A 57,671-nucleotide genomic window follows, 5' to 3' on the forward strand; every position below is an offset into this window, starting at 1 on the left:
CTACCTTCGCCTTAAAGCCTGCACTGAATTTTCTACGTTCCTTTTTCATTTTCAACTGCTAATTTAAACATTTATGCAGTTGTCCAGTTTTTGGGGAGTACTATAAATACCCCTTTCTCAAGTGCGTTTAAAATGACGGCGCACTTGGCTAATCTATTATCAAACTTAGTTTTATATGTAAACGCGCGTTGCGTATAAAAGCGATTATTCATCACGTGTTTGCCCTTAATTGTATTGTGAGCACCACCGGGATTTATTGGCCTCTCCTCCGCCATCAAAGCCTGTTTTATAGAAGAAATATATTCGTAAAAATTGTAATCGAATAGAAAGAGACTTCTGTGTTGCTGTGTTGCTTAATTGTTTAAGCTGTTGTTTGGAATGATACAGATTAAAGAAAAGTTGAGACGAATTGAAAACTATCCTTCCAAAAAATATCCTTCTATTTGGTGTTATTAACTGATTTATTAAACTGTTTCATCAGGTCTGTTTTGCGAAAGCCAGTTCATACTGGAAGATAGGTTTTTACACATATCCAAAGAAACCTTGGTGAAGTTTAACCTTTATAATCGCTATGAAAAAAAAGTATTCAGAAAGTAAATGCCTTTTATTGACTTTCCAAGTGTTACTGACCTTAGGCGTGCCAAGCATGGGTGCGGCAGAAGCAATAGGGAAAGGAACATTTAGGCCAGTGTTAACAGTAACTCCCACTGTTCAGCAGCAAAAAGTAGAAGGTCGTGTTGTAGACGAACAAGGGAATCCACTACCGGGTATTAGCATCCTAATAAAGGGGACGCAACAGGGTACAAGCACAAATGAGGATGGTTATTACACCTTGGATGTACCACCAAATGCGGTATTGGTCTACACCTATGTTGGTTATGGAAGTAAAGAAGAGCCTGTGGGTACTCGCACTACGATTAATGTAACCTTAACCAGTTCACAACAGGATTTGGAAGAGGTCGTAGTTATTGGTTATGGCGAGGTGAAAAAGAAAGATCTTACCGGTGCTGTTTCGGTAATTGATACCAAAGAAATGGTTAAAACAGGTTCGCCTACTATTGGCCAGTCAATTCAAGGGTTGGCTTCAGGGGTTAACGTACGGAATACCAGTAATGCCGGTGGCGATGCAAGTATCGAAATACGTGGAGTAGGCACATTGCGGGATAATAACCCGCTATGGGTGATTGATGGTATGATAACCCCTGGTGGTGCCGATTTTAATCCTAATGATGTGGAGTCCATCCAAATCTTAAAAGATGCATCAGCGGCGGCCATTTATGGTTCCAGAGCGGCAAACGGCGTCATCATCGTGACAACAAAGAAAGGTGCAAATGGTCCGATGAAAGTAGGCGTTGACGTGAAGCAATCTTTTGACTGGTCGCCTAAATACGATCTCATGGACGCGGCTGATTTTAAGAAATATAACGATATGGCCTATCAAGAGGGTATAAAGGATGGGGTTTGGAATGGTGGTTTGCAGCAGCATGCAGATTATGATACGGATTGGCAGAAAGAAACCTTAAAGACTGCCTTAGTACAAGATTATAATGTATCCCTATCCGGAGGGGGTGAATCGGGAAACTACTTTGTTTCGGGAGGATATTACAACAATGAAGGGATGATGTATGGTAACTCATTTGACCGTTATTCGTTCCGGGTAAATACGAATGGAAGAAAGGGGATTTTTTCTTTTGGAGAAACCTTGAATTTAGCTCAAACGGAGCGCGATCCGCTTCAAACTACGCCTTATACCGATGTGATCCGGATGCTGCCCACCATTCCGGTTAAAGATCCTAATAATCCGGGCGGCTATGGTTATGGTAACGAAACCAGCGCCAGAACCTTTGGTACTAACCCTATTGCTCGTGAAGATCTGGAAGATACGCATAATACAATTTATCGCATTCGTGGATCATTTTGGGGGCAGGCGCAATTAACCAAATGGTTGAGTTATAAATTGAATACGGGAATCGATTATTTGTTTGATGATTATCGTTATTTCCGTGGACAAGGTAACTGGACGATGAATCAAGAATTCAGGGATCCAACGGGAAATAAGAGTAACGTAAGGGAGCTCACGAGATTGGTAGAAAATACGTTTAATTTTAATAAGGATTTTGATAAACACCATATTGATGGTGTTGCCGGACTTACCTATCAGGATTTTTATCGGGAAGAATTGGGCGCGCAACGGCTGAAGTTCCCGTTGTTAAGCAGTGGCTATATTACCGTGTTGGATGCTGGTCAAGCCAACCAGACGAACTGGAATAATATTGGAGAATATGCCTTAATTTCCTACTTAGCGCGAGCAAATTATATTTACGATGAGAAGTATTTCCTTACCGCTACTTTTAGACGGGATGGTACATCCAAATTAGGACCAGCGAATCGTTGGGATAATTTTTATTCTATTTCTGGCGCATGGCGCATCAGTAATGAAGCTTTCTTTAATAGCAACTGGATTGATGATTTGAAACTTAGGGCAAATTATGGTGAGCTTGGTAATGCCGCTATTGGTAACTGGGATTATCTAGGAACAATTAATCCAAATATTGTAAGCGTATTCGGTGTCGATCAACAGTTAGTGAATGGCGCTACTCAAGTTAAAATCGTCAATAGTGATTTGCGTTGGGAGAAATCAGCACAGGTTAATATTGGTTTAGATGCATTATTCTTGCATAACCGATTGGGAATGACTATAGAATATTATAATACAAAAAGTACCGATGTATTGACTGCTATGCCTATATCGATGACGACCGGTAATCAGGGCGGTGCACCATTAGCCAACGCGGCTAGCTTGAAAAACAGCGGTGTGGAACTGAGCGCTAACTGGAAAGATCAAATAGGCGAGGTAAATTATTCCCTTGGTGCCAATATTACAACACTTTCTAACAAAATACTGGCTCTGGGTTATGGCAATCAGGTTTTTTATACCGGACAAACCAGAAGCGAGATCGGTCGATCATTGGGTGAATATTACCTGTTAAAGACCGATGGTCTGTTCCGTACGCAGGAAGATATTGATCGTTATGTAAATTCAGAAGGAGTGCCTATTACCATTGAAGGAAAGCGACCACAATTAGGTGATTTACGTTATATCGATACCGATGATAATGGACAGATCACGACCAATGATCGCCAGATTGTAGGCTCGCCATGGGCAGATTTTCAAATAGGATTCAACGCGGGAGCGTCTTGGAAGAATTTTGATTTCTCCATGATGTGGTATGGACAATTTGGCAATGATGTGCTGAATGGGGCGATGCGCCAAGGTCGTTTGTTTGCCGATAACTCCAATTATATCCGTTTTGAGAAAGGGCAGGAGCCATATCAGGAAAATCCGAATAGTGACTTCCCAAGAATTATTTACGCAGATACCCGCAATACTAGAGGTGACACCGACTTATGGCTGGAGGATGGCTCTTATTTTAGGATGCGGAATGTGCAATTGGGCTATACCTTTTCGTCGAATTCCTTAACGAAGATAGGGTTGAGCAATTTACGCTTTTACGTGAGCGGAAATAATTTGATAACCATCACGAAATATAAAGGTCTGGATCCAGATTTTATTAATACCGATGTATGGGACCGTGGAACAGATAATATGGGCTTCCCTAATGCCCGCACGGTGATGTTTGGTTTACAAGTTAATTTTTAAAGAAACTCTTTAATAATACAAAGATGAGAAAGATACAATATATCAGTTTGTGGATATTCAGTTTTACGTTGTTTACCGCTTGCAAAAAAGATTTGCTGGATATAGAGAACCCTAATGAACCTACAACCGAAACTTTTTGGAAAACAGAAGACGATGCGCAGAAAGGTATTAATGCAGCTTATAGTCGGTTTTACAAGGAGGGTACCTGGATGCGATGGCTTTCGTTTCGATATGACTTAAGCTCCGATGAAGGATGGAGTACCAGTCCATGGAATGAACTGGGTGATTGGACACGGTTTAATTATGTGAACTATAACTTTTTTGAGGGAAACAATGTGCATTGGCAGGATTTTTATGTCGGCATATTCCGCGCGAATCAGGTGTTAAAATACGTACCGGATATTCCTTTCGCCGATGAGGAAAATAAAAAATTAATCTTGGCACAGGCACAATTTTTACGGGCACTTTGGTATTTTCAGATTGCTATTCTCTGGGAAAAAGGAGCATTGGTATTAGAGCCGACTGAAGCAGGCTATGTGCCAGAAGAATCATCTGAAGAGGCTATATGGGCACAAGTGGAAAAAGATTTGCAAGAATCGGCAACGGTGTTACCGGAAAAGTGGGGTGACGACGATCTAGGTAGAGCTACTGCAGGAGCTGCAAAGGCATTACTGGCGAAGGCGTATATGCAGCAGCATAAATATGCGGAAGCGATGGCAGAATTGAAGTGGTTGATTGATAAAGAAGGGACATTATATGGCTTGATGGATGAATATTTGGATAACTTCACCCATTACAAAGAAAATAACAAAGAAAGCATTTTCGAAATTCAGTTTGACGACAAAAATAAAGGTGGAACAGGAGAGGATGCGTCCATGGCTACGGGCTTTCAACGGACACAATTTTATGCACCGAGTCCAGTTGGATGGCAAGATGGAAAAGCCAGACCTTGGTTTATTAACGAATATAAGAAGGAAAAGAATCTCGATGGCGCCAATGACATACGCCTGTATTATAACCTATACTATAGTGGAAGCGCAGCCGATTTTCCAGAGAAAAGTCCGCTGGTCTACGGTATGACTTGGCAAAAAGGTAATTGGGGAGATCAAACCTATGTCCGTAAATACTCTACTGGATATTATCGGGAAGTGGAAGATTATTTTGCCCCCAATAATTATCGCCTAATTCGTTATGCAGATATTTTGTTGATGTATGCTGAATGTATTGCTGAAACGGGTGGATCATTGACCGATGCGGCATCGTATGTGAATAAGGTACGGCAACGTCCGTCTGTAAATTTACCTAGCTTGCAGAACAGTATCTATAAGGATGTACTGAATTCCAAAGCGAAATTTTTGAAACATTTACAAATGGAACGTACTTTAGAGCTTTGCTTTGAAGGTTGGCGTTGGATTGATTTGAAACGATGGGGCATGCTGGATACGCAGGAGGGAATAAATGAGCTGAAATCCCGCGATGCAGACTTTAATAATTTTATTATTGGAAAGCATAATCGGTTGCCTATCCCGCAAATTGAAGTCGATAACAGTGGCGGTAAATTTACCCAGAATCCAAAATATTAGCCAGATATAGATTTGTCATGTGTTTGTCTGAGATGTTAATTTTTGTTAAAGGGTTTGTGTGCTTCATTAAGGAGCCGTATCTTTGAATCATCATAATTTAGGTTTATAATTGGTTAATAAAGGTCTCCAATCTCCCCGGTTGGAGGCCTTTTGTTTATAATAGGTTTTTCTCAAATGTTGTACAAACCTTAACTATAGCAGAATATTTTAAATAACTATCGGGAAATTTGCCTAAAAGCGATAACCCTTCTCGTTGTATCCGAAATCACATACATCAAGGTGTTCTGAAATGCACCGTAAACATGGCCATTGATGCGCAAGTTTATAACCGTTTATTGCGCCTGATGATCTCCAATCTCCCTTCAATCCCTATCCCATCCATAGCTACTCTAAAAAAAGGATTGACCCATTGTTTACTTAGAATAAACGATGGATTAATAGAGGTACTAGCTAAGTAAATACTCTGTTATACCTCTGTCAACCCCCTGTTAACCCTTTTTAAATAGAGGATACCATAAGGATCGGAGGAAGGTTAAAGGCAAGTGGAATTGGATAAAGCCTATTTCATTCCGATCGAGTTGAACGTGTTTACGACCCTTTGGGTAATTTACCCGATAGTCATAATATTTTATTATAATGGTTGAAAAAATGAAGGCTTATTGTTTATTTTATGCAGTAAAGCATTCACAAGGATTCTACTAGTACTTTTAGTTTTTATGGTAAAGGATACCCAGCATGATTGTCTTACTAAACAAAATTACTGATTCTCTGTTCTTTCGGTAAATAAGTTGTTTGTCTGAAATAACACAATATGCATACAAGTAGCTATTACATAGTCAATGGGATTACGCTGTACCGGTTAATAGCTGCTCCTTTACTTTTGATGCTGATCTTTATTGGACAGGAAGATGTATTTAAATGGTTATTGGCACTTAGTTTTCTTACCGATGCGGTTGATGGATACTTTGCGCGAAAATTTGGTGTTGTTAGTGTAATGGGATCTAGAATAGACTCTATTGCTGATGATCTTACGGTTTTGGTAGCTTTAGTGGGATTATGGATGTGGAAAAGAGAATTTTTTGTAGGACAATATCTGTGGATTTTTATAGTAGGAGGGCTTTTTTTGATTCAATTACTACTTGCCTGGATTCGTTATGGAAAGCCGACAAGTTTCCATACTTACTTAGCTAAAACAGCAGCAGTGTTTCAAGGCGTTTTTTTAATACTGTGTTTTTTTCAACCTTATCCTTTACCGATCTTATTTTATAGTACACTCTTGATAACGGCTTTGGATATCCTAGAAGAAATTATCATGGTTATATTACTACCTAAGTGGCAGTCAGATATTAAGAGTCTATATCACTTGCTTACCCAAAAGTACCATTCAATATAGCATATCTAGCGTTAATAGATAGCCATTATAATTTGTTCATACAGGCCTTCATCTTAAATTATAACGGTTTGGTTTCACCAGTTTTTACATTCAGTGTCCATGGCTGTGGCTTAGGTAGCCAAAGTTTACCCTGACCAATTTTCAGAGGCATCCAAAGGTAACGAGAATCCCATTGTTGTTTCGGTCTCCACTGATCCGCCATGAAGATTACGCAAGTGTCTTTTGTACCCTCAACTTTGAGCATCATGGTAGACTGCGATTGATAGGTATTGGTTTCAGGAGGGGCAATATCTTTAAATTCAGACCACGGCCCCTCCAATGTTTTCGCCGTTGCATATTGGTTAGGGTTAGGACTCCAGCCCGTTAATGCAGAACCAATGACATAATATAATCCTCGGTAATGAACCAAAGCACCGCCTTCTAGTGGAGCGTTGATTAAGCATACTTCCTTTTCGACCGTTAAATAGTCTGTAGATAACTGTGCAATAAAGAAGCCTTTGGTTGGACGACTTTCAAAGATTAAGTAGGCGGTACCATCATCATCAATAAATTGACCAATATCGCGACTTTCTCTGTCTAACGGACGAAAACTTTTTACATAGCGAAATGGGCCTTGCGGTTTTTTACTGATGGCAACACCTACCCGCGCGAATGCATATCGGGCATCGTCTAGGTGAAAATACATTACGTAATTTTTTGTCCGCTGATTATAAAACACCTTTGGACGTTCAAGTACCCAGCGATGTCCTAAGTTTTCCGGATCGCTTAGTTGCAAAGCATTTCCTTCAAAATCCCAATGAATTAAATCTTTCGAGGCATAACAACTTACATAGCGGTATGCCGTATCTAAACCTCTACTTCGTTGTTCCCCGTACCAATAATAGGTGTCTTTTATTTTAACGATTCCGCCGCCATGGGCTTGTATATGGTTACCCTGTTTGTCTGGCCATAGTTCGCCTGGTCGGATTATCTTTTGATCTTGACCACTTGCCTGTTGAACTATATAGATGGTTAATAAAATGAAAATGAGTGTTTTATGATATATCTCGTCTTTGAAAATGATCATCATTTTGGTTATCATACTGATTGATAATAGTATTTTGCTTGATGCAGGTAAGATACGAAAATAGTAGCTTATTCCTGACAACCTGACTGTTCTTTATTTGTTATTACGTCTATTAGTACTTTGCCTAGCTGACCAACCCAATAAATGGGAATATGTTTTTACGAATCCTTTGCAGGAAAAATTATATTTTTACCTTTGTTTAAACGTGTCTTGTTGACATTTAAAAACGAACTAATTATGATAAACGTAAATCGGAAAAAAGGGGCTTTAAAATTGATGTTCCTATTTTGGAGTATCGTATATCCTTTTACTGCTTTTACTCGTACCCAGCCAGATTCAGCTTATGTGTTTGCCTATGCACAGACAAAAGATGGTGGTCGAAATGGATTGCACTTCGCTTGGAGCATCGATAAACAAACATGGCATCAAATTGGTCAGGAATACAGTTTCTTACGTTGTGACTATGGACGATGGCGGGCACAGAAGCGTATGGTGGCTCCATTCCTATATCATGCATTGGATGGACTTTGGCATGCTGTATGGGCGGTAAATGAGTCGGATGGGGTGTTTGCTCATGCGGCATCACCCGATCTAGTGCATTGGCAACGGCAGTCATATCCACCTATATTGGAGAAAGGAAACTGTTTGACGCCAACCTTATCTTTTGATAAAAATCAACAGCATTATACCATTTCATGGATAAGTCAAAATGGAACGAAAGAACAAGTTTATGCGGTAACTACAGCAGATTTTAAAGAATATAGTCGAGCTCAACCAATAGAGAAATTTATTGATGATCGACAAGAACTTTTCATAAACAACCGTAAGGAGACGGGAAAAGTACATCGCGTAGCATGGTCAATTGTTGATGGATTAATTAAAACGCAGCAACTGACAACGTATAAAGAAAGCTTATGGGCAGAACGGGCAACCAATGATGACACGCGGTTTTCAGAATTGAAAAGTATTGAAGCTAAAATTACATTAGATGCGGCTAATCAAAAGAAAATAAGCGATTTATTGTTAGGTGCATTTTTTGAAGATATTAACTATGCTGCTGATGGAGGGTTATATGCTGAACTAATACAGAACAGGGATTTTGAATATGCGCTAAGCGATAAAGAAGGTAAGGATAAAAATTGGGATGCTACGATGGCATGGACAACAACAGATAAATCTGCACAATTACAGATTGATAGTCTTTCTCCTATACATATTAATAATAAACATTATGCCCTTTTGCAGGTGAATCAAGTGGGATCAGGTTTAATCAATGAAGGCTTTGATGGTATCGCTATTCAAGCGCAAGAGGCGTATAATTTTACCGTATTTGCGCGTACATCGAAAGGTAAAGCAGGTAAATTACGTATACGGTTAAAAGGTAAAGATGGAACAATATATGCCGAAGGACAAACGGATCCGATAGATCATGCATGGAAAAAATATGAAGTCACGTTGAGAGCGAAGCAGACTGCCGCTGATTTGCAATTGGAAATATTGCCGCAGACCGCAGGTACTACTGCTTTAGATATGGTTTCGCTTTTTCCGGTAAATACATTCAAAGGGCGGAAAAATGGTTTGAGGCGGGACTTAGCGCAGGCGATAGCCGATATCCACCCACGCTTTATACGCTTTCCAGGCGGCTGTGTAGCTCATGGCGATGGTTTAGAAAACATGTACCGTTGGAAACAAACGATTGGCCCATTAGAAGTCCGTAAACCACAACGTAATTTATGGGGGTATCATCAAACGGCTGGTTTGGGTTATTTTGAATATTTTCAATTTTGTGAGGATATTGGCGCAGAACCAATACCAGTTGTGGCGGCCGGTGTTCCCTGTCAAAATTCAGACACGGGTGGTGCGGGGCAACAGGGGGGATTCCGTTGGATGAAATGGATGCTTATATTCAAGAAGTGCTGGATCTGATTGAATATGCAAACGGTGATGCCTATTCTACATGGGGGAGAAAGCGTGCAGAAGCAGGGCATCCGGAACCCTTTCATCTAAAATACATCGGTGTGGGTAATGAAGATTTGATTACTGATATTTTCGAAGAACGGTTTACCATGATTTTTGAAGCGGTAAAGAAAAAGTATCCAGAGATTACGGTTATTGGAACCGTAGGTCCCTGGTTTGAAGGTACAGATTATACAGAAGGTTGGCAAATCGCTAATAAATTAAAGGTACCCATGGTAGATGAACATTACTATCAATCGCCAGGATGGTTTATACATAATCAAGATTTTTACGATCAATACGATCGCTCTAAATCGAAGGTATATTTAGGTGAATATGCTGCGCACCTGCCAGGCAGACCTAGCAATATCGAAACGGCCTTGGCCGAAGCCCTTTATTTAACGGCTTTGGAGCGTAATGGAGATGTAGTGCATATGGCGTCTTATGCACCGTTATTGGCTAAGGAAGGTCATACACAATGGAGCCCCGATTTGATTTACTTTAACAATACAACCGTAAAACCGACTGTTAACTATTATGTTCAGCAATTGTTTGGGCAGCATGCCGGTGAGACTTATTTTCCTAGTACGGTAATACTTTCGGATAGCAGCGATAAGGTAAAGAAACGTATCGGCGTTTCCATAGTCTGTGATAAACAGACGAAAAACCTTATTGTAAAATTAGTAAATCTCTTGCCGATTGTGGCTCATTCGGCAGTTGATTTAACAACTTTCATAAAGATGGAGCATCAAGCAATAAAAACAGTGCTGAAAGGTGATCCTAAGGATAGTCAAGCCAAACCAATAATGACAACCGTTAAAGTCAATCCCATGTTTGATATTGATTTACCTCCTTATTCTTTTACGGTATTACGCATAGAAAACACGAAGTAATAACTTACGTAACTCGTCTGCATATAGATCTGCCAACAGTGTAATTAAGGAGTTAAGTTACCGATCAGCTTAATTTTACGAATGACGGTAGTTTGCCCTCTCGAGATACGCAATTCATTAACTTGATCACCCTTCTGCGCTTGCACCAAATAAACACTTTGTTCGGTTTTTGGTGTTGCAATTTCCCAAGCGCGGATAATATGGAAATCGGCAAATCTTTTACCGATCTTATGTTTTAGGTCGGCAGGAATAATAGCTTCCGAGTAATATTTAATAGTACGTTTCCAATAACCATCAGTGTCATAAGCTACGTTGTAGGCAATCTTGTCTTTATTGAATTTGGCAAGTACGCCATTATCGACGATATACCACTGTAGTCGGCTTACGTCTGTATAATTTTTTGTAAAATGAGCCAGAATTAATGGATCTCTTACACTATGGTTACGTGTATCTCGTGCAGCAGCAAGTAAGTTTTTAGTATGGATAAGGTTAGAATCGGTTTTTTCTGCACGATTAAACGCTAGTAATTGCGCGCTTGCCAGATGGGTATATAAAGCGGTACCGAGTAGGAGAACTGCTTTTAAGAACGGCGAATTTTTCATGACCAAATAGTTAATGGGTAAATTTTCTTTACTTAATAGTCGCGTAACAGTCGTATTAGTTGCACGTAAAGAAAAATTTTAACGATTCGGTAATCTGTCGTTAACCCAATAACAGTTATTTACCACGTGGGGCACGATTCCATCATGTAATGGTTAGATTTAAACCTGTTGAGGCAAAAAAGAATGTGTAGGTTAAAAATAGCTAATCATTAAGATGTTTCCTTAAAATCTTGTAATTTCCAAACATCTTCATCCTTTTTTTCATAAAAGACTTGATACTTCTTTTTTCCAAGACTGATGGAAAAACTAAAAGGTTTACCCGCTTTGGTTTCCGTCTTGTGATCCTTTAATAAGCCATCGGCGTATTCTTCAATTTGCTCTTTAGAATATTCTTCATTCGTAACCATGGTGCAGTAGGTTTGATGCTGTTGTATTAGTTAACAATTTTTAAGAGCCAATGTTTGTTTCCAGACAAAAATGAATAATTATACCAAACCAATGGCTTATATAGCTTACCTTTGTGTAACTAAAGTATGTATCGACATTGGAAAACCAAAAAGATAAAGAATTAACTCAACCAGAACTAAAAAGAGGATTACGGAATCGACACATTCAACTCATTGCATTAGGTGGTGCGATTGGCACGGGCTTGTTTCTAGGCATTGGCCCAGCTGCCGTCTTGGCGGGACCGGCGGTTATTTTTGGTTATGCCTTAGCTGGATTTATCGCTTTCCTTATCATGCGCCAGTTAGGGGAAATGGTCGTTGAAGAACCCGTATCCGGTAGTTTTAGTCATTTTGCGTATAAATATTGGGGAAGCTTTCCCGGCTTTGCTTCAGGTTGGAATTACTGGATCCTGTATATTCTAGTCAGTATGTCAGAATTGACAGCCATTGGAATATATGTACAGTTTTGGTGGCCGGAAATTCCGTTGTGGGTATCAAGTTTATTCTTCTTTATCGTTATTAATGCGCTAAATTTTGCTTCAGTAAAAATATATGGCGAAGCTGAATTTTGGTTTGCGATTATTAAAGTTATAGCAATCATCGCCATGATTGTTTTCGGTACTTATTTGTTGTTTAGTGGTGGGGGAGGAAACAAAGCTACGTTGAGCAACTTGTGGAATGATGATGGGTTTTTTCCTAAAGGATGGTTTATGGATAATGGATCGGGAGCTTATCAAGGACTGCTGCCGGCAATGGCTATGATCATGTTTTCTTTTGGAGGTCTGGAACTTATTGGTATAACTGCAGCTGAAGCGGAAAACCCCGAAAAAAATATTCCTATGGCGACTAACCAAGTGATTTATCGCATCCTGATTTTTTATGTAGGAGCTTTGGTTATTTTATTTGCATTATCGCCGTGGAGGGAAATTACTACGGGAAGTAGTCCCTTCGTAGCGGTATTTGATACGTTAAAAGGCTTTGAATTCACCCTATTTGGAAAAACGTTCTATTTTACTAGCTTAATAGCCAATGTACTGAATATTATCGTATTGACTGCGGCTTTATCTGTATATAATAGTAGTGTATACAGTAATAGTAGGATGCTTTTCGGACTTTCAAAGCAGGGAAATGCACCTAGATTTCTTTCTAAATTGAATGGAAACCATGTACCGATTATGGCGATTATGGTTTCTGCTATTATTGCCGCTGTATGTATTGTCATTAATAAGCTTATGCCTGAAAAAGCTCTTGAAATCTTAATGTCATTAACGGTCTCTTCCTTGATTATTAATTGGCTGATGATTAGTACGACCCATTTATTTTTTAGGAGACAGTTGAGGAAGGAAGGAATAGTGGCCAAATTCCCTGCATTTTGGTATCCCGCAACCAATTACATTTGTTTATTTTTTTTGCTTGGTGTTTTGGTCATCATGTGGCTTACCGGAATGAAAACATCCGTAGAACTTATCCCGATTTGGTTAATGTTGCTCTATCTAAGCTATTTCTTAGTTAAACGCAAGCAATCATTACACTAAAGTGTAGCTTCTACATCGTCATGCTTAAAAAGGTCCACCTTGTACGGCTTGGCTTATTGGCCTTTTATTTTATTTAAGGGCTAATAGCAATTGTGCTTATTTATTCTTCTATAAGTGAATACTCGTAGCGTCTGCCAATTTTTTTCCCTGCTATGAGCCCACTTTTTAATAAATAGGAAAGTCGAACCGCTAATACTTTTTCCAATTTATGGATATCCAAATCTGGTTGTTCACGATGAAGTACATCCAGAATATCTTCCTTGAAACCTTGTCCAACATTGGTTAATGCATAGCTGATTTTTTGATCCAATTTTGACTGAGGATGAAATTTTTCAACAGATGCTAATTTCTTCTTGGCAAATCTTTTCTCGTCTTCTGCCGTTAGTCCGTAGGACAAATTTGATAACGTAGCATCGCTTGAACCCCTATTGGCTTTAATACCTTCAATAGTTTTGTCAATGCTTTTTATTTCTTCTAACAAGGAATTACGCATTCCTTTTAGGTACTCAATGACCTGCTGTTCTTTAATTTGGTTTGTCATATAAAGCTAGTTGATTGACACAAAGTTAAATAAAATTGATTTTATATGCAATGTTATCGAAAGTTATATAATTAGTGTTCTATAAATGTCTTTATGAACTAAAGTGCTTTTAGGGTAGATTGGCACTTCCGGCCAGTTATAATGTCATTTTCGTGCATTTTCAAAATTTAGTTGACTATTTATTTTGCTTAATAACTAACATTAGTAATTCATTATTATGAAAAGTAGAATAAATACACAGAAAATTACACCTCATTTATGGTTTGCTCAAGGTGCCGGAGAGGCGGCCCGGTTTTATACTGCAATCTTTAAAGACTCAAGCATTGGTAACACGACTCATTATACTGAGGAAGGATATGAATTTCATCAACAAAAGCCAGGTATGTGATGACTGTTGAGTTCACCATTGAAGGACAGGAATTTATAGCTCTGAATGGAGGACCGTTATTTAAGTTCAATGAGGCAATCTCATTTGTGATTTGTAATACACAAGAAGAAATAGATGATTATTGGAGCCAACTTATTGATGGCGGAGACGAACGGGCTCAAGGGTGTGGTTGGTTAAAAGAATAAGTTTGGCGTATCATGGCAGGTGGTACCTAGCATATTAAACGCATCCATACAAGACCCCGACATCAAGAAAGTAAACCGAGTCCTTCATGCCATGTTTCAAATGAAAAAGTTAGCTATAGCCAATTTAGAAAAAGCGTATCGAGAAGCGTTGTGAAATATGGGCTAAATATTGTACATTCGCTAAATCGAATAATAGATGCACATTAGCCAAAAAATATGAAGAAAATCCTTTTATTTACCAGTATCATCTTTTTTTCCGGTACCGTTTTTGCCCAAGTTACGCAATACAGCCAAAAGCTTAATATTCCTTATTATGAAGCAGGTGCACAGACGAATGATTATATAAAGGAGCGATGTAAATTGGATCTCTATTATCCAACTAATATGAAAAATTTCGCGACCATTATTTGGTTGCATGGGGGAGGATTAACCGGTGGCGAAAAAGAACTTCCGAAAGCGTTGCAAGAACAAGGTTTTGCTATTGTTGGGGTAGCTTATCGATTGTCTCCCAAAGCAAAAGGAAGTGAGATTATTGAAGATGCTGCTGCCGCTGCTGCTTGGGTATTTAAGCATATAAAAGAATATGGAGGAAATGATCGGTTAATTTTTGTTTCGGGCCATTCAGCTGGTGGATATTTAGGAATGATGTTTACATTGAATAAGCTATATCTGGAAAAATATGGCATTGATGCGAATAAGATTGCCGAATTAATTCCTTTTAGTGGTCAAGCGATTACCCACTTTACCATCAGAAAGGAAAGGGGGATTGCAGATACACAGCCTATAGTTGATGAATATGCTCCTCTGTACCACGTTCGTGCAGATGCACCACCTATGCTGTTAATTACTGGCGATCGGGAAAATGAAATGCTGGGTAGATATGAAGAGAATGCTTATCTGGCACGCATGATGAAGCTGGTAGGGCATAAGCAAACCCGTTTAGTAGAGTTGGGTTGGTATGGTCATAATATGACGTATCCTGCTTTTCCAATCTTAATTGATGAAGTGCAAAAAAGAACTAAAGAAATATTACAAGAATAGCATCATTCTTTATGACCTGAATATATGATCAAGATATTTTTTATACCTCGTCTCCTTGTTGTCTTTTTACTCTGTTTAGCAGGGGCTCGTGCAACGATGGCGCAGCAAGCCGATTCGTTAATAACGCATGGTATTACAGATACTAGTGCACAATTGAAGTTAGTTAAAGACGGTTTCCGTTTTACTGAAGGGCCAGCAGTGGATCGGGAAGGAAATATATATTTCACCGATCAACCGAATAACCGTATCTGGAAGTACGATATAAAGGGAGAGTTAACCATATTCATGGAAAATGCAGGGCGGGCAAATGGGTTGTTTTTTGATAAGAAAGGAAACCTTATTGCTTGTGCAGACGAACATGATGAACTTTGGCGTATCCAAAAAAACGGCAAGGTTGAAAAATTAGTGAACAATTATCAGGACACGCTTCTGAATGGTCCTAATGATGTTTGGGTAGCACCTACTGGTGTTATTTACTTTACTGATCCATATTATCAACGCGATTATTGGAAAAGAACGTCTCCGGATTTAAAGGTGGAAGCCCTTTACAGTTATCAAGAAAATGGAAAGGTAACCAGATTGGACGCAAATTTTAAACGTCCTAATGGTATTATTGGAACACCAGATGGAAAATATTTATATGTCGCGGATATAGATGACAATAAAACATATCAATATACTATTCAGAAAGATGGCTCTCTTACGAATAAAACACTCTTTGTAGCACAGGGATCAGACGGAATGACCATAGACCGTGCTGGCAATCTCTACTTAACAGGCAACGGAATTACAGTGTATAATACACGTGGAGAGAAAATTGCCCATATTCCTGTACCCAATCGAACATCAAATGTTTGTTTTGGTGGAAAGCAGCGCGACCTGTTGTTTATTACCGCCAGAGATAAGGTATTTACATTGAAAATGAATGTAAAAGGCGTGAAATAAGGTTTTCCAAACAACCTTTTCGTAATAGTTCAAAAAAAACATTTTTTTTTGAAATGTTTTGATCCTTCGTCCGTCTATAGCAATAGTAGCAAATAGCATAAGTAATTGCCATACGTAATGACGACAGAAGGACAGCGCAAAATTTCCTCAACCATAAAATCTTATGGTCAAGGTTTGCTTGGCTTTATTAGAAAACGAGTGAGCAATGATGCGGATGCTGAAGATATTTTGCAGGATGTTTGGTATCAACTGAGTGCCATGATCAACACACAGCCTATCGAGCAGCTTGGGGCCTGGTTATATCGTGTAGCACGGAACAAAATTATTGATCGATATCGAAAAAAAACAGCGTTACCGTGGAAGGATAAGCGAGACGAAGAGGACGAGGAAAATAGTTCATTTAGTCCAAGCTTTTTAATAGCGGAAGATAATCCAGAAACGGCTTACCAAGAACGAATGCTTTGGAAGCAATTGACCAGTGCTTTGGAAGAGTTGCCTGCCGAACAACGTGACGTATTTATTTGGCATGAGCTGGATAGAATACCTTTTGCCGAAATAGCTGAAATTACAGGAGAACCTATTGGGAAATTGATTTCGAGAAAACGTTATGCGGTATTGCATTTAAGAAAACGCCTGAAGATTTTTTATGATGAACTGGTGGATAGTTGAAGAGGGCACTATGGTTAAAAAATTAAATGAAAAGAAAATGAAAAGAATGTTTAGAAGTAAATTACGATTTGTCTTTATTCCAATTTTCGTTGCTGCCTTTGTTTTTTTTGTAGGCTTTGCAGTAATGTATCTTTGGAATTTTACGTTACCAGTAATTTTTGACGTACAGACAATAAATCTCTGGCAAGCTATTGCGTTGTTCATCTTATGTAAGATATTATTTGGTTTTGGCAAAGGGGGCGCTAAGCGGGGAGGTCCTTGGATGAGACAATCTATGCGTAAACGGTTTGAGGGGCTTAGTGATGAAGAAAAAGATCGGATGAAGGCCTATATGCGTTCCAGATGGTGTAGCTGGGATGACCCCACAGTAACTACAGACACCAACGATTTTGTAGCAAACAATAAAACAGATAAATAAATTGTACCCTAACATGATGCAGGTATTTATATTTAAAACAAGTGTACATGCACAAGAGCACGTACAAAAAGTGGCAACTTTGTTCAAATCAATTAAATTGATTAAACAATGGAGTTTTGATTTGGAAGACTGCGATAAAATATTGAGAGTGGTCTCCTTAAATTTACGACCAGAAATGATCGAGAATTTATTAAGAACCGAAGGTATTTATTGTGAAAATTTGGAATACGAATTATGAACTCGACATGATTAAAATAATCATTAAACACACAGGTAATGATTATTTTAACTATCAAAGGCTCCATCTGACAAATGAAAAACAAAAAATAAACAGATGAAATCTGGTAAAGATCAATGCTGATATTCGCGAATACCAGTCTTTTTTACTAAGTTTGATCGCTAATAATGAGGAAGATTTTAACGTTAATTAGACGAAAGACTTCCTCAAATTAGCTACCAAATTTTATGGATAACATTCTTTTAGCACCATTTGATACTCCCTTCGAAAGCGTGCCCTTTCAACATATTGAACAAGAAGCTTTTGAACCGGCAATTTTACAGGGTATCCAAGACGCCAAACAGGAAATTGAGCACATTATTACTCGTTCGTCACCTCCAACTTTTGATAATACTATTGTGGCATTAGAGCGAGCTGGGCGCAGATTACATATTATTGCTGGAGTTTTTTTTAACCTTAATGCGGCCGAAACGAATGATTATCTACAACATTTAGCGCAAAAAATATCACCGCTATTAGCTGAATATGCTAATGACATCACCTTAAATGAGTCGCTATTTGAACGGATTAAGTTTGTATATCATCATACAGATCAAGCATTATTAACAACGGAAGAAAAGCGTCTACTCGACAAGACGTATACAAATTTCACAAGAAATGGTGCCTGTTTAATAGCAGATCAGAAAGAAAAATTACGTGCCATAGATAAGGAGTTAGCCGGTCTTAAAGTTAAATTTTCACAAAATGTGCTTCATGAAACCAATGCTTATCGCTTGCATCTTACAGCGGATGAGCAGTTAACGGGCTTGCCGACATCTATAAAAAATGCGGCTCGAGAAGAAGCTAAAAAGCATGGATTAGCGGGATGGGTTTTTACGCTTCAACAGCCTAGTTTTATGCCTTTCATGAAGTATTCCAATAACAGAGATTTGCGGGAAACCCTATATTTAGCCTCTGCAAAGCGTGCATTTCAAGCCAATGATTATAACAATACAACGACGATAAAACGGATTGTTCGTTTGCGGCAAGAACGTGCTGAATTATTAGGTTATGAACATCATGCGGCTTTTGTTTTGCAGGAACGAATGGCAGAAAATGCAGCAGCAGTAAACGGGTTTTTGCTGGATTTATTACAAAAGGCAAAGCCATTTGCTGAGCAAGAAATTGCAGAACTTCGCGCATTAGCCAAGAAAGACGGTATAGAAACCATGATGCCTTACGATCATGCTTATTACACTGAAAAATTGCGTGAGGCAAAATACAATCTTTCTGAAGAAGCATTAAAACCCTATTTTTCATTGACACGGGTATTGGATGCAGCATTTCTTGTTGCCCAAAAGTTGTATGGGGTGATTTTTCAAGAAAGAGCAGATATTCAAGTATACCATGAAGAGGTGAAGGTTTATGAAGTACTGGAGAATGGTAAACATAAAGCCTTGCTGTATGTCGATTGGTTTCCTAGATCTGGGAAACGAGCCGGAGCTTGGATGACTGCTTATAAGGGCCAATATCGCGAAGATGGTAAGAATGTGCGGCCACACGTTTCTATTGTTTGTAATTTTTCTAGACCAACAGCCGATACACCTTCTCTTCTTACGTTTAACGAGGTGACAACGCTTTTCCATGAGTTTGGCCATGCAATACATGGAATAATGGCCGATACTGTATATGAAAGTCTTTCGGGTACCCATGTCTATTGGGATTTTGTAGAATTGCCTTCGCAGTTTATGGAGAATTATTGTTACGAAAAAGAATTTTTACAGGGGTTTGCCCGGCACTATGCTACAGATGAACCGTTACCCGAATCAGCGTTGGCTAAAATCATCGCTTCTTCCAACTTTATGGAAGGGTATCAGACATTGCGCCAATTGGGTTTTGGTTTATTGGATATGGCTTACCACACCGGCCAATTAAAAGCGGATAGTGCAATAGAAACCTTTGAAAAGGAGATTACCAAAGAAACCCAATTGTACCCGGTGTTATCAGGCACAGCGCAGAGCCCTTCGTTTTCGCATATATTTCCAGGAGGTTACTCTTCGGGTTATTATGCTTACAAATGGGCAGAAGTACTAGACGCGGATGCTTTTGCCTATTTTAAAGAGTCTGGGATATTTAATCAGGAAGTTGCGCAGAAATTTAAAACCTTGCTTAGTAAAGGAGGAACGGAAGATCCTATGCACCTTTATGTTGCTTTTAGAGGCCGAAAACCGACTATTCATGCATTATTAAAGAGAGCCGGACTTATTGGAACATCGGAAGTATGATCAATTTGCGCACGTTTTCTTGGATAGTTTTAGTTACAATTTGTTTTATCCATAACGGATATGCTCAGGATAATCTACCCATAGATGCCGCCTTTCAACGTGCTTTGCTAAATGGAACCCGAACATTGACAGGGATGCCTGGCACAAACTATTGGCAAAATACGGCAAATTATAAGCTTGATATAACGTTTCAACCGTACAACCGATTGTTAACAGGCAAAATGGAAGTGACTTATCACAATAATAGTCCAGATACCCTTCGTCAGATATGGTTTAAGCTTTATCCAAACATTTATAAAAATGGAGTATGGCGAAAATCAAAAATAGCACGAAAAGATTTAAACGAAGGAGTGGCGTTAGATCGGGTAAAGCAAAATGGTACAACGGTCAAGCCAGAACAGATCCACATAGATGGAACAAATATGCAACTTGATGTACCAGACGTGCTACCGGGAGCAACAATAAGGTTCCAAATCAATTATCACTATACGTTAAATGCAGGATCTCATCTACGGACAGGGAAAGTAGATGATGGTGCTTATTTTATTGCTTATTTTTTTCCGAGAATAGCTGTTTATGACGATATTGATGGTTGGAATACCTATCCTTATAGTGGAGAGGAAGAGTTCTATAATGATTTTTGCAACTTTAACGTAACAATCAAGGTACCCAAAGATTACATTGTATGGGCAACAGGTGACTTAATAAATCGGAATAAGATTTTTGATAAAAAGCTTTTGAGGCGATTGGATACAGCAGAAAAAAGCGATACCACACTAACCGTTCATCAAGTGGATACATTAGGCAGCAAATCCAAATTTAAACCAAATGCACAACATACCTTTGCTTTTGTTGCCGATAGTGTAGTAGACTTCGCTTTCGCTATGAGTAACCATTATCTATGGAAGTCAACTAGCCTTATCGTGGATAGTAGTAGCCAACGTCGAACAAGAGTAGACGCCGTATACAACCCCTTACATCATGATTATGCAGCAGTAATAGATTTTGCCAGAAAAACAGTTCATGGTATAAGCACCGTTTTTCCTGCATGGCCCTTTCCTTATCCCCATATAACTGTGTTTGATGGTTTAGACCAAATGGAATATCCAATGATGGCTAACGATAATCCTACAAAGACCCGGGAAGATGCTATTACGTTAACGAATCATGAAATATTCCATACAATCTTTCCTTTTTATATGGGAATTAATGAAACCAAATATGGGTGGATGGATGAAGGTTGGGCGACAATAGGCGAGTGGAAATTATCGAAATTAATTGATAGTACCTATACCGACGATTATGGTGTTGCAGCTACGGCAATAGCTTCTGGAGGTAAAGATGATACACCAATTATGACCCTAACACCGAATTTAAAAGGAGCAGCAACGTTTACTAATTCTTATCCTAAACCTGCTTTGGGATATTTATTTGTAGAAGAATATCTTGGAGACACGTTGTTTCGGAAAGCGTTACACCACTATATACATACATGGCACGGTAAACATCCGCAACCAATGGACTTTTTTAATGCCATGAATGCCGGAAGTGGCAAGGATTTAAATTGGTTTTGGAAACGCTGGTTTTTTGACGATGGTGTGTTGGATTTAGCCATATCCCATGTGACGCGAATAGCTGGTGCTTATAAGGTATATATTCGGAATAAAAGTAAGAAACCTTTACCTGTACATTTAACCATTTATTATCGTGATGGATCGGCGCAAAAAATAAACCATTCTATCGGCTTATGGAAAACGGATCAAGAAACTATTGAAATACCAATTATAACCGACAAACGCATTAAGAAAATTATATTGGGTGACACGTATATTCCCGATCATTATTTAAAAGATAATAGGTTTATTGTTAATGAACCCTAACTACTTTTTAAAGTGAAATGTGTGTAAAATTCAGGTCATTCCTCAACCTGTTGGAAAAAAACTGAACCCTCTATAGTGTATCGATAAACCTGCTGATAATTAATAAAAGATTAACAAAGAACCTGTAACAACCCACAGATTTTCTAATCTTAATGTTAATTAATGTTAAAAAATTGACCCTTTGTTTGAAACTAAATATTTAGTTGTATTTTAGCAACTCATTACCTAAATAATATGAAGATACTAACATTAGCCCTTGTATGCCTAACATTCTTTCTAACAGCGCGTGCCCAAGATGATTTTTCAATTAAAGGAGTAGTCATTGATACTGCAGTTAACGCAAAGCTTAACCACACAACAATCGCAATTTTGAATGCTCAGGATTCTATGTTGCGTACATTTTCAAGGACCGACGCAGATGGAACATTTAAGTTATCTCATTTGTCAAAGGGTGATTATATTTTGATGGTTACCTATCCAAAATATGCCGATTATGTAGAGAAATTTAGTTTAGACTCTGTAAAGGAGCTTAATTTTGGTTCCATACAAATGATCCTTAAATCCCAGTTATTAGAAGAAGTAGTTATTACTGGCCGACAGCCGATCACCATAAAAGGGGATACTACGGAATACGATGCAGCAAGTTTTAAATTGCAACCCAACGCTAAGGTAGAAGATTTGCTGAAACAGTTACCCGGTATACAGGTTGATCAAGACGGAAAAATAACCGCGCAGGGGAAAACCGTAGAGAAAGTACTGGTTGATGGCGAAGAATTTTTTGGCGATGATCCGACATTAGTTACCAAAAATATAAGAGGAGATATGGTAGATAAGGTTCAACTATATGATAAACAAAGCGATCAGGCAGCTTTTACGGGGGTAGATGATGGGGAGAAAACCAAGACAATTAATATACAGCTAAAGGAGGATAGTAAGAAGGGATATTTTGGTAAAGTTGATGGAGGTGTCGGCACGAGGGAAATGTATCAAGGACAGGCCATGTTTAACAAATTTAAGGGTAAGGAAAAGATTTCTGCCTATGGAACCATAGGAAATACAGGGAAAGTTGGTTTAGGTTGGCAAGATGCCGATAAGTATGGTAGTTCATCCATTACCTCAGGTTTTACCGATGATGGCGGTATGTATTTTGTAGGCAGTGGCGGAGATGATTTTGAATCTTTTAACGGAAATTATAGTGGTCAGGGCATTCCGGTAGCACGAACAGGCGGGCTCCATTACGATAATAAATGGGATAGTGATAAACAGGCGATCAATACCAATTATAAAATCGGCACATTGGATGTAGACGGTAACCGAAATAATATCGTGCAACGAAATTTACCTACCGGTATCATTAACGAACAGAATAATGAGAATTTTGATAACCATTTGTTTCGGCATAAGCTAGATGCGCGTTATGATCTTAAACTGGATTCCACTACTAATTTACGTATAGGTGTAGACGGAACCCTTAAAAATAGTAAGACCGCCAGTGACTATACCGCTGAAAGTAGAAATGGAGATAATGCTTTATTGAACGAAAGTGAACGTAACCTTACGAATGAAGGAGATAATCGAAACTTTAATGCAAGCGCCTTATTGACGAAGAAGTTTAAGAAATTAGGACGGTCATTTTCGGTAGCCCTGAACCAATCTTCCAATACCGATAAAACAGAAGGATTTCTACACTCTGAAAACAAATTTTATAATGCCGATAATGGTGATTTAGATAGTGTACAAAATGTAGATCAGTATAAAGTAAACGACATTGTAAATAACACATTCAATTCCAATATCACGTATTCAGAACCGTTGTTGAAAAATCTTTCGGCGGTTCTGAATTATGGCTTGAATATCAATAGCGGGCATTCCAATAGGAAATCCTTTAACCAGTCGGCAGAAGGAGTTTATGACGTCTTAGACAGCTTATATAGTAATGACTATAAGCTAGATCAGACCAGTAATCAAGTGGGGGCAATATTGAATTATAAAACGGCAAAAACCAGTTTGAATGTGGGGGCTAAGGTGAGTGCTGTACGGTTTAAACAATTGGATAATTATACGGATGACTTGTTTAAAAGAAATTTTACCAACTTTAATCCGCAATTAAATTACCAATACAAATTTTCACAGCAAAAATCCGTTCGGTTGAGTTATAATGGTAATAACACACAACCTACCTTGGATCAAATCCAACCTGTTAGAGTGAACACCGACCCCTTGAATATTGTCTTGGGTAATCCCGATCTAAAGCCATCTTTTACCAACCGATTTAATTTGGGCTATTCTTCCTATAAGGTACTGAGCGATCAATATGTAAGTCTTTATGGTGGATATTCCTTTACAACAGATCCTATCGTAAGCAATACGGTAACAGATGCCGTGGGTAAAAGTACTTATCAATCAGCTAATCTGGAAGGAAAAAATACATCCAATTTTTATGGCGGTATGTATGCAGGTAAAAAACTTAAAAAATTAGATTTACGTGTAGGCATTGATTTGAGTGCCAATGGTAATACGTATTATAATTTAACCAACAACGATTTAAATCAAACCAAGTCCTACAGTTATTCGGGAGGGCTTTCTTTATCCAAGTATAAAGAGAAAAAATATGATTTCAATATAGATTTTGGACCCAGTTACAATACCAGTGAATCATCTTTACAACCAGAGTTCAATAATAACGGTTGGGGATTAAACGGTCGGGCTAACGTTAATATCTATCTACCTGGTAAGATCCAGATTGGCTCGAATGGTAACTATACATATACACAAGCTACGCAATCTTTTGCTGAAGATTTTCAACGGTTTATTGTAGATGCTTACATAAAAAAGAAATTCTTTAAGGAAGAAAATTTAAGTTTGACCTTATCGGGTAGTGATTTACTGAACCAAAACGTAGGTTTTACCCGTAGTGCGTATAACAACACCATTAGCCAGAGCAGTTATACAACCATTAGGAGATATTTTATGTTCTCCATAACTTGGGAATTTAACAAAATGGGTGCTGGTGCTAAACCTTAACAGATATTTGATACTAAACGATTTATACTCATACTCATGAAAAGAAATTTTGGCCTGATTAAGATTACGATATTATTCTTGTTTTTTGTGCAGGTAACCTACGGGCAGAACGTTAGATTTGTTAATCAAGGGACGATTGAATATGAAAAACGTGTAAATATGTACGCTAAAATAACCAAGCGCATCAATAAAAGCAATTCCAGTTGGATGAAGCAAATTTATGATGAATATAAGCGTACACAACCGCAGTTTCAATCGACTAAAGCTACCTTGTCTTTTTCTTCAGATGCTTCTTTATACGAACCTGCAGAAGCCAATCCGATGCAAGGCAATAATTTTTTGAGCAATGATCCGACCATTAATTTGAAAAAAGTTATTTATACCGATTTTAAATCGGGTATTTCGACTAGTGAAAAAAATCTATATGAAGAAACCTTTTTGGTAGAAGATACGACTAGGAAAATACAATGGAAAATAACCGATGAAACACGGGAAATAGCCGGTTATGATTGCAGGAGAGCTAATGCCTTAGTGATGGACTCTATTTATGTAGTTGCTTTTTATACCGATCAAATTCCCGTGTCTGGCGGACCTGAATCTTTTACAGGTTTACCTGGAATGATTTTAGGACTAGCGTTACCACACGAAAATACAACGTGGTTTGCGACGAAGGTTAGTGACGTGACGGTATCCTCGACGAAGATTGTACCACCCAAGAAAGGGAAAAAGCTAACTAATGCCGGTCTTTTAGAAACGTTAAAAGCGAGTATGAAAGACTGGGGGGATTATGCACAAGACATCTTTAAGGCGATGATGCTTTAGCTATTGTATTGAAAATAGCTTCATTTTTTATTTTTACGCTAACATTAGTTTAACAATTGTTGTGTAACTTGTGCACAAGTGATTAGTAATTCACGCATAGTATGAGAGTTCGGCACAATTTTACGTTAACACATTACTTAGCGTGGGCATTAATTTTTATCTTGAAGAAGATAGGATCTCTTTTTAGATTTTAATGCCCCTCGGTAGTAGCTAAAAAGTCCGCCATCGTCATCGGATGTAGCGTTTAGCCTTCTCCTATGTCGAATGGAAAGGCTTTATGTTTGGGATAACTTTTGTTTAATAGAAATGTATCCCCACTTAGGTTGAGACAGCGGTATACAGCGTTACACTGTTTTTTCGTTAGTGATATACGTCCCATTGTAAGGCAACCCGATACGATTAGCATCTAATGCCTCCTTTATTTTTTGATAGTTAGCATGATAGGCAGGCCAGAAATCTTTATTATTTATCCAGGCCCTTGCTACCAAAATAATCCCATAATCTCCAAAACCATTAACGACCACAGCTGGTTCAGGCTTTTTTAGCACAGACTTGTCGCTCCTTAATACATCTAGTATAACTTTTCGAGCAGTGTCAATATCGCTTTGATAAGAAATATCAATTTTATATTCTGCTTGTCTGGTTGCATTATCAGAAGAGTTATTGATAACGGCATTAGCTAAAGGCCCATTAGGAGCATAGATTGTTGTACCGTTATCTGCTTTAAGCGTGGTGTAAAGGATATCGATCTTGGTTACCGTACCCGAAACGTTGTTACTTGATGAGATATAATGGCCTACCCGGAATGGTTTAAAAAATAAAATCAATACACCTCCAGCAAAATTAGAAAGACTTCCCTGTAGGGCTAAACCAACAGCCAAACCGGCTGCTCCCAACATGGTAACAAAAGAAGTTGTTTGTATACCTAATGTTGACGCAACGCTTAAAAACAACAATATATAGAGGATAACCCGAATAATGCTACTTAAAAACTCGGCAATAGAGATGTCTATCTTTCCTCTTGTTAAACGTTTATGTATAAATCGAATAAGAAATTTAATTAACCATATACCTAAAACTAACGTGATGATAGCTAATAAGATGGACGGAACGCGGTCTAAAAATGTATCAATAAGATGTTCAATAGTTTTTTCAAAAGTACGATTCATGTGGTTGATGCTCTCTGTTTTCTAATATAGATATAACGTTCTATTGTATAGTAATGGTATAATTTGCTTCAAAGACATGTCCTGAAGAAAGCGAAATAATGCCTTCTTTTTCTTTAATAGAACCTTTAGGTTGCTCGTTATCTGCATAACCCAGCCAGGGTTCAATACAAACAAAGGGCGCACCCGGTTTTGCCCAAATACCGAGCGACTTAAATTCAGGATAACTGATTTTTAAGCTGTGTGGATGATTTTTGCTGCGGATATAAAGCGCTTTACTATCAATCGTTTTAAAAACCAAGGCATCCTCGTTGAAAAGCGTCTCCGCTAAACGAAGTTTCTTTCCTTGAAGGAATACTGGAGATGGTTCTCCCGTGAAAAACCCTGCAGGTGATAAGTGGTGCCTAATAAGGCTTTCTTCTTTACTGAATTCTATATAATAGTCGTCATAACGCTCATGGGCAAAGAAAGGAATATTAAAAGCCGGATGAGCACCTAAAGAAAACCAGATCGTTCTATTATCGAGATTAATCACCTTGTAGGTACACGTTAAAGATTCATCGTGCAAATGATATAACACTTGATATTCAAAATGATAAGGATAAGCCGCTAACGTTTCTTTGGTGTATCGGAGAGAAAGAATAGCATGCTTTCCAGACGACTCAATAACCGTAAAGTTGGATTGTCTTGCAAAACCATGGCGCTGCAGCTGATATAAAGAGCCTTCTATAGAAATTTCGTTATTAACCAGTCCGCCTACTATTGGAAATAAATTTGGTGCATGCCATGGCCAATAGCTAGGGTCGGCTTGCCACATATATTCAAGAGCCAAGGTTTTATTATAGAGCGAGCAAAGTTCAGCGCCCTTTTTCTTAATATGAATCGTAATATATTCGTTGTTTAGTGCAATCATTTTGTTAATTCAGTCATAATGCAAAGGAATGTGTTAGTTAGTCCTGTTTGATGCGTAAAGTTACTAAAGGCAAGCTTGCTATACAAGCTTCGGGTAACTATACCAAGCAAGTTTTCCGGTGTCAATGCTAATCTCATTCCAATGTTCTACCCTGAAGGTTAACTGAAGGATTGCTGCAGTTGGTATGTCTGCTGTGAATTCATGGCAAAGATAATGGGCAAATAAACTAATGCCTGGATTATGACCAAATAGCGCAATACAATCGTATTCATCATCCGTAAGGTTTGTTACACGGAGTAGATCGAGTACTGATGCTTCGTAAATGGCATCTTCGTTTTGGATTTGTGTTACGGGATAAGCTAACACTTGAGCAAAGGCTACAGCAGTTGAGTGTGCACGGTTAGCCGGACTGCTAATCAGCAATTGAGGTAATGTCTGGTGTGCGATCAAGCGTTGAGCCATTAGTGGTGCATCCCTTTGTCCGCGTTTATTTAAGGGCCTATCGGTATCAGGAAGGTCATTCGACCAATCTGATTTTGCATGCCTGATTAAAAATAGTGATTTCATATGTAAATAATTATTCATTCGTGTTTGCGTCCAATTGTATTCATGAATGCTTCGCATTTTGTCTTTTAATGGCCATATGGAATGTCCAGATTATCTTCGATGAGCTAGCAAGCTCGGTTATTTTCATTGGTGTTTGTGTTTTGGCAATCGTGGACATTTCATAATAGCTTATTTTGGCGAATGATGAATGGCGTTTGTTATAAACGTGACGATTGGTTTTTCGGGTATTTCCCACATGCATTTAAAATGTCCCTTAGGGCATTTGGGTAAACCAAATTTAGAGCATGGTCTACAGGGAAGATCGACACCCATTTCCAAAACCTGATCTACCTGATAGGGTTGAACACCTAACAATTCAGGGATAGTACTACCCCAAATGGAAACGATAGGTTTGTTAAAAGCTTCTGCAATATGGGTTAGCCCCGTATCGAATCCGATGACACTTATTGCTTGGGAAACCAAAAAAACGGAAGCATCAAGATTGGTGCTCCCACAGGCGTTAAAAATTTGACCAGTACTTTTTTCTTGAATCTCTTGCGCATTGTGCGCAACATCTTTTCCACCTAACAGTACTATTGGATATTGGAGTTGATTGCAAATAGAAATCACCTTTGCATTAGGCATACGTTTAGTAAAATGGGTAGCCCCAATAACAAAAGCAATATAGCCACGTGAAAAAGAAGGAGGAAGCATGGTGTTTAACTGGTGCTCCTCTCTAAAGAAATAATCTATGGGTTGTTGATCGTTAATGACACCTAACGAGCGTACCGCCTTAAAATAACGATCAACCAAATGAACGGGCGGAACGAGATTTTTTTTTAATTTTAAACTTAACCATTTCAATAAGGTCTGTTTAGAATAGGTGCTGGACGGAATGCCTGTTTTGAATTTAATAATACGTGTACGGATGTTTTTATGCAAATCTACCAGATAATCGTATTGTTCTTGTTTAATTTCCTTTATGGTCTCATTTAGTGAAGGTTTCAATAATAATAGCTTATCGAGATAGGGATTGTTATCGTACAAATGTTGAAACGTGGGCTTGGTAAGAAAATGGATTTCTGCATCCGGTAGCTGTTTCTTTAAACAACGTACAATAGGCGTTGTGTAAATAATATCGCCCATGGAACTAAGCCGGATCACCAATATTTTCATTCGAATAAATTGCTTTTAATGGCAATGAAGCTTGCATGAGCTGGAAAGAGGTAGCTCATGCAGGTTTCATCTAGACAATTGCGCTATGTGCTTTTTTACGTGTTTCGAAATAGTGTGTAATTTTTTCTAAATCAAAGCAATTGAGGCATTGATCTGGCGTAACACCCCCCTTTCTGGCTACCAAGGTACCATAATACATATCGCGAAAACCTTCAACGCGATGTGCATCTGGATTAACGGATAGTAATACGCCCTTATCCATTGCATAGCGATGCCAACGCCAGTCAAGATCCAAGCGAAGGGGGTTGGCGTTTATTTCGATTGCCACCTGATTGGCGGCGCAGGCATCAATAATTTTCTCAAAATGGATAGGATATCCACTTCTACTTAATAAAAGTCTTCCAGTGGGGTGTCCAAGAATAGTCGTATACGGATTCTCTATGGCTTTAATGAGTCTTGCAGTAGCCTTTTCTTCATCCATTTTTAAATTGGAATGTATAGAAGCGACAACAAAATCAAATCCTTGAAGGATGTCTTCCGAATAATCTAATGAACCGTCGCCCAAAATATCCGATTCAATACCTTTGAAAATTTTAAAGGGTGCCAATTTTTGGTTAAGCAGATCTATTTCCTGCCATTGTTGCAAAACACGATCACTTTTTAGCCCTTTAGCATACACCGCAGTGCCGGAGTGATCACAAATACCTAAATAGGATAAATGTAGTGTGTCTTTACAGAAGACGGCCATTTCCTCCAAACGATGTACACCATCACTCCAAGTACTATGGTTATGTAAACTTCCCTTAATGTCGTCATAGGTGAGGAGCTGGGGTAATGTATTTGTCTGTGCTCTTTCCAACTCATCTATTCCTTCCCGTAGCTCTGGCTCAATATAGGGCAGTCCGGCCGATTGGTAAATTGCTTCCTCGCTTTCGGCATACGGAATGGTACCATTAAACAGTCGTTCGAGTCCTTGGACATGTGCTTCGTTTCCGGTCGTATATACTAAATCATGAAAAAAGGTATCGGCAGTACTGCTGATAAGGTAAATAGCTAGCCCTGAAATATGCACGGCTTGAATACTGTTTTCGTACTGGTTAAACGCAATGAGTTCTTCATGCGCTTCAACAAGGGATAATAGGATTTCCTTGGTTGCCGTGCTTAGCAATGTTACTGTGTTTACGATCTCAGTTTTTCTTCTGAAATCACCGGTAAATGCCAATTGCTCATCTTGAGGTAAAGCCGACCGCAAGTATTGATATATTGGAAGGCAAATTTTTTCGGCTTGCGCATAGTGCACAAATCCCTGATTCGCCATATTAAATTCGATCGCTTTTTTTATTTCTTCCTGTGTTTTTAGGCCAAAACCTTTAGCTTCGACTAATCGGTTTTCATTACAAGCATAATACAGTTCGCCGAGGGTTTCAATGTTTAAGGTATGCCATATACTATGGATTTTTTTGGGTCCTAGACCTTTGATCGTTAACATTTCTAATACTCCTTCAGGAGTTTTACTGATTAATTTTTCAAGATCTTCCATACAACCCGTTTGGATAAGTTCCCATACTTTTGCGGCTGTACTTTTACCTATACCTTGTTCATTACTGAGTTCCTTTTCACTTTTATCGACGATATGGAACGGCAATTTATCGAGCTTAAAAGAGGCATTAGCCATTGCTTTGGTTTTGAACGGATTTTCACCATGTAGCTCCATTAGCTGTGCTAACAGTTTAAATTTTCGTGCGATCGTTTTATTTTCCATGAGAATTATACTGGAAAAGGCAAACTTAGCTAAAATGCATGGTATTCCCGAATAGGAAGGGGATAAATTCAAATGGTTGCCTAGAAATAACGTAAAATAAAAAGAGGTTGTCTCATGATGGATAAATAATTTTGAGACAACCTCCATCGTATGGATATCAAATCGTTATTGTAGATCGATAGTATACGGTATTCTAGACTGTATGCCGCTCTGCTCAATTACATGTTTCGCTTGTTTGTAAAGAGCATATCCTTCTCCAAAGCGCTGTTCCATAAACCACGTTTGCAATTGATCGCTAGACGAACCCAAAATAGCCTCTAACGGGTCCTTCATTGCTGGATAGCTGACGATTTTGTAAGTATTTAATTTTGCTTTTTTGGCAGCCGATTGAATCGCATCCTGTAAATTCCCTAAGCGGTCTACTAATCCAATTTGCAAGGCTTGTGCGCCAGTCCATACACGGCCCTGGCCAATGCTATCGACTTTGCTTTGATTAATTTTTCTGCCGTCAGCAACTTTCTTGGTGAAGGTATTGTAAATCCGGTTTACATCCTGTTGTATCAAGTCGCGTTCATCTGTTGTTAACGGTCGACTAACCGTCATTAGATCTGCATACCGTCCTGTTTTTACCTCATCAAAGGTGATACCCAATTTGTTGTTGAAAAAATGTTGGAGATTTGGAATAATACCGAATACACCTATGGAGCCGGTTATCGTATTGGGTTGTGCAAATATAGAATCTGCTGCGCAAGAGATATAATAACCTCCTGAAGCAGCGACATCCCCCATAGACACGACAATGGGTTTAACTTTTTTCGTTAATGCTACTTCCCTCCAGATGACATCAGAGGCTAAGGCGCTGCCTCCCGGTGAATTGACACGAAATACAACAGCTATAATCTTATCATCTTCACGAGCTGTACGAATAGCTCTTGAAATTCGTTCCGAACCAATTTCTTCGTCAGATCCTTCACCCGAAACAATTTCACCAACAGCATATACCAAAGCGATTTTATCCTGATTAGCAGTTGTTTCACTACGATCCGATTTATAATCTTCAATGTTAATGGATTTTATCTTTTTCTTTTTTTCGACACCTAGCCGACTTTTAAGTTCATCGATTACCTCGTCTTTATATTTTAAACCATCAACTAATTTAGTGCTTAGCGCTGTATTTGCTGATCGACCAGCATAGCTGTCGGCGATATTTCGAAGGGAGTCAATAGCTATACCCCTAGAAGCCGAAATATTGCTTAGGTAATAGTCATAAACAGAGTTAAGATAGGAAGTAACTTGTTCTTTATTGGCAGGACTCATTTTATCTAAAATGAAGGGTTCAACTGCGCTTTTATACGTACCTACTTTAATCACTTGTGCTTCTATACCCAATTTTTCTAAGGTTCCTTTGAAAAAGGAGAGTTGAGCAGCTAGGCCTCGAAAGTCTACTGCACCTTCAGGATTGAGGTAAACTTTATCCGCAGTAGAGCCCAAATAGTATGTTTTTTGAGAGTAACCTTCACTATAAGCTATAATAAACTTCTTGGATTGTTTAAAATCCAAAAGTGCGTTCCTTATTTCTTGTAAGGTAGCGAAGCTCGCACCAACACTGCTTAAGTCGAGCACAATGCCCTTGATTTTATCGTCTTTCTTCGCTTGGTTAATTCTAACTAAAATCTCATCTAATCCGATTGTTTTTTGCGTATTAAGAGAAGAAAAGTTGACGTTACTAAGTGGGTTTTTTTCCGTACGTTCTTTGATGGGGTAATTTAAGCTGATGCGCATAACGGAATTATCGCTTATTTCGACCGGCTTATCAGAGCTTGCGGCGCTGACAATCGCTCCGATGATAGCGATAGCAATAATAAGAAAAATAAACGCAGATAGAAAAACCCCAACCATGGAGGCAAATACGAATTTAAAAAATTGCTTCATGTATTTTTACGCGATTAAGTGTCAAAATCTATTGATTTAACATATGACGAAGGATAAGGTTTTTTGTTACATAAAATAAAAAATGATTGTCGGAAAGGATTCCAGATTTTCCAAAAACAACCTTTACGGCAATTACCATTGATGCGGAGAAGATTACCATAAACATTCAGATGGTTACCTCCACCACTGGGATAACTTTCTTAAACGCTGGGGTGATTATCTTAAATACGGAGAAGGTTACCATAAATATTCAGATGGTTACCTCCACCACTGGGATAACTTTCTTAAACGCTGGGGTAATTATCTCAAACACGGAGAAGGGTACCATAAACATTCAGATGGTTACCTCCACCGCCGGCGTGACTTTCTTAAACACTGGGATGATCATCTCAAACGCAGAGAAGGTTACCATAATGTTCTCGGTGGTTACCTCCACCGCTGGGATAACTTTTTCAAACACTGGGTTGATTATCTCAAACATGGAAATGATTACCTTAAACCCTCGGATAATTATCTTCACCGCTGGGGCGATCATCTTAAATGGCGAAAAATACAAAGCTTTTCTATCTTTGCGGTATGCATGAAGTTTATGTAATATTAGGATCTAATTTAGGGGATAGTAGTCATGTTTTAGGTAATGCCCTTCACTTTCTTACAGAAAGGGTGGGCACCGTAGTAGCAAAATCACCCATTTATCAAACAGCACCTTGGGGTGTTGCTAACCAGCCTGATTATTTGAATCAAGTTATTCGGTTAAAAACAAGTCTAAAACCAGAAGAAGTGCTTGAGGAAGTTCTTAATATTGAAAAGGATCTCGGACGAACAAGATTGAAGAAATGGGAAGCAAGGATAATCGATATTGATATTTTATTTTATGATCATGCTGTTATACAACGTGAAAATTTAGTTATCCCACATCCATTGCTCCACCTCCGAAAATTCGTTTTAGAACCTCTGGCTGCGATAGCGCCTGATTTTATTCATCCGGTTTTACAGCAAACGGTTGGCGAATTGCTGGCTCATGTAGGAGATGAGCACGCCGTTAGGAGAGCCTCCTTATAACTTGATCCTTAAAGGCCACCAAGCTTGATCTTATAGTTGCTGACTTAATTTATGATGTTGTGTAAGTGACAGTATAATATAGGTGATGACGATGATGGGTATTGCTGATATTTTTAATACAACAAGGAGAATAATGCTGATGGTCACCAATACATAGCGATACCAGTTGTTGCTAAACTGGAGATCTTTAAATTTTAGGGACATTAATGGGATTTCTGAAACCATTAAGAGGCTAAGTGCCAATATTAAAATCAATAAAATTAATGGATGTTGTACGTAGGCACTAATAACAGGATCCTTACTTAAAGCAATATGAGGTAGTGATAAGATAAACAAAGCGCATGCTGGTGTAGGTAAACCAATGAAAACCGTTGCTTGTCTTGTGTCTAAATTAAATTTAGCCAAGCGCAATGCGGAGAAGATAGCAATTAAAAAAGCAGAATATTTGATCCATTCTCCTCCGTAAGCGATTGCAGTTGTCGGCTCGAATAACTGAAAAATAATGACGGATGGAAGGAAACCAAAACTCACCATATCAGCAAGAGAATCCAATTCTTTGCCAATTGGCGAACTGACATGTAGCATGCGGGCGACAAGTCCGTCAAAGAAGTCAAAAATAGCAGCTATTATAATGGCATACCCTGCTTGGATAAGTTCGCCTTCGAAAGCTAATGTAACGCCAATGCAACCACTAAAAAGATTAAGACAGGTGATGGTATTGGGTATATGTTTTTTCATAGATGCTACAATTCCATTTTTGAAACCTACAGCTAAAGTAGGGTATAATAAACAATTATCAGCTAGTATTAAAAAATAGTATAAAAAAGCTTCCTTCCATGCAAGGAAGAAAGCTTTCATTTTTTTATTATTCCTGATGAATACGTATAAAACGTTAAAAATGCTTAACCGTTCATACTGATCAAGAATTCTTCATTGGACCGTGTTCCACGCATCTGTGCCAATAAGAACTCCATCGCTTCAGTAGAATTCATGTCTGCTAAATGGTTTCGTAGCACCCAAATACGTTGTAATGTTTCTTTATCGTTTAATAGATCATCTCTCCGAGTGCTAGATGCCGTAATATCAATCGCTGGGAAAATACGTTTATTAGATAATTTACGATCTAACTGTAATTCCATATTACCGGTTCCCTTGAATTCCTCGAAAATAACTTCGTCCATTTTTGAACCCGTATCCGTTAAAGCAGTTGCTAAAATGGTAAGTGAGCCTCCGTGTTCGATATTACGAGCAGCTCCAAAAAAACGTTTTGGTTTATGCAAAGCATTAGCATCTACACCACCAGATAATATTTTTCCAGAGGCGGGAGCAACGGTATTATAGGCCCTAGCCAAGCGGGTTATAGAGTCTAATAAGATAACTACATCGTGCCCACATTCTACCATGCGTTTGGCCTTTTCCAATACGATGTTGGCAATTTTCACATGGCGTTCTGCTGGTTCGTCAAAAGTGGATGATACCACTTCTGCGCGCACACTTCTCGCCATATCGGTTACTTCTTCCGGACGTTCATCAATCAAGAGTATAATCAGGTAAACTTCCGGGTGGTTTTTAGCAATAGCATTGGCAACTTCTTTTAATAAGACGGTTTTACCCGTTTTAGGTTGTGCTACAATCAAGCCACGCTGACCCTTACCGATCGGCGTAAAGAGATCCATAATGCGGGTTGAATTATTCCCAGCATCCGTATATAATCTTAAACGTTCGGTGGGGAAGAGGGGAGTAAGGTAATCGAATGGAACACGATCCCTTACTTCTGCAGGTACCTGGCCATTAATCGCTTCTACTCGAACCAATGGAAAATATTTTTCGCCTTCTTTGGGTGGGCGAATACTGCCTCTAACGGTATCCCCAGTTTTCAAACCAAACAGCTTGATTTGCGATTGCGAAACATAAATATCGTCAGGAGAAGTTAAATAGTTATAATCAGACGAACGTAAAAAACCGTAACCGTCTGGCATGATTTCCAAAACGCCTTCATTAACGATTACATTATCGAAATCAAGATTAGAAGCAGGTGGAGGGGTTGAAGTACTTTCTGTTTTTGTCGGTGCCGATGTAGCCGTATTAGGAGAGGTTGTATTGCGTTCTACGCGCTGGATGTCATTTTCGTTTTTATCTCGCGCTCCATCTCTAGAAGAAGATACCAGTTCTTTTTCAGGTTTTTTGCGCACCTCTATCGGTTCCGCTTGCTTTACTGTAGTCCGTACGCGTTTACGATGTTTAGCTTCGCCAACTTCTTCCGTTACAACGGGAGCCGTCGCTTCTTCGGCAGGCTTATCATTTTCAGTTGCGATGATTTTATTAATCAACTCCTGTTTTCTCAGTTTTTCAGCGTCTGCAATGCCGATTAATTTTGCAATTTCACGTAGCTCTGACACGAGCTTAGCGTTCAATTCATTAATGTTCATCAAATGTCGTTATGTGTAATAAGGATTTTTATGCTTGTGTTTTTACAGAAATCTACCCATTAAAACTTGATTGATCAGTTTTATTTTTATCAAAGGAACTATGATTCTCCCTTAACGGTTAGGGTAAATTTTGAGATTCCGATGCAATTGTAGGTATAAGAATTGAATTTTCAAAGGAAAATATTAAAAAAATAAAACATATGTATATAAATGCATCGATAATATGTTATAACCAATTAAAACACAAGATACTGGTATCTATATAGAAGCAAATTAAAAATTCAGAATTAAAAAGTAAAAAATCTTCCATCTTACTTATCCATTCCGTACCAACTTCGCCCTTTCTTCTACCGTGTATCGCCACCCGAACATGTACTGATCATGCGCGGATCGGGAAAATCACGATGCCGGCACGATCGCGTCCCGATCAGCTCCCGATAACTGGTGGTAAGAAAGGGCGAAGTTGGTTGAGCGTTGGTGGGCCTGTCTTTGGATATACAGGCAAATTTGATTAGATTCGCGGGGTTTTTTATAGAACCTTGATAATTTCCTCCTATATGACTCGAGAACAGCTAATTGAACAAATTAAGAGTAAACGTTCGTTTTTATGTGTTGGGTTAGATCCAGATATCGATAAATTACCGGAATTTTTGTTGGCCTATGAAGATCCTATTTTTGAGTTTAACAAACGGATCATTGAAGCAACGGCCGATTTATGCGTGGCTTATAAACCAAATATTGCCTTCTATGAATGTTATGGCATTAAGGGTTGGATCAGCTTGCAGAAAACGTTAGAAAAGATTCCTAAACACTGTTTAAGTATCGCCGATGCTAAGCGGGGCGATATTGGAAATACTGCAGATCGTTATGCTAGGGCGTTTTTCGCTAAAGAAAGTGCTGGTATGGAGTTCGATGCCATCACCGTGGCACCTTATATGGGAGAAGATTCTATCACCCCCTTTTTAAACTATAAAGATAAATGGGCAATTGTATTGGCGTTGACATCCAATAAGGGAAGTTACGATTTTCAATTTTTAACAGACGCTTCTAATCAACATTTATTTGAACAGGTAATACAAAAAACAAACAGCTGGGGAAATACAAGCAATATCATGTATGTGGTTGGAGCAACAAGAGGAGAGGCTTTTAAAGCTATTCGGCATTATGCACCCGAACATTTTTTGTTGGTGCCGGGAGTAGGTGCTCAAGGCGGAAGCTTGGCCGATGTTTGCGCTTATGGAATGACTAAAGCATGTGGTCTTTTAGTGAATGCTACGCGGTCTATTATTTATGCAAGTAGGGGCACCGATTTTGCTGATAAGGCTAGGGAAGAAGCCTTAGCTTTGCAACAAGCAATGGAGAAAGAGCTCATAAAAGCGGGTATAATACAGTGAACCAAGCGTTGCTTTAAAGATTATACCAAAAGCTTTGATATTTATTTACATTGAGATTATCAATGTAGTCCTAAAAGACAAGCGAAATGCTCGAATAATTGCTGTTCAAATTGTAACTTTGCAAATTAATACGAATGATCGCTGAACGCATGGTAGGATTTGTTTAAGCGAAAATTGATAGGATTGTGAAATGAGTACCAAAGACGATAATATATTACAGGAACTTGCCGTAGAGGAATACAAATATGGTTTCACGACGGATATTGAAATGGATATTGCCAAAAAGGGATTATCTGAAGATACCGTTCGTTTTATCTCGGCAAAAAAGGGAGAACCGGAATGGTTGTTGGAATGGCGGCTTAAGGCGTTTCGGCATTTTGAAAAGATGACGATGCCCAAATGGCAAAATTTTCAGCACCCAGCGGTTAATTTTCAGGATATTTCTTACTATGCTGCTCCAAAGGCAAAACCAAAGGTTGATAGCATAGAAGATGTGGATCCCGAACTACTGGAAACATTCGCTAAACTTGGTATTCCTCTTGATGAACAAAAGGTATTAGCAGGTGTTGTTGCCGTAGATGCTGTTTTTGACAGCGTGTCTGTGAAGACTACTTTTCGTGAAAAGTTAAAGGAATATGGGGTCATATTTTGCTCTTTTGGTGAAGCAGTGAAGGAACATCCCGATTTAGTGAAGCAATATTTAGGTACAGTGGTTCCGCAGACCGATAATATTTATGCGGCGTTAAATGCAGCAGTATTCTCTGACGGTTCTTTCGTATACATCCCGAAAGGGGTGAACTGCCCTATGGAGCTTTCCACTTATTTTAGGATAAATGCAGAAAATACCGGACAATTTGAACGGACGCTGATTATTGCAGATGAAGGAAGCTATGTAAGTTATCTGGAAGGTTGTACAGCTCCTATGCGTGATGAAAACCAATTACATGCTGCTGTAGTAGAGCTTATTGCCTTAGAAAATGCGGAAATTAAATACAGTACCGTGCAAAACTGGTATCCAGGTGATAAAGAGGGAAGAGGGGGGATTTATAATTTTGTGACTAAACGGGGAATTTGCAAAGGTAATCATAGCAAAATTTCTTGGACACAAGTAGAAACAGGATCTTCTATCACGTGGAAATATCCGAGTGTGATTTTGAAGGGAGATCATTCTGTTGGAGAATTTTATTCAGTAGCACTTACCCGGAATCATCAAATTGCAGATACCGGAAGCAAAATGTTTCACATTGGCAAAAATACTAGAAGTAAAATCGTTTCTAAAGGTATTTCTGCTGGTGTAAGCCAAAATAGTTATCGCGGACTAGTACAGATTGGCAAGGGAGCTGAAAAAGCACGGAATTTTACACAATGCGACTCATTATTAATCGGCGATAAATGTGGTGCGCATACATTTCCTTATATTGAGGCAAAAAATAAGACAGCGAAATTGGAACATGAAGCAACCACATCAAAAATTGGAGAAGATCAGTTATTCTATCTTACCCAACGTGGTATCGACCCAGAGAAGGCGGTGGGACTAATTGTCAACGGTTACGCGAAAGAAGTGCTCAATCAATTACCTATGGAATTTGCGGTTGAAGCCCAAAAATTGCTCGCTATCTCTTTAGAAGGCAGTGTGGGTTAAGAAAATCAGAATAGTAAATAAGTATAAAAGCAAGTCGGGAAGACTTGAATAGAATAGCATATGTTAAGTATAAAAAACCTACAGGCATCTGTAGACGATAAACAAATTTTAAAAGGCTTAAATTTAGAGGTAAAAGCAGGAGAAGTACACGCGATTATGGGACCCAATGGTTCTGGAAAAAGTACATTAGCTTCTGTTCTGGCCGGTAGGGATGCCTATGAAGTTACTGCGGGTGAAGTTTTATTGGATGGGAAAGATTTATTAGATCTCTCACCGGAAGATAGAGCAAGAGAAGGGTTATTTTTGGCTTTCCAATACCCTGTTGAGATACCAGGTGTTTCCAACATAAATTTTTTAAAAACAGCAGTCAATGAGATCCGGGCTTACAAAGGTTTGCCTCCCATGGAAGCTAAGGAATTTTTGCAGCGGGTAAAGGAAAAACAAAAGCTCGTTGAATTTGATGCTAAATTAGCCAATCGTTCATTAAATGAAGGCTTTTCAGGAGGCGAGAAAAAACGTAATGAAATTTTTCAGCTGGCCATGCTTGAACCTAAATTGTCCATTTTGGATGAAACGGATTCGGGACTGGATATTGATGCATTACGTATCGTGGCCAATGGCGTCAATCATTTGCGTTCAAAAGAGAATGCATTTATCGTGATTACGCATTATCAACGCCTATTAGAATATATTGTTCCTGATTATGTACACGTACTCTATAAGGGACGGATTGTTAAATCAGGTACTAAAGAATTGGCTTTAGAATTAGAGGAAAAGGGTTACGATTGGTTGAAAGAAAGCGTGGACGCAGAGGAGAATGCCGCTATTTAAAAAAGCAAACAAATGATTACACAAGTTTCTAATTCACTATATTTTCAATTATTAACTGCTTTTGAAGATGGTTTAGCTTCCAAAAGGTATGCCGAACCGTTGGCTACCTTGCGTGGAAATGCATTCGCTAAGTTTAAGGAAACCGGTTTCCCTACTACTAAAATGGAAGATTGGAAATATACCAACCTTCAACCGATTATTAACGAGCAATATTTGCTCAATGATCATATTCCAGGTAGGGAAGTTGATTTAAAAGACGCATCGATTAAAGGACTAGATGCTTATCAATTGGTCTTAGTCAATGGTCGCTTTCGCCCAGATTTGTCTGATCAAATTAGGGAGGAAGGGGTCTGGATTCATGCAATTGAGGATATTGAAGATAATGCATTCTTTTTAAAACACTTTGCACAATACGCCGATAAAACGGATAATCCATTGGTGGCCTTAAACACAGCTCTCTTTGAGGGAGGCCTTTTTGTTTATATCGGTAAAGATGTTGTTTTAAAGAAAAGTATACAGCTAATTCATGTGGTTTCGGCAAATGAGGCCGTTTTTAACCAGACACGGAATTTGTTTGTGCTAGACCGTGGTTCACAAGCCGAGTTGATCGAATCCTTCATAACCAATGAGAAAGGAATCAGTTTGAATAACACGGTGAGTGAAATAGTATTGGAAGAACAGGCACATTTACAGCATTACTATTTACAAACCGCTCGAGAACAATCGCGTTATTTTAATCATACTGAAATTCAGCAGGCAAAGGGAAGCTTATATAACAATTACAATTGTTCTTTTCCTGGTGCACAATTTATCAGAAATAATATCCATGTGAGGCTTAATGACCGTTCAGTAGAAAGCCATTTGTATGGAATTACATTAACGGCAAACAATCAGCTGGTTGATAATCATACCATTGTGGATCATCGAATGCCGAATTGCGAAAGTTATGAGTGGTATAAAAATATAGCACAACATACTTCTACAGCGGTATTTAACGGTAAGATTTATGTCCGGGAAGATGCACAGAAGACAAATGCTTTTCAGCAAAATAATAATATGCTTATTGGTGATCAATCGGTCATCTATACCAAACCGCAATTGGAGATCTTTGCGGATGATGTAAAATGTAGCCACGGTTGTACTATGGGGCAATTTGACGATGACGCTTTATTTTATTTAAGGGCTAGAGGGGTTGGCGAAACAAGTGCTCGAGTACTTTTGGTACATGCATTTGCATTTGATGTAACGGAAAAATTCAATAACGCTGAAGTAAAGGCTTATGTTGATCAGTTGATTGAGCAGGGGCTGGTTGTTGATTAGTTGTGAGTTGCGAGTTGTGAGCTTGTCCGCCCACTGGAGGATTGACGGTTGACAGTGCGGCTTATAGCGTATGGCCTACCGCTTACAGCTTTTTAATTTTTACTTAATACACTATTTTGATACATTACGATATTCATACTATAAGGGCAGACTTTCCCATCTTAAAAACTAAGGTGAACGGACATCCGTTGGTTTATTTGGATAATGGGGCTACGACGCAAAAGCCCTTGACGGTCATCAAGGCGATAACGGATTATTACACGCAGATCAATAGTAATGTGCATAGAGGAGTGCACCATTTGAGCCAATTAGCTACAGATGCCTATGAAGTGACCCGGAAAAAGGTAAAAGAATATTTAAATGCAGCAAACGAATACGAGATCATTTTAACCAACGGTACCACACACAGCATTAATTTGGTGGCTACTTGTTATGGGAAGCAATTCGTCAATGAGGGAGACGAAATTATCATTTCCGCGATGGAGCATCATAGTAATATCGTGCCTTGGCAAATGTTATGCGAAGAGCGAAAGGCAAAACTAAAGGTGATTCCAATTAATGATCTTGGCGAGCTGGATATGGACGCTTATCGTTCACTTTTAAACGAGCGGGTTAAGTTGGTAGCGGTCACGTATGTATCGAATACCTTAGGTACTTTAAATCCAATTAAAGAGATTATTGATTTGGCCCATCATTATGCTGTTCCGGTTTTAGTTGATGCTGCGCAAGCAATACAGCATTTATCGATTGATGTTCAGGCGTTAGACGTTGATTTTTTAGCATTTTCTGGTCATAAAATGTACGGTCCCACAGGTGTTGGTGTACTATTTGGAAAGGAAAAGTGGTTAGAACAAATGCCTCCCTATCAAGGTGGTGGAGATATGATTAAAGAGGTTACATTTGAAAAAACAACGTACAATGAATTGCCATTTAAATTTGAAGCCGGTACACCAAATATTGAAGCCGGCATTTGTTTAGGGACAGCTATAGACTATATCGATACGATAGGGTTAAATAATATAGCGCTTTATGAAGCGGAATTACTTAAATATGCTATTAAACAATTGCGTGAAATAGAAGAACTCAGATTCATTGGAGAAGCTAAAGAACGGTGTAGCGTGCTTTCCTTTTTGATAAAGGATGTTCATCCCTATGATGTGGGGGTAATTCTCGACAAATTGGGCGTAGCAGTCAGAACAGGTCATCATTGTACCCAACCGTTAATGGACCGTTTTGGCATTCCGGGGACCGTTCGCGCATCAATTGCCATGTACAATACCAAAGAAGATATCGATCGCTTGGTTGCCGCCGTTAAGAAAGCAACCAGTATGTTATTATAATTGTAATAGAAGGGCAGTCTTATATCATGACTATAAACGAAATACAAGACGAATTAATAGAAGATTTTTCTTTTTTTGAAGATTGGATGGCTAAATATGAGTACATTATCCAACTGGGAAAGGAATTGCCTTTAATTGATGAAGTGTATAAAACGGATGATCTGTTGATCAAAGGATGTCAATCGCGTGTATGGTTGCGAGCAGATTATATAGACGACCGGGTCATTTTTACAGCGGATAGCGATGCAATCATTACGAAAGGATTGGTTAGTTTAATGATTAAAGTCTTGTCTGGCCAAAAAGCGGAAGATATTGTACAAGCGGATTTATATTTTATCGATGCCATTGGTTTAAAAGAACATTTGTCGCCTACTAGAGCAAATGGCTTAGTCGCAATGGTCAAGCAAATGAAATTATATGCGATGGCGTTCAGTGCGCGCTATTAAAATTCCCTTTTTGTTTTACTTTCTTCCGCAGACCACGATTAGCTTGAATACCTTTAAAAACAAGTAAGTCGTGAAAAAAGTAACCAAAGACTCTTCACTTCAAAATTTACAGGAACGCTTGTGCATCCCACTGCAAGAGGTAAATTTTGGAAGCGAATTGATTCTAAGGCCAGCAGTAAATGCTTTTAACCGGACGTATTATTATTTTTGCAAGAATACATTGTTTGCATGTGCTTTCTTTCCGGTTACAAGCAAAAGCCCTTCGTTCTATTAAAATCCGCCTTAGAGTTTGCGGTTTGCATTGTGAGGCACTACCATTGTAGCAAAATCTACAACGGGAGCTTTCTTTGGTTCTTTCTTTGGCGGACAAAGAAAGAATATAAAAAAGATCATATTTTAAAATTTTATTTGGTTATTTGCTAACTTTACCTTAAAACTATTAGCTATGCCTTTTGAGCCAGATAAAATTGATCTAAAAATTATTAAACTGCTGCAAGAGAATGGTCGAATCACCAATCTGCAACTTTCATCCAACATCGGTTTATCTCCGGCTCCTACGCTTGAACGTGTGCGGAAACTTGAAAATGCCGGCTATATTAAGAGTTATCATGCATTGGTGGATGAAGAAATGTTAGGTTTAGGCATTAAATCGTTTATTCAGATTCAGTTGGATTTTCATACCCATAATGCTATACCTGAATTTGTAGAAGCCATCAAAACGATACCGGAGGTAACGGAATGCCACCATGTTACCGGACAATGTGATTTTATCTTAAAAGTATATGTAAAAGATATTAAATCGTATGAGCGACTTATCATGGAAAAGATTAGTAGAATTCCTTTCGTCAAAACGTTTCAAACCATGATGATTATGTCTACCTCTAAAAAAGAGCCGATTGTACCAATGGAGTACTAATCATATCTGCCAATCAATTGGCGTCTTTCCATGAGCAATTAAATAGTTATTGGTTTGTGAAAATGGTTTACTACCGAAGAAACCATTGTAAGCCGATAACGGAGAGGGGTGAGCAGAGGTAATGATTAAGTGTTTTGATCGATCAATGAGTTGGGCTTTTTGTTTGGCGTAGCTGCCCCAAAGAATGAAAACAATCCCCTCTCGTCTGGCAGAAAGCTCTTTAATTACCGTATCCGTAAATACTTCCCATCCTCGTTTTTGATGTGAAGCAGCGGTATGTGCCCGAACAGTTAATACTGCATTGAGTAATAAAACACCTTGATCAGCCCACTTAGTTAAGGTACCATGTTGAGGTATTTTAAATCCCTCAATGTCTGTACTCAATTCTTGATACATATTTTTCAAAGAAGGTGGGATCGCAACACCAGGTTGCACGGAAAAAGATAAACCATGCGCTTGGCCGATATTGTGATAAGGATCCTGCCCAAGGATAACCACCTTTACTTCATAGAAAGGTGTATGCGCGAAAGCATTGAAAATAAGCTTGTTTTGAGGAAAAACTTGATATTGTTTTTGTTCCTCTAATAGAAAATTTCTTAAATCATTCATGTACGGTTTGGAAAATTCCGGTTCGAGAACCTCTTTCCAACTTTTCTCAAGATTTATGCCCATTCCCAAACTTAAAAAATAAAAAAGTAAAAAGTAAAAATTCAAAAGTAAAAATTCGGCATTGAAAGAAAGTGAGACTAATTTTTATCGTTAGATGTTCTGAATGCAAAGCATTTTATCTAAGTTTGCATAAAATTTTAAAACGATAAAAATCAGAATAAAGAAATATGCCAAATTTCATCCGTATTATTTTAGCTTTTGTTTTACTGGGGGGAGCCGTTAGCCTTATAGTTTTTGGATTTTGGGGATGGGGTATTTTAGCCTTAGTTTTGGCCATTTTGGTATTTGTCACCTTTTTCTTTAATGAGAATATGCTAATTGCGCAATTTTATTTGAGAAAGGAAAATATGGATAAGGCCAAACAATGGTTAAATAAAATTACCAATTATGAAAGACAACTTATCCGTGCCCAACATGGATACTATCACTTATTAATCGGTTTAATAGAATCCCGTAATGCACCTTTACAGTCAGAGAAATATTTTAAGAAAGCACTGAGCTTAGGCATGCAGATGGATCATAATATAGCGTTAGCAAAATTAAGCCTTGCCGGTATAGCCATGGCAAAACGGAACAAACGTGAAGCAACTCAATTATTACAAGAAGCCAAAAAAGCGGATAAGAATAAACTGTTGGCCGATCAGATAAAAATGATGAAGGATCAAATGGGCATGTTAGATAAACAGCAAATGCGTTTCCGTTAAACAATAGCCATTCACACGGCTAATCTTCTTCTTCTAAAAGTTGCTTTTCGTATAATTCGAAATAGCTTCCTTTTGCAGCTAGCAATGCGTCATGTTTTCCCTCCTCAATCAATTGTCCTTGATCCATGACCAAAATATGATCGGCATTTTTTATCGTCGAAATCCGATGGGCAATGAAAATCACGCAATGGTCTTGAATAACTTGACTTAGGTTTTGTAATATCTCCTCTTCCGTCTTGGTGTCTACGGCAGATAGGCAATCATCAAACAGTAAGATTTTCGGATGTACGGCTAATGCGCGGGCTATGGAGACGCGTTGCTTTTGCCCACCAGAAAGCGTAATCCCACGTTCGCCAATGAACGTTTCAAAACCGTTTTCAAATGCCATGATATTTTGGTAAACCACTGCTTTTTTCGCGGCATCCTCAACGGTTTCCATATGCAGTTCATCCACGCCAAACGCTATGTTTTTAGCAATGGTATCGGAAAAAAGAAAAACCTCTTGTGGAACAAAGCCAATGATACTTCGATAACCATGAAGATCAAGTTGTTGAATAGGGGTGTTGTCAATTAGTATTTGTCCCTCTTGCACATCGTACATGCGCATTAATAAACGGGCAATAGTCGACTTTCCCGATCCAGTTTTTCCAATGATTGCCAGCGTTTTTCCTGGATGGATTTCAAATGAAAGATTTTTAATGGCTGTTATACCAGTATCAGGATAGGTAAAACTTACATTTTTAAAATGAATGTTTCCTGAAAAATCGATTTTTTTTGTGCCAGATTTTATTTCCGGCTCGGTTTTTAAAAATTCATTAATTCTTTTTTGGGATGCTGCTGCTCGTTGCACCAAGGAGGTTACCCATGCTAAAGACATCGCCGGAAACGTCAATTGATTAACATAAACGATAAACTCAGCAATATTTCCGGAAGTTATACTTCCTTGAATAACTTCGGTACCGCCCACGTACACGGTGATGATCGTGCTAAGCCCAATTAAGAGTAGGATGAGCGGGAAAAAGATGGCTTGAACTTTTACTAACGAAAGGGAAACTTTTTTGTAAGCAACGCTTTCATCTACAAAAACTTGTTTTTTAACGGTTTCGCGACTATACGCTTTTATCACGCGAATACCCGAAAATGTTTCTTGAACGAAGGAACTTAATATAGAAAGCTGTTGTTGAATGCTTTCGCTCCTTTGGTTAATGATTTTGTTGATAAAAAGAATAACTATCGAAAGTATAGGAATAGGGATCAAAGCACAAATAGCCAATTTAGCATTTACCTGAAACATGGCACCAATAACCATCAGAGAAAGTACCAACGTATTTATGGAATACATGATTGCCGGACCAAGATAGGCACGTACCCTGCTTACGTCTTCTGTAACCCGATTCATGAGATCGCCGGTGTTATTTCGCCTAAAGAAAGCCATGTTCAGTTGTTGGTAATGAGCATATATTTCATTTTTAAGATCATATTCAATATGCCTGGACGTAAGAATGATGGTTTGCCGCATTAGAAAAAGAAATAAACCCCTAATTAAGGCAAGCAATAGTACAAGGGCTCCGAAAAATAATAAGCTATAACCAAAGAGCTCATAAACAAGTGCTTGTCTGTCAAAGCCGTTAAATAATCGGTATAAAGCAATATTTTCTTTTACTAAATCAAAAGCCATCCGGATAACTTGTGCTGGTATTACCCCAAAGTAATTGGATAATATGACGAATAGGATGCCCGGAATGATTCGCCATTGATATTTACGGAAGAATTTATTTAGATAAGCTAAATGCTTCATGAATAGAATAAAATTTTAGAGTGAGATCGAAGAAAACAAAATTACAAATTTGCTTCATATAGACATAAAAGGGGAAGAGAATTCACACACACAGCCAACAATAATTTAGCTGCTTTACTGAAAAGATACCGATAAAATTACTACTTTTGCGCAGGATTGCCGATACTAAAATGTTAATATAATATATGTCTTCCGAAACGCCATACTCCCAGATGTTTGCTTCGCTAAGCCAATATGGGCATCAAAAGATCATATTCTGTCAAGACCTGAGTATAGGTTTAAATGCCATTATTGCCATTCATGATACAACGCTAGGACCCGCTATTGGTGGAGTTCGGATGTTGCCCTATAAAACGGAGCTTGAAGCTATTGAGGATGTGTTGAGGCTATCGAGGGCAATGACCTATAAATCAGCTATTAGTGGGGTAAACTTAGGAGGGGGGACTGCCGTCATTATCGGTGATCATCGTACACAAAAATCGGAAGTAATTTTGCGAAGGCTAGGACAATTTGTGGAGGAGCTCAATGGCTCATTTATTGCTTCGTTGGATATGGGTACCACATCTAAGGATATGGAATTTATACACATGGAAACAAATCATGTGGTTGGCTTACCTAAATCTCTTGGAGGTAGTGGCGATACTGCTCCCTTCACCGCTAAAGGAGTTTTTTTCGGCATTAAAGCCGCTATCAAAGAGCTCTATGGTACGGATAGCTTAGCCGGTAAGACAATTGCTGTACAAGGTACCGGAAAAGTAGGAGAGCACTTGGTTTCATTATTACGGGAAGAAAACGCAAAGGTTTATGTTAGTGATATAGTGGAAGATCGAATGATCCACGTATCCAATAAATATGGTGCCGTAGCCATTGCACACAATAACGTGTTTGATATGGAGTTAGATGTATATGCACCTTGTGCCCTTGGTGGAACAGTTAATAGTCATACCATTGATCGGATGCGTTGTAAGATTATTGCTGGTTCTGCTAATAACCAACTGGCAGATGATACCGTACATGGAGCAAAGCTTTTGGAAAAGGGAATTATATATGCACCGGATTTTTTAATTAATGCTGGAGGACTTTTAAGTTGCTATGCAGAGATTGCCGGGTACAATGTGTTACGTAGTGCTTCCCTTACAGAAAATATATATGATGCAACCCGCTCGGTAATACAAAAGTCGGCAAAAGAAAATATACCAACACATTTGGCCGCCATGCAAATTGCAGAAGATCGGATTGCGCAGATCAAGAAGATAAAACAAAATTAATTAAATAGGCTTAGTAATTACAGGCTAAAGCCGACAAAAAAATCGTTCTTTAAACATGTTGAATAGAAGGCACCTAAGGGTCAAAGTATTACAAACGGTATATGCATATCAGCAATCTGATGATAAAAATATAAACCACGCTGAAAAGGCTTTACTAAAAAGTGTAGATCAAGTATATGAGATGTATATTTGGGTCTTGGCTTTATTGACGGAAGTAGCGGATTATGTTATTATAGATGCTGAGGAGCGCGCAAATAAGTATTTGCCAAGTGAGCATGATCTTAATGCCAATACGCGTTTAGCAAGTAATACATTCATAGAGTTGTTGAAACTAAATGAAGAATTTATTGGGTTGTCAAAAAAATATAAGGTCGATGCGGTCTTTGATAGGGAGTTAATCAAAAGTGTTTTTCACATTTTAAAACAATCCCCAGAATATACTAGCTATTTGGATGCAGAAGACAGGACCCTAAAAACAGAAAAAGACATTATCAAGTTCATTTTTAAAAAAATCATCTTAAGATCTCCAGCAATTGAGCAGGTATTCGAAGAACATTTTATCAATTGGACAACAGATAAAGACGTTTTGCAAGCGCTACTGGCTAAGACCTTAAAGAATTTTAATAGTGAAGATCCGGAAAAGAACCAATTAGCACCATTATGTCCGAATTGGACAGAAGATCGGGCATTTATAGTTGATTTGTTTCGTCTAACCATTAAACATGGGGATGACTATCAACGGTATATTTCAGGCAAGACCAAAAATTGGGAAGCAGACCGTATCGCATTGATTGATACGCTGCTCATGCGGATGGCTATCGTTGAGTTACTTAATTTTTCGTCTATTCCAGTAAAAGTTACGATCAATGAATACATCGAGATTTCGAAGGAGTTTAGTACTCCAAAAAGTAATTCTTTTATCAATGGAATTTTGGATAAGATTTTGATAGAACTTCAAAGAGAAGGAAAGATTAGGAAGTTTGGTAGAGGTCTAATTGGTTAACCTTTGCTTATTAAAAAACGCGTCACGAAACAATTTATTCAAATAAAACACAGCTAAATAAAGCGTTTATAAAAAATACAATTTATGAAAACCAAATTCGTTACCTTAGCATTTGTTGCGTCACTTTTAGCGGCGTGCAACAATACTTCCAAAAAGGAAGATAAAAAGGACGCTGGAGAACTTATAGAAAGTGTTAACACAGCCGATAATACGGGCATTAATGCGGATGTACCTGATTCAGCAGCGGTTGCTAATGCACCAGTGATGAAGTTTGATGGTGATACGTATGATTTTGCTAAAATAAAACAAGGGGAAAAGGTATCACATGTTTTTGAATTTACCAATACTGGTAAATCGCCATTGATCATTAACGATGTACAAGCCGGTTGTGGATGTACCACTCCTAAATTTAGTAAAAAACCTGTTGCACCAGGTGAGAAAGGAAGTATCGAGATAGGTTTTAATAGCAGTGGTCAAAGAGGAGCACAGCATAAAATTATTTCTGTATATAGCAATGCTGAACCCAAACAACTGATGTTGCACTTAAAAGGTGAGGTAGAAGAATAATCAACTCAATTTAAATATATATTCATGACGACAGCAGCAATTTTATTACAAGCCGGAGGTGGAGGAATGTCATCTCTTATTATGATGGGATTAATTGTGGTAGTATTTTATTTCTTTATGATACGCCCACAAATGAAAAAACAAAAAGAGCATAAGAAATATATTGAAGATTTAAAGCTAAACGATAAAGTCGTAACAACAGCAGGAATTCATGGGCGTATTGTGGAAATGGGAGAGAATACGTTTATTATAGACGTTGGCGGTGGAACACGCATTAAATTTGATAAATCGGCTATTTCTTTAGATGCTTCTAAATTAGCGAATACAACGAAACAGGCAAGCGTAAGCAATAGTGATGAAAAAAAGTAACACAGGGCATTTTTAAATTTGCTCGGTGTGAACAAATTAAATACCTAACAATTGTTGAAACCGATTGCGGTTGCTACCTTTGTTAGGTATTTTTATAGGTAGCGTATTGTGGCATTATTAAACTTAAATAAAAAACAACAGAAAAAACTCAGTTTATTCGCCTTTTGCCTCTTTGTGTCGTTTTTGGTTTGGAGCTTATTTGCCTTATCTAATCGCTATATCTATACCGTTAAGGCGTCTTTGAATTATGTGAATATTCCGCCTAAACGTGCTTTCCACCCTCTGCAGTCGGATACCGTAAATATGCAAGTTGAGGGTACTGGTTGGCAAGTGCTCTTTTCTAATCTTCGCTTAAAGCCGCAAGGGATCCAGGTTGATTTAAGCGGCTTAAAAACTAGGGATTGGGTGCTGTTTTCTAACCAATTAGGTTATATTAATAGACACTTTAGCGCTAATCAGCGTATTGTATCCATTTCTCCAGACACACTTTTCTTTAACTTTTCAAAACAAGACGTAAAAAAGGTAACGGTTAATTTATCCAAAGACATTAACTTTAGAAAACAATACGACATCGTTGGGGATATAAAAATTGAACCAAAATTTGTTACGGTAACCGGACCATTAGAAGACCTAGTTTTGATAGATGGTTGGGCAACAGATACCTTAAGAAGAATAGATGTTGACCAGCATATTGAAGCTAGAGTAGCACTGTTGAAAAGCGAAAAAGCTAATATAAATGTTCACCCAACGACGGTTGATGTTAAAATTCCTGTTGGCGAAGTGACTGAAAAAATTATTGATGTACCCATAAAAGCCGAAAATGCAAAGGCATTTCGGACAGTTAAAATCCTTCCTGAGAAAGTTAAATTAACGGCCATTGTTTCATTAGATAAATATGAAGCGTTAGACAGAGATATGTTTGAAGCGGTTATTAATCTAAATGATTGGCGTAGCTTAAGCATACAACAGTTACCTATTATTATTACCAAGCAACCCGATTTTGTCAAGGTGATCAAAGTTGAACCTCAAAATGTTGAATTCTTGTTATGGAAGTGACTGAAAGAAAATTGCACGTGGGCATTACGGGTGGTATTGGCGCTGGCAAGTCGGTAATCAGCAACATGTTTGAGGTATTGGGGTATCCTGTTTTTTATGCTGATGATATCGCCAAAAAAATCATGATTCAAGATCAAGATTTAATATCGGCTATCAAAGGTCATATTGGAGACCAAGCTTATTTTGAGAATGGGGCGCTCAATCGGAAATGGCTAGCCGATACGGTGTTTAATGATCAAGAAAAACTTAACCTGCTTAATACATTAGTTCATCCTGCAACGATAAGAGCCTATGAGCGTTGGAGGGATGAACAGCAAATGGCAATAACGTTTAAAGAAGCTGCTCTTTTATTTGAAAGTGGTACCTATAAACAAAACGATTATACAATATTAGTTACTGCTCCGAAAGAACTTCGAATAGCTAGGGTAGTAGCTCGAGATCAGGTGACGGCTCAGCAGGTAATTGATCGAATGAATAAGCAAATGGACGATGCTGATAAAGAAAAGTTGGCTGATTTTGTTATTGAAAACGATGAAATACATGCCTTAATTCCGCAAGTTTTAAACATTGAGCAAATCTTATGGAGCAGATTGGAGCGTAAAATTGAAACTTGAAATTAAAACAGACTTTCTCCAGTTAAACGAAAAAGGACTTTATTGTCCTTACGGCGAATTTTACTTAGATGCCCAACGGGCTGTTGATAAGGTTGTGGTATCCCATGGACATGGAGATCATATAGTGGCAGGCTGTAGGGAGATTTTTAGTACAGTTCCGACACGTTTTTTTATGGAGCATCGTTTTGGCAAGAACGCGGGTAAACATTTTCATACGTTTCCCTATGGAAAAGAATTTCTTATAAAAGAGGTTGCCCTTACTTTTTTTCCTGCTGGTCACATATTAGGATCTGCTTTGGTTTTAATGGTATACCAAGGAACGCGCTATTTATATAGCGGAGATTATAAATTGCAGTCGGATGAAACGTGTGAGGCTATTCAATTAGTCAAAGCCGATGTATTCATTACGGAAAGCACGTTCGCAAGTCCATCGGTAAAACATCCAGATGCTATTCAGGAGATTAAAAAATTAAATGCTATCAATCACCCTATTTTATTAGGTGCTTATGCCCTAGGTAAAGCACAGCGATTAACCGCACTTATTCATACACATTGCCCTGATAAGCAGGTGTTAATTCACCATGCGATTTTGCCATTTCATAAACTATACGATCAATTAGGAGCATTACATTGGAATTATCTTCCTTATAATCGGAAGTTAATGAAAGACAATCCCAATCGTTCGATATATATCGTTCCTCCATTAACCTTTAATAGCTATATAAAAGCAAAAAATGTGATCAGAGTCTTTGCCTCTGGTTGGGCAAGATTACAAAAAGGGAATCAATTAGCGCTTTTTATTTCGGATCATGTTGATTGGGATGATATTATCGCCACGGTAACATGGGTCGAACCGAAAGAAATATGGACTCTTCATGGGGATGGCAGTGCCCTACAAGATTATTACAACACAATAATTCCGGTAAAACAACTTTAGTTACAGATATATTATTATATGAGATTTTAACCTGCATGACACGTTAGACCTTAAATGCTGAGAGGTATACGACTTATTGCCTATTGCTGAATTTGGGTTTAAATCTATATATTCGTATTTAAATTATAATGCGTATATATGAAGATAGAAGACGTACTCCATACCAATAACTTTGAAAGCGAATATCATAAAGCTTCTCTAAATATTATTTATACCAGTAATTTTATTCAAGGTTTATTTAAAGAGGTGATCGACCGGGAAAATATCACGTTACAGCAATTTAACGTTTTACGCATTTTACGTGGACAACAGGGAAAACCGTCTACCATAAACCTTTTGAAGGAACGGTTATTGGATAAAATGTCTGATGTAAGCAGAATTGTAGATCGTTTGGTACAGAAAAAATTGGTGTCTAGATGTATCAGTGATAAAGACCGTCGCGCAGTTGATATCTATATAACAGCAGCGGGTTTAGCCATCCTGAAACGGTTGGATCAGGAAGTCAATACGCATCGCTTGTTAGGCCATCACCTTTCCGAAGAAGAATGTGAGCAACTCAATTGCTTGTTAGATAAAATGAGGGGGTAGTAGGCAGTAAGTAATAGGCAGTAGGCTTATAACTTACAGCTTATAACATATCACTAAGTAACGAGATACCAACACCCAGCAATACCGCAATAAGTTTCTTTTTATTGAAATGATGATGATCCGCTGAAGAGGACTCAAATAATATCGTCGTAGAAATATGTAAAAATATACCGATGACAATAGCCATCATCTTATTAAAGTATTTTTCTATTTCACCTATTCCTCCATTACTAATAGCGGTACTTGTAAAAAAACCTAATGGTGCCATTAACGCAAAAATAACCAGGCAAAATACAATGTTGCGTTTACTAGCGGCTGATTGAACAAGTAAACTGCCTAAAGCAAATGCCGCTGGTATGTGATGTATGGCTATACCAAAGAGCAGCTCCCTTTGGGGGCCTTTAGCCAAAGGCATTCCTTCTAGAAAGGCATGCAGGCAAAGGCTAATCATCACACCATAAGGGAATGGGCCGTAGTAGTGTGTATGTTTATGGATATGGCCGTGTTCTACACCTTCAGAGAACTGCTCTAATAGTAACTGAAATAAAAAACCGATCAATACAAATAACCCTACATGATCTGCATCATTTGCATTGTAAATCTCGGGGATCAGATGAAGTACGGTAATGGAGAAAAGATAAGCACCACTAAAGGACAGGATAAGCTTTAAGAGATTGGCGTTATCTTTTTTTACAAAGAATACTGCAATCCCACCTAAAAAGGCTGAGCCAAATAAGATAGAGCATATACTGAGCATCATTGCTGCGAAATGGATTGATTTTCCGGTTGAATACGTAGAAATAGTCGGGCAATAATATAGCCAATAAGCGCACCGAAAAGCGCTCCGCAGATGACATCGATTGGGTAATGGACACCAACATAAATTTGGGCAAAGCTAACTAGAAAAGCCCAAATCAATGCTAACCAAAGAATCGATTTCCATCGCCTTCGGTAAACCATGATTAAAAATAAGGCAATAGCAAAGTGATTACTAGCATGTGAGGAAGGGAAACTATACCCACTCCCGCAGCGGATTCGACTGACCATTTCCCCTTTGAGTGCTAATTCATTACACGGCCTTACTCTTTTAACAAGCGGTTTTATCACCGAAGCCGACAAAAAGTCTGCTGCACCGAACGTTAATAATAAGAAAACCATCATAATAACACCCCTTTTTTTATACATTTTAATGGAAAAAATTAAAATGAATAAATATAGAGGGGCCCACGTATACGGATTGCGTAAATGTGGCATCAGCCAATCAAAACACGTATTGGCCATATCTTGATTAATGATCAAGAATAGGTCCGTGTCAAAGTGAAGTATTGGGGATAACATAGAGTCTTTTAAATAAATTGCAATCTCCGAACAGGTAAACGTTAAGCCGTAGATTCAATCGTGTTGCAAACATAGATAAATTGCTTTTTTTTAACAAATATTAGTTTTGTTTTACTGCTTTCCTTTTTGCTAGATTGTTCAAAAATGTTTGGTTATTAATAAGCAATATAGATCAATTTATTGACATCTGCCACATCATTTTTAGGGTAAACCTAAATAAAATAACTATCTGCAAGTTTACTTAAAATTAGTATACTTTTCGGCATGGCGCACTTAAACTCCTTTGGTTAATTTATCCGATAGTCATATACAGTAAATTTGAGCAATCGATTGTTTTCAATTTCCACTCCATCAAAAGAAAATCAAAGGAATTTAATACCAATAAAATCTTATTTTTACAGCTCATCATAATTTTTAACAAATGACATTGATTAAATCTATTTCGGGAATCCGTGGAACGATTGGTGGGAAGCCCGGTGAGTGCTTGACACCAATTGACATCGTTAAATTTACGGCTGCATTTGGAAAATACATAACGGCTAATAGCGCACATAAGAAGATTGTTATAGGCCGAGATGCTCGACTTTCAGGAGAAATGGTTAGCCACATCGTTATTGGTACCTTGCAAAGTATTGGTGTAGATGTTATTGATTTAGGACTATCAACCACACCAACGGTTGAGTTGGCGGTACCGGAGGAACAAGCTGCTGGAGGTATTATTTTGACGGCTAGTCATAATCCTGCAGAATGGAATGCGTTAAAATTATTAAATGAAAAAGGCGAGTTTATTAATGATAAGGAAGGAAAGGAAGTGTTGGCTTTGGCAGAAGAAATGGACTTTGATTTTGTAGATGTTCATGCGTTAGGTAAATTATCCACAGATAATAGCTATCAGGAAAAACACATCGAAAAAGTTCTTGCTTTACCTTTAGTAGATAAAGCTGCCGTGGCTAAAGCCAATTTTTCTGTAGTAGTAGACGCTGTAAATTCTACCGGAGGAACATTTGTCCCTGCTTTACTTCGCGCAATGGGGGTAACAACCATATATGAATTGTATAGTGAGCCAACGGGGCGGTTTGCACATAATCCAGAACCACTTGCAGAAAATTTAAAGGACCTGTCGAATTTGGTTAGAGAAAAGAAAGCGACTTTGGGTATTGCTGTTGATCCCGATGTGGACCGTCTATGCTTTGTTATGGAAAATGGGGAGATGTTTGGTGAGGAATATACGCTGGTGGCTGTTGCTGATTATATCTTACAGCATACCCCTGGAAACACGGTGTCTAATTTGTCGTCTACTAGGGCATTAAAAGATGTGACCGAAAGACATGGAGGTCAATACTTTGCTGCCGCGGTAGGTGAGGTAAATGTGGTAACGAAAATGAAGGAAGTAGATGCTGTTATCGGTGGGGAGGGTAACGGTGGCGTTATTTATCCGGCTACACATTACGGTAGAGATGCACTTGCAGGTATTGGTATCTTCTTGACTTATCTTGCAAAAAGCGGCAAGAAAATTTCAGAATTAAGGGCTACTTATCCAGCGTACTATATGTCAAAAAAGAAAATTACGCTGACTCCAGGTCTGGATATCGATCAATTGCTTCAGGTTATGGAAGAGAAATATACAGCTGTGCCCCATAGTACAATCGATGGTTTGAAAATAGATTTTGAAAATGAATGGGTGCATCTACGCAAATCAAATACAGAACCTATCATACGGGTATATACAGAAGCGCAGACACAAACTGGAGCGGATGCTTTAGCTGATCGGATAATTGCAGAGATAGAGGCTGTTTTGTCTTAGTGCCATCACAGATGTGAAAATGCTATGTATATGACAAAAATTAATGACCTATAAAACGCAGATTGCTTGATACATCGGTCGCAATGACAAAAAACTTTTTGTCATGTACTAAAAAGGAAATAATAGTCTTTTAAGAATTACTTCGTAGTTTTGTACATGCGAGTTTATTTAGATAATGCAGCAACCACTGCAATTGACGAAGCGGTTTTGCAAGAGATGATGGTTGTTATGCGTGAAGAATATGGTAATCCTTCATCGATTCATGCGGATGGCCGAAAAGTCAGAACACTTATTGAAAAAGCGCGGAAAAAGATTGCATCATTATTGAATGCTTCACCTGCCGAGATATTTTTTACGTCCGGTGGAACGGAGGCAGATAATACAGCTATTAGAAGAGGGATTTTGGACCATAAGCTTACATATGCTATAAGTTCTCCATTGGAACATCACGCTGTGCTGCATACCTTGCAAGAGATGGAGCGAGAGGGCCAGATAAGATTGGATTTATTGTCTGTAGATGGCAAGGGAAAT

General features: G+C 38.4%; 52 protein-coding genes (1 of these 52 running past the window's edge). 36 read left to right on the plus strand and 16 right to left on the minus strand.

Going from position 1 to position 57,671, the window contains the following annotated elements; all coding sequences use genetic code 11:
* Window positions 1-571 precede the first annotated feature (571 nt).
* The 3 genes from ABD930_RS12915 to ABD930_RS12925 all read left to right on the plus strand — a co-directional run bounded on the left by ABD930_RS12915 (window position 572) and on the right by ABD930_RS12925 (window position 6,637).
* Window positions 572-3,661: a SusC/RagA family TonB-linked outer membrane protein gene (locus tag ABD930_RS12915; protein WP_345232145.1), complete on the plus strand. Its 3,090-nt coding sequence runs from the start codon at window positions 572-574 to the stop codon at window positions 3,659-3,661.
* A 23-nt stretch (window positions 3,662-3,684) separates the two neighbouring features.
* Entirely contained in the window at window positions 3,685-5,244 is a 1,560-nt protein-coding gene (locus ABD930_RS12920; protein ID WP_345232146.1) for a RagB/SusD family nutrient uptake outer membrane protein, read from the plus strand.
* 811 nt (window positions 5,245-6,055) lie between these two features.
* Window positions 6,056-6,637 carry a CDP-alcohol phosphatidyltransferase family protein gene (locus tag ABD930_RS12925; protein WP_345232147.1) on the plus strand — a complete coding sequence of 194 codons (582 nt, stop codon included), beginning with the start codon at window positions 6,056-6,058 and terminating at the stop codon, window positions 6,635-6,637.
* A 58-nt stretch (window positions 6,638-6,695) separates the two neighbouring features.
* Here ABD930_RS12925 and ABD930_RS12930 read toward each other — a convergent pair whose 3' ends face one another.
* The gene (locus tag ABD930_RS12930) at window positions 6,696-7,706 is read right to left on the minus strand and encodes a family 43 glycosylhydrolase (protein WP_345232148.1); all 1,011 of its coding nucleotides are present in this window, start codon (window positions 7,704-7,706) and stop codon (window positions 6,696-6,698) included.
* 234 nt (window positions 7,707-7,940) lie between these two features.
* On the opposite strand from ABD930_RS12930, the gene ABD930_RS21940 reads away from it, so the two are divergent.
* Both ABD930_RS21940 and ABD930_RS21945 read left to right on the plus strand, forming a co-directional pair.
* Window positions 7,941-9,629 (plus strand): carbohydrate binding domain-containing protein, encoded by a 1,689-nt coding sequence (locus tag ABD930_RS21940; RefSeq protein ID WP_345232149.1) that lies wholly within the window; start codon window positions 7,941-7,943, stop codon window positions 9,627-9,629.
* Window positions 9,596-10,552 carry an alpha-L-arabinofuranosidase C-terminal domain-containing protein gene (locus ABD930_RS21945; protein ID WP_345232150.1) on the plus strand — a complete coding sequence of 319 codons (957 nt, stop codon included), beginning with the start codon at window positions 9,596-9,598 and terminating at the stop codon, window positions 10,550-10,552. Before ABD930_RS21940 ends, ABD930_RS21945 begins: the two co-directional genes overlap by 34 nt.
* 44 nt (window positions 10,553-10,596) lie before the next feature.
* Here the strand turns inward: ABD930_RS21945 and ABD930_RS12945 are convergent, their stop codons facing one another.
* Together ABD930_RS12945 and ABD930_RS12950 are read right to left on the minus strand one after the other, a co-directional pair.
* Window positions 10,597-11,154 (minus strand): hypothetical protein, encoded by a 558-nt coding sequence (locus ABD930_RS12945; RefSeq protein ID WP_345232151.1) that lies wholly within the window; start codon window positions 11,152-11,154, stop codon window positions 10,597-10,599.
* Window positions 11,155-11,363: 209 nt separating this feature from the next.
* On the minus strand, window positions 11,364-11,561 hold the full coding sequence (locus tag ABD930_RS12950) for a hypothetical protein (RefSeq protein WP_345232152.1): 198 nt from the start codon (window positions 11,559-11,561) through the stop codon (window positions 11,364-11,366).
* Between the two features lie 137 nt (window positions 11,562-11,698).
* On the opposite strand from ABD930_RS12950, the gene ABD930_RS12955 reads away from it, so the two are divergent.
* Window positions 11,699-13,135: an amino acid permease gene (locus ABD930_RS12955; protein ID WP_345232153.1), complete on the plus strand. Its 1,437-nt coding sequence runs from the start codon at window positions 11,699-11,701 to the stop codon at window positions 13,133-13,135.
* Window positions 13,136-13,235: 100 nt separating this feature from the next.
* Here ABD930_RS12955 and ABD930_RS12960 read toward each other — a convergent pair whose 3' ends face one another.
* Window positions 13,236-13,676: a soluble adenylyl cyclase-like protein gene (locus tag ABD930_RS12960; protein ID WP_345232154.1), complete on the minus strand. Its 441-nt coding sequence runs from the start codon at window positions 13,674-13,676 to the stop codon at window positions 13,236-13,238.
* Between the two features lie 217 nt (window positions 13,677-13,893).
* On the opposite strand from ABD930_RS12960, the gene ABD930_RS12965 reads away from it, so the two are divergent.
* The 10 genes from ABD930_RS12965 to ABD930_RS13010 all read left to right on the plus strand — a co-directional run bounded on the left by ABD930_RS12965 (window position 13,894) and on the right by ABD930_RS13010 (window position 25,550).
* On the plus strand, window positions 13,894-14,064 hold the full coding sequence (locus tag ABD930_RS12965) for a VOC family protein (protein ID WP_345232155.1): 171 nt from the start codon (window positions 13,894-13,896) through the stop codon (window positions 14,062-14,064).
* Window positions 14,064-14,249, plus strand: coding sequence for a VOC family protein (locus ABD930_RS12970; protein WP_345232156.1), 186 nt, complete (start codon window positions 14,064-14,066; stop codon window positions 14,247-14,249). The genes ABD930_RS12965 and ABD930_RS12970 overlap by 1 nt, the downstream gene beginning before the upstream one ends.
* 216 nt (window positions 14,250-14,465) lie before the next feature.
* Window positions 14,466-15,290, plus strand: a complete 825-nt coding sequence (locus tag ABD930_RS12975) for an alpha/beta hydrolase (RefSeq protein WP_345232157.1) — start codon at window positions 14,466-14,468, stop codon at window positions 15,288-15,290.
* Between the two features lie 24 nt (window positions 15,291-15,314).
* Window positions 15,315-16,235: an SMP-30/gluconolactonase/LRE family protein gene (locus tag ABD930_RS12980; RefSeq protein ID WP_345232158.1), complete on the plus strand. Its 921-nt coding sequence runs from the start codon at window positions 15,315-15,317 to the stop codon at window positions 16,233-16,235.
* Between the two features lie 117 nt (window positions 16,236-16,352).
* A complete protein-coding gene (locus tag ABD930_RS12985; RefSeq protein WP_345232159.1) occupies window positions 16,353-16,904 on the plus strand; it encodes an RNA polymerase sigma factor in 552 nt (183 codons plus the stop codon).
* 37 nt (window positions 16,905-16,941) lie between these two features.
* Window positions 16,942-17,322 carry a hypothetical protein gene (locus ABD930_RS12990; protein ID WP_345232160.1) on the plus strand — a complete coding sequence of 127 codons (381 nt, stop codon included), beginning with the start codon at window positions 16,942-16,944 and terminating at the stop codon, window positions 17,320-17,322.
* Window positions 17,323-17,787: 465 nt separating this feature from the next.
* The gene (locus ABD930_RS12995; RefSeq protein WP_345232161.1) at window positions 17,788-19,824 is read left to right on the plus strand and encodes a M3 family metallopeptidase; all 2,037 of its coding nucleotides are present in this window, start codon (window positions 17,788-17,790) and stop codon (window positions 19,822-19,824) included.
* Window positions 19,821-21,704, plus strand: coding sequence for a M1 family metallopeptidase (locus ABD930_RS13000; RefSeq protein WP_345232162.1), 1,884 nt, complete (start codon window positions 19,821-19,823; stop codon window positions 21,702-21,704). Before ABD930_RS12995 ends, ABD930_RS13000 begins: the two co-directional genes overlap by 4 nt.
* Before the next feature lie 234 nt (window positions 21,705-21,938).
* Window positions 21,939-24,728, plus strand: a complete 2,790-nt coding sequence (locus ABD930_RS13005; RefSeq protein ID WP_345232163.1) for an outer membrane beta-barrel protein — start codon at window positions 21,939-21,941, stop codon at window positions 24,726-24,728.
* A gap of 36 nt (window positions 24,729-24,764) precedes the next feature.
* Entirely contained in the window at window positions 24,765-25,550 is a 786-nt protein-coding gene (locus ABD930_RS13010; protein ID WP_345232164.1) for a GLPGLI family protein, read from the plus strand.
* A gap of 344 nt (window positions 25,551-25,894) precedes the next feature.
* Here the strand turns inward: ABD930_RS13010 and ABD930_RS13015 are convergent, their stop codons facing one another.
* The 6 genes from ABD930_RS13015 to sppA form a co-directional block, all read right to left on the minus strand.
* Window positions 25,895-26,719 carry a mechanosensitive ion channel family protein gene (locus tag ABD930_RS13015; RefSeq protein ID WP_345232165.1) on the minus strand — a complete coding sequence of 275 codons (825 nt, stop codon included), beginning with the start codon at window positions 26,717-26,719 and terminating at the stop codon, window positions 25,895-25,897.
* A 40-nt stretch (window positions 26,720-26,759) separates the two neighbouring features.
* Window positions 26,760-27,629: an aldose 1-epimerase family protein gene (locus tag ABD930_RS13020; RefSeq protein WP_345232166.1), complete on the minus strand. Its 870-nt coding sequence runs from the start codon at window positions 27,627-27,629 to the stop codon at window positions 26,760-26,762.
* Window positions 27,630-27,707: 78 nt separating this feature from the next.
* Window positions 27,708-28,196, minus strand: coding sequence for a SixA phosphatase family protein (locus ABD930_RS13025; RefSeq protein WP_345232167.1), 489 nt, complete (start codon window positions 28,194-28,196; stop codon window positions 27,708-27,710).
* A 168-nt stretch (window positions 28,197-28,364) separates the two neighbouring features.
* Window positions 28,365-29,351 carry a glycosyltransferase family 9 protein gene (locus ABD930_RS13030; protein WP_345232168.1) on the minus strand — a complete coding sequence of 329 codons (987 nt, stop codon included), beginning with the start codon at window positions 29,349-29,351 and terminating at the stop codon, window positions 28,365-28,367.
* A gap of 70 nt (window positions 29,352-29,421) precedes the next feature.
* On the minus strand, window positions 29,422-31,113 hold the full coding sequence (locus tag ABD930_RS13035) for a helix-hairpin-helix domain-containing protein (RefSeq protein WP_345232169.1): 1,692 nt from the start codon (window positions 31,111-31,113) through the stop codon (window positions 29,422-29,424).
* 165 nt (window positions 31,114-31,278) lie between these two features.
* Window positions 31,279-33,045, minus strand: a complete 1,767-nt coding sequence (gene sppA / locus ABD930_RS13040; protein WP_345232170.1) for a signal peptide peptidase SppA — start codon at window positions 33,043-33,045, stop codon at window positions 31,279-31,281.
* A gap of 86 nt (window positions 33,046-33,131) precedes the next feature.
* On the opposite strand from sppA, the gene ABD930_RS13045 reads away from it, so the two are divergent.
* A complete protein-coding gene (locus ABD930_RS13045; RefSeq protein WP_345232171.1) occupies window positions 33,132-33,629 on the plus strand; it encodes a hypothetical protein in 498 nt (165 codons plus the stop codon).
* The gene (gene folK, locus ABD930_RS13050; protein WP_345232172.1) at window positions 33,622-34,107 is read left to right on the plus strand and encodes a 2-amino-4-hydroxy-6-hydroxymethyldihydropteridine diphosphokinase; all 486 of its coding nucleotides are present in this window, start codon (window positions 33,622-33,624) and stop codon (window positions 34,105-34,107) included. Before ABD930_RS13045 ends, folK begins: the two co-directional genes overlap by 8 nt.
* 30 nt (window positions 34,108-34,137) lie before the next feature.
* On the opposite strand, the gene pssA is transcribed toward folK, so the two are convergent.
* Both pssA and rho read right to left on the minus strand, forming a co-directional pair.
* Complete coding sequence (gene pssA / locus ABD930_RS13055; protein WP_345232173.1) at window positions 34,138-34,965, minus strand: CDP-diacylglycerol--serine O-phosphatidyltransferase; 828 nt, start codon at window positions 34,963-34,965, stop codon at window positions 34,138-34,140.
* A 44-nt stretch (window positions 34,966-35,009) separates the two neighbouring features.
* The gene (gene rho, locus ABD930_RS13060; RefSeq protein ID WP_345232174.1) at window positions 35,010-36,536 is read right to left on the minus strand and encodes a transcription termination factor Rho; all 1,527 of its coding nucleotides are present in this window, start codon (window positions 36,534-36,536) and stop codon (window positions 35,010-35,012) included.
* Window positions 36,537-37,093: 557 nt separating this feature from the next.
* Between rho and pyrF the strand changes: the two genes are divergently transcribed.
* From pyrF to ABD930_RS13095, 7 genes are all read left to right on the plus strand, one after another.
* A complete protein-coding gene (pyrF, locus tag ABD930_RS13065; protein WP_345232175.1) occupies window positions 37,094-37,930 on the plus strand; it encodes an orotidine-5'-phosphate decarboxylase in 837 nt (278 codons plus the stop codon).
* A 190-nt stretch (window positions 37,931-38,120) separates the two neighbouring features.
* On the plus strand, window positions 38,121-39,572 hold the full coding sequence (sufB, locus tag ABD930_RS13070) for a Fe-S cluster assembly protein SufB (protein WP_345232176.1): 1,452 nt from the start codon (window positions 38,121-38,123) through the stop codon (window positions 39,570-39,572).
* 60 nt (window positions 39,573-39,632) lie between these two features.
* Window positions 39,633-40,403: a Fe-S cluster assembly ATPase SufC gene (sufC, locus tag ABD930_RS13075; RefSeq protein ID WP_345232177.1), complete on the plus strand. Its 771-nt coding sequence runs from the start codon at window positions 39,633-39,635 to the stop codon at window positions 40,401-40,403.
* Between the two features lie 12 nt (window positions 40,404-40,415).
* Window positions 40,416-41,723, plus strand: coding sequence for a Fe-S cluster assembly protein SufD (gene sufD / locus ABD930_RS13080; protein ID WP_345232178.1), 1,308 nt, complete (start codon window positions 40,416-40,418; stop codon window positions 41,721-41,723).
* 116 nt (window positions 41,724-41,839) lie between these two features.
* On the plus strand, window positions 41,840-43,063 hold the full coding sequence (locus ABD930_RS13085; protein ID WP_345232179.1) for an aminotransferase class V-fold PLP-dependent enzyme: 1,224 nt from the start codon (window positions 41,840-41,842) through the stop codon (window positions 43,061-43,063).
* A 26-nt stretch (window positions 43,064-43,089) separates the two neighbouring features.
* Complete coding sequence (locus ABD930_RS13090) at window positions 43,090-43,509, plus strand: SufE family protein (RefSeq protein ID WP_345232180.1); 420 nt, start codon at window positions 43,090-43,092, stop codon at window positions 43,507-43,509.
* A gap of 445 nt (window positions 43,510-43,954) precedes the next feature.
* On the plus strand, window positions 43,955-44,425 hold the full coding sequence (locus ABD930_RS13095; RefSeq protein ID WP_345232181.1) for an Lrp/AsnC family transcriptional regulator: 471 nt from the start codon (window positions 43,955-43,957) through the stop codon (window positions 44,423-44,425).
* Here ABD930_RS13095 and ung read toward each other — a convergent pair whose 3' ends face one another.
* Window positions 44,426-45,097 (minus strand): uracil-DNA glycosylase, encoded by a 672-nt coding sequence (gene ung, locus ABD930_RS13100; RefSeq protein WP_345232182.1) that lies wholly within the window; start codon window positions 45,095-45,097, stop codon window positions 44,426-44,428.
* A 164-nt stretch (window positions 45,098-45,261) separates the two neighbouring features.
* Here ung and ABD930_RS13105 point away from each other — a divergent pair, with 164 nt between their 5' ends.
* On the plus strand, window positions 45,262-45,798 hold the full coding sequence (locus tag ABD930_RS13105; protein ID WP_345232183.1) for a tetratricopeptide repeat protein: 537 nt from the start codon (window positions 45,262-45,264) through the stop codon (window positions 45,796-45,798).
* A 19-nt stretch (window positions 45,799-45,817) separates the two neighbouring features.
* On the opposite strand, the gene ABD930_RS13110 is transcribed toward ABD930_RS13105, so the two are convergent.
* On the minus strand, window positions 45,818-47,596 hold the full coding sequence (locus tag ABD930_RS13110; protein WP_345232184.1) for an ABC transporter ATP-binding protein: 1,779 nt from the start codon (window positions 47,594-47,596) through the stop codon (window positions 45,818-45,820).
* Window positions 47,597-47,781: 185 nt separating this feature from the next.
* On the opposite strand from ABD930_RS13110, the gene ABD930_RS13115 reads away from it, so the two are divergent.
* From ABD930_RS13115 to ABD930_RS13150, 8 genes are all read left to right on the plus strand, one after another.
* Window positions 47,782-48,864: a Glu/Leu/Phe/Val family dehydrogenase gene (locus ABD930_RS13115; RefSeq protein ID WP_345232185.1), complete on the plus strand. Its 1,083-nt coding sequence runs from the start codon at window positions 47,782-47,784 to the stop codon at window positions 48,862-48,864.
* 55 nt (window positions 48,865-48,919) lie between these two features.
* Complete coding sequence (nusB, locus tag ABD930_RS13120) at window positions 48,920-49,867, plus strand: transcription antitermination factor NusB (RefSeq protein WP_345232186.1); 948 nt, start codon at window positions 48,920-48,922, stop codon at window positions 49,865-49,867.
* Window positions 49,868-49,951: 84 nt separating this feature from the next.
* Window positions 49,952-50,434 (plus strand): DUF1573 domain-containing protein, encoded by a 483-nt coding sequence (locus tag ABD930_RS13125; RefSeq protein WP_345232187.1) that lies wholly within the window; start codon window positions 49,952-49,954, stop codon window positions 50,432-50,434.
* 24 nt (window positions 50,435-50,458) lie between these two features.
* Window positions 50,459-50,803, plus strand: coding sequence for a preprotein translocase subunit YajC (yajC, locus tag ABD930_RS13130; RefSeq protein WP_345232188.1), 345 nt, complete (start codon window positions 50,459-50,461; stop codon window positions 50,801-50,803).
* A gap of 303 nt (window positions 50,804-51,106) precedes the next feature.
* Window positions 51,107-51,859, plus strand: a complete 753-nt coding sequence (locus tag ABD930_RS13135) for a YbbR-like domain-containing protein (protein ID WP_345232189.1) — start codon at window positions 51,107-51,109, stop codon at window positions 51,857-51,859.
* Window positions 51,850-52,473: a dephospho-CoA kinase gene (gene coaE, locus ABD930_RS13140; RefSeq protein ID WP_345232190.1), complete on the plus strand. Its 624-nt coding sequence runs from the start codon at window positions 51,850-51,852 to the stop codon at window positions 52,471-52,473. Before ABD930_RS13135 ends, coaE begins: the two co-directional genes overlap by 10 nt.
* Entirely contained in the window at window positions 52,427-53,410 is a 984-nt protein-coding gene (locus ABD930_RS13145) for an MBL fold metallo-hydrolase (protein ID WP_345232191.1), read from the plus strand. Before coaE ends, ABD930_RS13145 begins: the two co-directional genes overlap by 47 nt.
* 138 nt (window positions 53,411-53,548) lie before the next feature.
* Entirely contained in the window at window positions 53,549-53,998 is a 450-nt protein-coding gene (locus ABD930_RS13150) for a MarR family winged helix-turn-helix transcriptional regulator (protein WP_345232192.1), read from the plus strand.
* 40 nt (window positions 53,999-54,038) lie between these two features.
* Here ABD930_RS13150 and ABD930_RS13155 read toward each other — a convergent pair whose 3' ends face one another.
* Window positions 54,039-54,758 (minus strand): ZIP family metal transporter, encoded by a 720-nt coding sequence (locus tag ABD930_RS13155; protein ID WP_345232193.1) that lies wholly within the window; start codon window positions 54,756-54,758, stop codon window positions 54,039-54,041.
* On the minus strand, window positions 54,755-55,159 hold the full coding sequence (locus ABD930_RS13160) for a phosphatase PAP2 family protein (protein WP_345232194.1): 405 nt from the start codon (window positions 55,157-55,159) through the stop codon (window positions 54,755-54,757). Before ABD930_RS13160 ends, ABD930_RS13155 begins: the two co-directional genes overlap by 4 nt.
* Window positions 55,160-55,757: 598 nt before the next feature.
* Between ABD930_RS13160 and glmM the strand changes: the two genes are divergently transcribed.
* The gene (gene glmM / locus ABD930_RS13165; protein ID WP_345232195.1) at window positions 55,758-57,140 is read left to right on the plus strand and encodes a phosphoglucosamine mutase; all 1,383 of its coding nucleotides are present in this window, start codon (window positions 55,758-55,760) and stop codon (window positions 57,138-57,140) included.
* Window positions 57,141-57,296: 156 nt separating this feature from the next.
* Window positions 57,297-57,671: the beginning of a cysteine desulfurase family protein gene (locus ABD930_RS13170; RefSeq protein ID WP_345232196.1), read on the plus strand. 762 nt of this gene lie beyond the right edge of the window; the window shows 375 of its 1,137 coding nt (coding positions 1-375); its start codon is at window positions 57,297-57,299; the stop codon falls past the right edge of the window.

The organism is Olivibacter ginsenosidimutans (genome assembly GCF_039542865.1).
Classification (GTDB): domain Bacteria; phylum Bacteroidota; class Bacteroidia; order Sphingobacteriales; family Sphingobacteriaceae; genus Olivibacter; species Olivibacter ginsenosidimutans.

What these genes read in the sequence shown, in the direction of transcription:
- ABD930_RS12915 (WP_345232145.1), top strand. Translation starts at nt 572, where the DNA reads ATGAAAAAAAAGTATTCAGAAAGTAAATGCCTTTTATTGACTTTCCAA.
- ABD930_RS12920 (WP_345232146.1), top strand. Translation starts at nt 3,685, where the DNA reads ATGAGAAAGATACAATATATCAGTTTGTGGATATTCAGTTTTACGTTG.
- ABD930_RS12925 (WP_345232147.1), top strand. Translation starts at nt 6,056, where the DNA reads ATGCATACAAGTAGCTATTACATAGTCAATGGGATTACGCTGTACCGG.
- ABD930_RS12930 (WP_345232148.1), bottom strand. Translation starts at nt 7,706, where the DNA reads ATGATGATCATTTTCAAAGACGAGATATATCATAAAACACTCATTTTC.
- ABD930_RS21940 (WP_345232149.1), top strand. Translation starts at nt 7,941, where the DNA reads ATGATAAACGTAAATCGGAAAAAAGGGGCTTTAAAATTGATGTTCCTA.
- ABD930_RS21945 (WP_345232150.1), top strand. Translation starts at nt 9,596, where the DNA reads ATGGATGCTTATATTCAAGAAGTGCTGGATCTGATTGAATATGCAAAC.
- ABD930_RS12945 (WP_345232151.1), bottom strand. Translation starts at nt 11,154, where the DNA reads ATGAAAAATTCGCCGTTCTTAAAAGCAGTTCTCCTACTCGGTACCGCT.
- ABD930_RS12950 (WP_345232152.1), bottom strand. Translation starts at nt 11,561, where the DNA reads ATGGTTACGAATGAAGAATATTCTAAAGAGCAAATTGAAGAATACGCC.
- ABD930_RS12960 (WP_345232154.1), bottom strand. Translation starts at nt 13,676, where the DNA reads ATGACAAACCAAATTAAAGAACAGCAGGTCATTGAGTACCTAAAAGGA.
- ABD930_RS12965 (WP_345232155.1), top strand. Translation starts at nt 13,894, where the DNA reads ATGAAAAGTAGAATAAATACACAGAAAATTACACCTCATTTATGGTTT.
- ABD930_RS12970 (WP_345232156.1), top strand. Translation starts at nt 14,064, where the DNA reads ATGACTGTTGAGTTCACCATTGAAGGACAGGAATTTATAGCTCTGAAT.
- ABD930_RS12975 (WP_345232157.1), top strand. Translation starts at nt 14,466, where the DNA reads ATGAAGAAAATCCTTTTATTTACCAGTATCATCTTTTTTTCCGGTACC.
- ABD930_RS12980 (WP_345232158.1), top strand. Translation starts at nt 15,315, where the DNA reads ATGATCAAGATATTTTTTATACCTCGTCTCCTTGTTGTCTTTTTACTC.
- ABD930_RS12985 (WP_345232159.1), top strand. Translation starts at nt 16,353, where the DNA reads ATGACGACAGAAGGACAGCGCAAAATTTCCTCAACCATAAAATCTTAT.
- ABD930_RS12990 (WP_345232160.1), top strand. Translation starts at nt 16,942, where the DNA reads ATGAAAAGAATGTTTAGAAGTAAATTACGATTTGTCTTTATTCCAATT.
- ABD930_RS12995 (WP_345232161.1), top strand. Translation starts at nt 17,788, where the DNA reads ATGGATAACATTCTTTTAGCACCATTTGATACTCCCTTCGAAAGCGTG.
- ABD930_RS13000 (WP_345232162.1), top strand. Translation starts at nt 19,821, where the DNA reads ATGATCAATTTGCGCACGTTTTCTTGGATAGTTTTAGTTACAATTTGT.
- ABD930_RS13005 (WP_345232163.1), top strand. Translation starts at nt 21,939, where the DNA reads ATGAAGATACTAACATTAGCCCTTGTATGCCTAACATTCTTTCTAACA.
- ABD930_RS13010 (WP_345232164.1), top strand. Translation starts at nt 24,765, where the DNA reads ATGAAAAGAAATTTTGGCCTGATTAAGATTACGATATTATTCTTGTTT.
- ABD930_RS13015 (WP_345232165.1), bottom strand. Translation starts at nt 26,719, where the DNA reads ATGAATCGTACTTTTGAAAAAACTATTGAACATCTTATTGATACATTT.
- ABD930_RS13020 (WP_345232166.1), bottom strand. Translation starts at nt 27,629, where the DNA reads ATGATTGCACTAAACAACGAATATATTACGATTCATATTAAGAAAAAG.
- ABD930_RS13025 (WP_345232167.1), bottom strand. Translation starts at nt 28,196, where the DNA reads ATGAAATCACTATTTTTAATCAGGCATGCAAAATCAGATTGGTCGAAT.
- ABD930_RS13030 (WP_345232168.1), bottom strand. Translation starts at nt 29,351, where the DNA reads ATGAAAATATTGGTGATCCGGCTTAGTTCCATGGGCGATATTATTTAC.
- ABD930_RS13035 (WP_345232169.1), bottom strand. Translation starts at nt 31,113, where the DNA reads ATGGAAAATAAAACGATCGCACGAAAATTTAAACTGTTAGCACAGCTA.
- sppA (WP_345232170.1), bottom strand. Translation starts at nt 33,045, where the DNA reads ATGAAGCAATTTTTTAAATTCGTATTTGCCTCCATGGTTGGGGTTTTT.
- folK (WP_345232172.1), top strand. Translation starts at nt 33,622, where the DNA reads ATGCATGAAGTTTATGTAATATTAGGATCTAATTTAGGGGATAGTAGT.
- pssA (WP_345232173.1), bottom strand. Translation starts at nt 34,965, where the DNA reads ATGAAAGCTTTCTTCCTTGCATGGAAGGAAGCTTTTTTATACTATTTT.
- rho (WP_345232174.1), bottom strand. Translation starts at nt 36,536, where the DNA reads ATGAACATTAATGAATTGAACGCTAAGCTCGTGTCAGAGCTACGTGAA.
- pyrF (WP_345232175.1), top strand. Translation starts at nt 37,094, where the DNA reads ATGACTCGAGAACAGCTAATTGAACAAATTAAGAGTAAACGTTCGTTT.
- sufB (WP_345232176.1), top strand. Translation starts at nt 38,121, where the DNA reads ATGAGTACCAAAGACGATAATATATTACAGGAACTTGCCGTAGAGGAA.
- sufC (WP_345232177.1), top strand. Translation starts at nt 39,633, where the DNA reads ATGTTAAGTATAAAAAACCTACAGGCATCTGTAGACGATAAACAAATT.
- sufD (WP_345232178.1), top strand. Translation starts at nt 40,416, where the DNA reads ATGATTACACAAGTTTCTAATTCACTATATTTTCAATTATTAACTGCT.
- ABD930_RS13090 (WP_345232180.1), top strand. Translation starts at nt 43,090, where the DNA reads ATGACTATAAACGAAATACAAGACGAATTAATAGAAGATTTTTCTTTT.
- ABD930_RS13095 (WP_345232181.1), top strand. Translation starts at nt 43,955, where the DNA reads ATGCCTTTTGAGCCAGATAAAATTGATCTAAAAATTATTAAACTGCTG.
- ung (WP_345232182.1), bottom strand. Translation starts at nt 45,097, where the DNA reads ATGGGCATAAATCTTGAGAAAAGTTGGAAAGAGGTTCTCGAACCGGAA.
- ABD930_RS13105 (WP_345232183.1), top strand. Translation starts at nt 45,262, where the DNA reads ATGCCAAATTTCATCCGTATTATTTTAGCTTTTGTTTTACTGGGGGGA.
- ABD930_RS13110 (WP_345232184.1), bottom strand. Translation starts at nt 47,596, where the DNA reads ATGAAGCATTTAGCTTATCTAAATAAATTCTTCCGTAAATATCAATGG.
- ABD930_RS13115 (WP_345232185.1), top strand. Translation starts at nt 47,782, where the DNA reads ATGTCTTCCGAAACGCCATACTCCCAGATGTTTGCTTCGCTAAGCCAA.
- nusB (WP_345232186.1), top strand. Translation starts at nt 48,920, where the DNA reads ATGTTGAATAGAAGGCACCTAAGGGTCAAAGTATTACAAACGGTATAT.
- ABD930_RS13125 (WP_345232187.1), top strand. Translation starts at nt 49,952, where the DNA reads ATGAAAACCAAATTCGTTACCTTAGCATTTGTTGCGTCACTTTTAGCG.
- yajC (WP_345232188.1), top strand. Translation starts at nt 50,459, where the DNA reads ATGACGACAGCAGCAATTTTATTACAAGCCGGAGGTGGAGGAATGTCA.
- ABD930_RS13135 (WP_345232189.1), top strand. Translation starts at nt 51,107, where the DNA reads ATGCAAGTTGAGGGTACTGGTTGGCAAGTGCTCTTTTCTAATCTTCGC.
- coaE (WP_345232190.1), top strand. Translation starts at nt 51,850, where the DNA reads ATGGAAGTGACTGAAAGAAAATTGCACGTGGGCATTACGGGTGGTATT.
- ABD930_RS13150 (WP_345232192.1), top strand. Translation starts at nt 53,549, where the DNA reads ATGAAGATAGAAGACGTACTCCATACCAATAACTTTGAAAGCGAATAT.
- ABD930_RS13155 (WP_345232193.1), bottom strand. Translation starts at nt 54,758, where the DNA reads ATGATGCTCAGTATATGCTCTATCTTATTTGGCTCAGCCTTTTTAGGT.
- ABD930_RS13160 (WP_345232194.1), bottom strand. Translation starts at nt 55,159, where the DNA reads ATGATGGTTTTCTTATTATTAACGTTCGGTGCAGCAGACTTTTTGTCG.
- glmM (WP_345232195.1), top strand. Translation starts at nt 55,758, where the DNA reads ATGACATTGATTAAATCTATTTCGGGAATCCGTGGAACGATTGGTGGG.